Source organism: Tetragenococcus solitarius NBRC 100494 (assembly GCF_001544195.1).
GTDB classification, from domain to species: Bacteria; Bacillota; Bacilli; order Lactobacillales; family Enterococcaceae; genus Tetragenococcus; species Tetragenococcus solitarius.
The window spans coordinates 1-49521 of the sequence record NZ_BCPY01000013.1 but is presented as its reverse complement, the minus strand read 5'-3'; the positions used below and the strand labels follow the sequence as shown (position 1 = coordinate 49521).

Below are 49521 nucleotides of genomic sequence, written 5' to 3'. Positions count from 1 at the left end.
TAAATAATCTAACATCATACAGCCACCTAAAATAATAGCAGTGGGATTAGCTAAATTTTTGCCGGCAATGTCTGGAGCAGACCCGTGAACAGCTTCAAAGATAGCCATATTGTCTCCTACATTCGCTCCTGGAACAAGACCTAATCCACCAATAAGACCAGCCATTTCATCCGATAAAATATCCCCATATAGATTTTCGGTTACCACAACGTCAAATTGATACGGATTGATCACTAATTGCATCGCCATATTATCTACTAATACTTCTTTAAATTCAATGGTTGGAAATTCAGCTGCAATTTCGCGGGCAATATCTAAAAATAGTCCATCAGAAAGCTTCATAATATTCGCTTTTGTTACAACAGTTACACTAGCACGGTTATGCTCTTTGGCATACTCAAATGCACGACGAATAATTCGCTCTGAGGATTTTCTAGTAATAATTTTTATACTATGCATTTCGTCGTCAGAAATTTTTTCTTCGATACCAGCATACAAGTCTTCGGTATTTTCTCTAAACAAAACTAAATCTAATTTTTTAAATAGTGTTTCCATGGCACCAATCGATTGTATCGGACGGATATTAGCATATAAATCGTATTTCTTCCGCAATGTCACATTTACGCTACGAAACCCTTTGCCAATGGGGGTAGTCATAGGCGCCTTTAAAGCCACTTTATTTTGTTCTAAACTTTTATATACCTTATCTGGAATAAGTGTTCCGGTTTCTTCATAAACTGTTTGTCCAGCACGGACAACATCCCATACAATATCTGCACCTGAGGCATTTATAATATCCATTGCACCTTGTGAGATCTCTTCCCCGATTCCGTCTCCAGTTATCATCGTTACTTTCATTTTTTATCCCTTTCTTGAATACTATTATTTTTTTCATTAAATATTTGTAGTTGCTACATAAAGCCAATCAAACGAAGGCAACCTGAACCAACAACCAACCAAATAAATAAGTAGAACAGTCCCATAATAAAGCTTATTTTCCACCATTCATTCTGCGTAACATAGCCTTCTCCAAAAAGGACAGCTGCAGGACCACTCGCATAATGCGTAGTTGATCCACAAATATTGGTAATGTAGGCAAGCATTAAAGCCGCATACAGCGGTGGCGCACCAGAAGCTAAAGCGACGCCTAAAAATGCTGGGTACATGGCTGTAACATGAGCGGTTAAGCTAGCAAAAAAGTAATGGGTATAAAAGAAAGCTAGGCAAAGTGTAACGAATATAGCCACCCAACCCCAGCCAGACACTGCTGAGGCAATCGCATCACTGAACCAAGGAATAAATCCTAGCTCGTTTAACTGCCCTGCCATCATAACTAAAATCGCAAACCAGATTAAAGTGTTCCAAGCTCCTTTTTCTTGAGTAATATCGTTCCATTCCAAGATTTTCAATAATAGTAGTAAAGAAACAGCTATCAATGCTACCGTCACAGCACTTAAGTCAATAAACTGTCCTGATACCCACAAAACAATAGCCAAGACAAAAATCCACGTCATATTTTTCTCATCAAAAGTCATTGGACCCATATCTCTTCGTTTTCCCTTAGCCCATTCAGGAGCTCCTGGTGTTTCCTTTATTTCTGGCGGGTAAATTTTAAATAAAATCAACGGGATAGAGATTAACGAAAGTAGGCCCGGAACTAAAGCGCCTAAAAACCAATTCATCCAAGTAATCTCAATTCCAAAACCAGCCGCCAGTTCCTGTGCTAAGGGTTTAGTTGCGCCCGCTGTTAGAAACATGGTCGCCACAATTGTGTCCACATGATAAAGACAAGTGATTAAAAATGCCCCAATTTTCTTGCGAGTGCCATCTTGCGGTCTTGAATCATATGTATCTGCCAAACCTTGAACTATCGGCAACATAACGCCTCCGGTTCTTGCAGTACTACTAGGGATAGCCGGCCCAACCACAATATTTACGCCTGATATAGCATACACAAGCCCTAGTGTTTTCTTGCCAAATATTTCTATTCTATTAATGTATAGGCAATTCGAGTCCCTAAGCCTGTCTTTATGATTCCCTTGGACAGGAAAAAAGCTAAAACAATTAACCAAACGCTAGTCCCCGCAAAAGCATCTAAGGCCGTTTCTGTACTCAGCGGCCCTATAACTATCGTAATTGTTAAGCTGATTATCGCTATAGCGCCCATTGGCAACGGCTTTAAAATAATAGCTAAAATAGTGGTAATGAATATTGCTAACATATGCCACCCTTCAACTGGCACCTCTGCAGGTCTTCCCGGAAAGAACCAGATAATAACTCCAACCAATATAGGAATGAATAGGTTGATAAAAAACTGTCTGTTAAATTTTGATTCTGTCATTTCTCAAACCTTCTTTCGCCTAATTTTACTAAGTATCTCATGCTTTTTACTACGACGCTAAAAAAGTCTCAAAACTGTTCGTCCATTTGTCAACATAACTTTTATGTCACTTTTCGTAACTATCTCTATCTCTTTAAATCATGTTCCAGCGAATAAATAGCTATCTGCGTGCGATCTCGTAAATTTAGCTTATCTAAAATAATAGAAATCTGATTTTTTACCGTTCCTACAGATAAAAATAATTTTGCTGCAATTTCTTGATTATTCATTCCTTGTCCAATGCAAGCAATAATATCCAACTCACGTTTGGTCAGTGATTCATTTATCTCTAATTTTTCCGTTTGATCTTTCATTAAGGCAGGCATCACCTTTGCTGCGACATGATCTTCAATAACCAGTCCACCTGCTAGCGCACTTTTAATGGATCGATTCAAAACTTCTGCATCCCCATCTTTTAATAGATACCCATTTGCTTTATATTTTAATGCTTCTAATGCATATTCTTCATCATTAAATGTTGTTAACATCAGAATAATCACCTCAGGCCAACGTTCGCGAATTTTTCGTCCTGCTTCTAACCCATTCATTTCGGGCATGCGAATATCTAAAATAACAACATCAAAAGACTGCTTTTCACATAACGCGATCGCTTCTTTTCCGTTACTGGCTTCACCCGTTACCTGAAATTTTTCGTCTATTTCTATCATCAGTTTTAACCCTTGACGAACCAGTGTTTGATCTTCAGCAAGTAAAATATCAGTCATCGTTTTTCACCTCCAATGGAAATTGACCCATTACATGAAGTTCCCCTCCTAGCTGTCTTACCGTCAATCGTCCATCAATCTCAGATAAACGTTCTCGCATATTCGTCAAGCCGAATCCTTCTGTAATTGTAATTTTTTCTTTCAAAGGATGTGTGACTTGAAAACGTAGATCTCTTTGAGCAATAATTTGAAATTCTATAGCTGCTTGACGGCTCAAACTATGCCGCATCATATTGGTCAATGCTTCTTGAATCGAACGGTACAACGTAACGGATTGTTGGTTGGACAAAACGATTCCCAAAACACCTGTTTTCATTGTGATAGCGACTCGAAGCTGGCTTTCAGATTCTAATTTTCGTATCAGCTGTATGACCGCTTGAAGGCCAGCAGTATCTTCTGTCTTAAATGTTTTAACTGCACTTCGCGTGTCTGCTAAACTATCTTGTGCAAGTGTTTTTAACTGCATAAATGTTTTTTGACTTTCACTATCTTTTGCCTGCAATCTCGCCGCTTCAAGTTGCATCGTCAAAGCAGTCAAACGATGGCCTACTGAATCATGGATTTCTCTGGCAATTTGGTTTCTTTCTTCTTGTCTGGTAACCTTCTCCAAATCTCCTACTTGTCTCTTTGAAGCACGATATAGGCTATAAACAGATTCATACTTATCTTTATACCTTTCTTTTTCAACATCGGCTTGTTTCCAACTTATAACAAAAAAAGAAAAGAGAACAGAAGCCAATAATCCAATCAAAGCTAGCAACCATTCTTGATCAAGCAAAGGGGCCAAGACAATGATGAACGTCAGATACCCCAAATAGATAGATAATGACTTAGTAGATAAATAGATGCTGGCATATACGAGTAGAGTTCCAATGATTAGCCAAAGTAATAAAATATTTTCAAACATAGCTAAGACCAAAAGAGGTAATAAACACAAATCAATTATTTTATAGAGATTTTTTAAAATCGGGATGATGAAATAAAGAACAAAGAACAATGCGCTAAAAAGAAAAAAATTACTTGCGACACTCGTTGTGTATATTCCTAAAGCCCAAGTGATCAGCATCACGACCGAACTTATCCAAAAAAAGATCATCCTAGTCTCCTTTCTTTCCAAAAGCAATAAGAATGCGCTTTCCCAATAAGCTTGAATTTAATAAACTATTTCTAATCATTTTAGCAAACTATTGTACTATACCACCAGCTTTTTCTATTATTTATTCTAGTTAGTGTGTTGTTTATTCGTTTATTGAAGCTTTTTAACGAGATTTTTTCAATGATTGTTGTTGTACAGCGTCTTTGTGTTAAGTTCAACATCTTGTTCATTGAGATAAAGCACATTTAGCATTAACCGTCGAAGAAATGAAAAAGAAAAGAAAAAACAAAAAATAAATCTTTTATCGACCAAAGTTAATAAAATCCTTGGCTTTCTTAATAGCCAAAATGTGAAAACGTGAGCAAAATTACATCCTGCCCTGAAGGATGTAATTTTCCACCAGCGGTAAAAAGTCCGAAAACCTTACAAGATTGATTCAGTGAACTTCTGAAACTGACAGTAGAGTCTGGGTGGAAAAAGATTGGATCCATAATAGGAGTTGAAGCAGTATACTCTTTTGTCCTCCAATTTTTCTTAACTAGTTGATTTTCTTATGCTCTGCTTGAATATGCAAAGCTTTTTAATTTGTTAAAAAAGGAGAACCGATTATGAAAAAATTCTGCTCAAAAAACTGTTTTTGCCGCTATTTTGGCAATAGTCGCCTATTTATTAACGCTGCTTACATTTTCCCTTTACCCTTATGCCTCCATTTATTTGACTTATCCGGAATCCCTGAGATGATTGGTACATTTTTTTAGGTCCCAGCTCAGGTATCTTCGCTGTGTTGCTTAAAAATTTATTGAAAGTAACAACTGCGGTCTCTAGCTCTATGCTTACTGGTGAGGCAATGAACTTCAGTTATCTGTGGCCAGCTTGGTTGATTTATCAAAAGAAGCTGCTTTACTTGGAACAATTATCGGAACTTTTGTTGCAACAGTTATAGCTTGTTTAGCCAATGTCTATGTCATCCTACCATTTTATGGGAATTTATATCGTTGGCCCATGGAAGAAATTATTACGATGACAAAATCTGCCAATCCTTATGTAAATAGTGTTGCTCGATTAGTTATTATCGGTATTGCTCGTTTAATTTCATTAAAAATGGCATCACTAGCTTGTTGGTTGCGCTGTCTTTAGAACGTTTGAAAATCTTATTTAAAAAACAAAAACTTTATTTTTCAAAAAAGGATAGCTTTTAAACTTTCTTTGGTAGAAAAAAAGACCCACATGACGTGAGTCCTTTTAATTTCATTGAATTTGTGCATTATTTTAATAAAATATGATTCAACTTATGCAGTTACCCATTGGGAAGGACCAGCTGTATCATATAATTTTTGAGCTGCTGCGTCTTGAACCTCTTCAGGAGCATTTGCGGCAGGGCTACCTTGATATTCTGCTGGTGCTACAGAGTCCCATGTACTTTGTAGGAATTGGTATTTACCGGATGCACCAGAAGTTGGATTAGTTGCATGGATATCTCCACCTGATTCACGTTGCGCGATTTGTTTCAAGTGATCGTTTACTTCAACAGAAGATGAATCGTTAGAAGTGTCTGCTTCTTGAGCAGGTTGTTGTTCTGCTTGTGCTGGTTCTTGTTCAGTTTGCGCAGGTTCTTGTTCAGCCGGTTGTTGTTCTTGCACTGGAGCTTCTTGTACCGGAGCTTGTTGCTCTTGTACAGGTGCTTCTTGTTGTGCAGGAGCTTGTTTACTATCTCCGTCGGTTGGAATCGTTAATTCTTCGCCCACATAGATCATATTTTTATCTTTAATGTCATTTGCTTCGACGATTGAATCAATCAAACTTTTATCTCCTGTGTATTTAGTAGAAATTTTTGCTAATGTATCATTTGATTGAATTGTATAAATTTCATCCGCATTTGCACTTGTTGTGCCCACTGCAAAAACAGTACCTGCTGCTAATGCTGTTCCTAGTAATAGTTTTTTAAGTTTCATGAATGAATACCTCCAAGATTTTTTTAACTCTGTGGCTTTCAACCACGGTCCTTAATTTAACATACGCAGTGCTCTTGTGTGTTAATAGAAAATAACATTTCATTACTTTTATGACAATGCGAAAACAAATTGAAAAATTCAGAGGGAAAACTCTAGGGAAGATCCTTAAAAACTGCATTAAATCAGCATTTTACTATATCGAACTTTCAAGCAAAAAAAATAAACGTTATCTTTTTTTCGTTAAAATTTTTATTTGACATCCCTAAAAATAAGATTAAAAAAACAAAAAGTGGCATTTTTCTCATAAAAAAATCCCTTCAATTAAGAAGGGAATTTTTTAAATATTGCCTTGTTTTCTTCCGTCTTCATACCATCGCGCTTGGTTTATTTCCGGTAAAGTCACTTCATTGGTATGTGCCCAATCATCTGGTTGCTGCGTATACGTTTCAAAATCAATGGAATAAATTAACCATTTCTTTGTTTCTTGATCAAATTCCATAGTAACGATGGCATTGTGTGAAGCATTTGTTATTTCTTCAGCTCTTTTCCCTTTATTGTTGGCTTTAAGAGACAAAGCCACATCCGTATAAATATCAAAAACAGCTTGTGGTTGGCTACTTCCTTCAATCTTGAGTGATTCACTATTCATAACAAATTTTTGAAAGGTCTGCTCCACCGACTCAATATAAGGACGAAGCTCATCAAAAGTTTGCTGCAAGCTAGCTTTTGTTTCCTCTTGTGCTTGAGTTACACCACTAAAATCTAAATCATTTTGTAGCCCTTGATTCATTGCAATATAATAAGAGACCACTTGATTCAGCAATTTCTCTTGAAAATTTTTACTTGCAATAAACGCTTCTTTTTCGTCCAAAGTTACTGTCTGATTTTCTTTTCTCAAATCCGTTTGTTGTGTTTGCTGCATTTTTCCATATATGGGGCTACTAACCGTATAGTCTATTGGATAATCCCCACCAATTAAAGGCCCCACACGTTTGCCTTTACCGCTTAATAAATGTTTACCAATAGAAAAGGTTACCTGCGAAGTTTCCTCATTTTCAAAGCCGAAATAACGTGGATAAGGCATAAATTTAGTAGGGGCAAACCAACTTTTTCCTTTCTTTTTTTCAAAAAGGGAATCGTTATTTACCCGTTTTTTTATTTCTGCTTCCTTATCCTTTTTAGGAATGCTTTCAGCAAAAACTAAAAATGTTTCTTTATTTAATTTTGTTCCATCATTAAAGCTAGGTGTAACTTTATGAAAGGCAGCATAATCTTTTTGCACGATAGCTTCGGTTAAAAGCTTAGCTTGATGTTTGGTAGAATTTTGCCAATAGATAACACTCAAAATAACGAGAATCATAAATAAAAATAGTCCCACTGCCAGAATTTTTTTATTTATCTTGTTATTCACTTAATCCTCCCATAAAGCTTATTTCTAAATCTTTATAGTCGTAGTTATCATTTGAATCAGAAGAATCAACGGTCCATTGTTTGTCTTCTTTAGTCAAGTTCAGTTTGTATCCATCACCATCAATATATTGGGGTTGGCTCACATCTTCATTACTAAACGTTTCTGGTAATTTTTGCAAAATGTATTTTTCTGCATCTTTTTGTGCTTTTTCATAGTCTGAGTACTTTCCTTTATTTTCATCAACAAACTGATCCCCAATGGAATCAAAATCAATTTTCGTAAAATCAATCACTTCTGGTTTTACATAAACTGTCGCACGATTAGGAGATAAAGAAGCGACCTTATATTCCACTTTGGCTTTTTCCTGGTTTGCTTTTTCAAAAGACTCTACTGTTTTTTGTAATTCTTCGGCTGAAGGAGAGTAAGCGTAAAACTCATTTTTTAAGGCTTCAGCAAATGTTTCATTAAAGTTTTGGTGCTCTTCTTTTGTATCATTTCCTAGCTCACTTGCTTCCTTTTTATCTGAATTTTCTGTATTTTCTTTAGCTAAAAACACTTCTGATACATATTGTTCTGATAAATTCTCCACTTCTTCTGAAGCATCTGCATATTTTGAAGCGTCGACATTAATTTCCACTTCTTCGCTATCTTCTGAGCTTTCTGTTAATACTGGCGTATAATGTAATTCATATTTTTTGTCTTTATCTACTTTAAACACCACATAGCCAGAAACATTTTTCCCACCTGATAGATTTGTATTGCTGAGCATTTCAAAGTCATCATCGTCAGTATAAACATCTGCATTAGAAATTTTATTATCCTCTTCATCATACAATGTTAAATCGCCCTTAGATACTTGCATGGTATCTTTTGTATTATTTTTAATGGCTATATCTAAGGCTAAATATCCTTCGTTTTCACCTACATCTTCGCCATCTTGTAACACATAATCACCTTGTTTTACTTTAATTGTGGCATCTTCTGTTTTTGCTTCTGCCTTATCTTTACTCGCATTATCGCTGCTACCACAGCCAACTAAAAATAAAGCACTTCCTAATACAAGTGCTTTTGATATCCATTTTTCTTCCATAAAAACAACCCCTTATAAATAAAATTAGAATTAAAATTTATATAAAATTAATTATACGTCCTTTACAAAACAAAAACAACTTTTTTATGCGCAATCAACGAATACATAAAAACCGGCGAAAAAGCAGCTGAATGTTTTCGCCGGTTATCAAATATTTCTTATTTCATTGCGGTAAATAAATAATCTCCATGTTCTACGTGACTTTCATCGCTAAACACTATTTCAGTAGCGTCATTTGCATTAGTAACAACAACTGGAATATCTAACGAGTAGCCCATTTGCTTTATTTTAGCTAGATCAAAATGAATCAAAGGTTGTCCAGCTAGCACTTTATCTCCTTTACGAACTAATTTTTCAAACCCTTTTCCTTTTAATTCAACAGTATTTAAACCGATATGGATTAAAATTTCTGTACCAAGACCAGTCGTCAAACTGATGGCGTGTCCTGTTTTAGCGATCATACTGACTGTAGCATTAGCAGGTGCACAAATCATATCCTCATCAGGAACTATTACGATTCCTTTACCCATAGCACCGCTAGCAAAAGTTTTATCTTCAATCTCGGACAGATTTTTTAGCTTCCCATCTAAAGGACTAGCAATAATTTCTTGTTTGCGCGTCTTTTCAAGTTCAGAGTTGCCAGCTAACTGTTTTTTATTTTTCTCTTCAGATTTTTCTATACTAGTATCTAACTGCGGAGTCTTCATAAACATCTGAATTACAAAAGCAATTAGTGTAACTAAAATAAACGAAATCACACGATGCCAAAAATTCATCGTTAACTGACCGTCATCTGTAATATAGTTGGTAAGCGTAAAGATACCAAATCCACCTATACGGTAAACCACCACATCAAAAAAGCCAGTATAAGCCCCGCCTATTGCACTAGAAATGAGAGCGACCACAAAAGGTTTTTTCATCGGTAATAATAGCCCATAAATTCCCGGCTCTGTTACGCCGAATATAGAAGCAATTGTAGCAGGAATCCCAATATCTCTTACTTTTTTGGTTTTATTTTTAATGATAAGCGCTAATAAGACCCCAAGTACACCAAAACTTGCGCTCCCTGAGTTAGACAATATCGGTGTAAAGCCTTGTTCAGAAATTTGTAAGATACCAATCGGAGCTAAGCCCCAGTGTAGTCCAAACATCACCAGTAGCTGCCATAATCCGCCGACTAGCGCACCAAAAATCACCGGACTCAATTTGTAAATTCCCATAAATACCAGACCAATCAAATCTGCACTCCAAGTCGCAATAGGACCAATAAACAAAATGGCCATGGTAGCTGTCACTAATACGGTAAAAAAGGGCGTTAAAAATGAATGAATCACTGTCGGTATTATTTTTTTAAACCCTCTTTCAACTTTCGCACCAAACCATATCGCTAAAATCACAGGAATCACTGTTGAATAATAGCCTCCTGGCGGTAATAACACCGGTATCCCTAAAAAGGTGGTAAACACATCTGCACTAAAATGAGTGCCAGCAAACAAGGTATAAAGCGGCTGACCGGCTGTTATATCACTTAATGAAGGATAGACCAAAGCAAAAGCAATTGCCAGAGCAGAATAAATGTTCATCCGAAATTTTTTTGCCGCTGTCAGAGCAATAACGACCGGTAAAAACTGAAAGAAGCCATCTCCTACCGCGTTTAGTACTGCATAAAATCCGCTATTTGTTTCGTCTAACCCAAAAACACCTAATAAAGCAACAATTCCTTTAATCATTCCGGTTGCGCTTAATAATACAATAAATGGTTGAAATATACTTGAGATTAAATCGATAAATTTATCGAGCAATTTACGTTTACCTTGTTTATGCTCACCAGAAACCGTATGTTCTCCATCGATATTAGAAATATTTAAAATTGCTTCATACACTTCACCAACTTCATTACCGATGACCACCTGATATTGACCACTTGCTTCAATAACAGTAACGATCCCTGCAAGGTTTTTCAGGTATTCTGTGTCTGCTTTACTTTCATCTTTCAAATAAAATCGTAGTCGCGTAACACAATGTTGAAGCTGTTCAACATTGTGTTCTCCGCCTACATGCTCAATAATTTCTTTTGCTAATTTATTATAATTCTTTGCCACTTTTTTCCTTCCCTTGCCTTATATTCCATTTATCTTGTTTATAAAATGAGTGCTAAGTACATATTTATTATAATTAAACCAAAAATAAATTTTTTTACCTTTGTCGTTTAGCATAAATTCCATAATGACATTTTTCACCTCCTCTTTTATTGCCAGTTTATTAACGACAAAAACAAAAAAACTTAATATTTAAGCAATTGGCCTGCTTTTTACAAAAAGGCCTAAACAAGACTAAAAAATCATAGCATAACGTTGTCGTTTTTGTCTTGTTTAGGATTTGTCTAGCAAAAAACTATTATTGCAGAAAAAATGGTCCCTTCTCGTATAACAAACAAATTTTTTGTAAATAAAAAAGAAAAAGAGTAGGCACAAAAAATTGATGCCTACTCTTTTTCTTTTAAGTGATTAATGAATTCCTTTCGCATTTTCCCAATCATTCCTTAGTATAGAATAAATAGATATATCAACGATGCCGCTAGTATTTACTCCGCGCTTTTTAAATGTCCCTTCATAAGTAAACCCAGCCTTTTGAAGCACTTTACCTGAATTTTCATTATTTATATCATGTGCTGCTTCTATTCTATTCACCTTTGTCTCTTGAAAAAGATAGAAAACAACTGCCCGCAGTGCTTCTGCTACATATCCATTTCCCCACCAATTTTTACCAATCGCATAACCAATCTCAAACGTTTGAATTTTTTCATGTTGTTTTACTACAGTAATTGTTCCAATTAATTCCTGCATTTGTTTAACTTCAATACCCCAATCAAAATAATTGGGATCCATGTACAATTCTTGTTTTTCAACTAGCAATGCCTTTACAGTTTCAATCGTGTCATGAGGCGGCCATGACAAATACCGTGTAACCTTAGAATCTGAAGCCCAGTTTGCATACATCTGACTACTATCTTCCACACGCAGTTTTCGTAATTTTAATCGTTGAGTCTGTATCGTTTCCGTTCCCATCAGCATTCTCCTTTATTATTTTGATTGATACAAATTTTAAAAATCACTCTGTTTTTACATGGAAAAATTTAATTGTGGTCATTTTTCTTTTCATTTTTTCTATAAAACTCTTTTATTAAATAAGAACATCATTCACGAAATTGACATAACAAAGCCAGTAAAACCAACAGCTTGGTTGCTTTCAAGCGCTACAATATCAGAATTTCTAAAACTTCTAGTCTTTCCTGTAAACGCCTTTTTAGCTTATCATAATTCCTTCTAGTGTATCATAAAAAAATAGGAGTTGTTTAAAAAAGAAATGAAATTTTCTGTTTTTGATTTGCTAATAAAAAATGTCTCCTCACGTTTTTATGAGAAGACATTTCTCTTACCTACTTAAAAAGTTTTCAGTATAAAACGGTTGGTTATCTTCATTAAAATCAACGCCTACACCTAGCTCGGTAAAATCCTCATTAACGATATTTTTCCGGTGACCTTCTGAGTTCATTAATCCTTGATGAGCAAAAATACTGCTTGTTTGTCCTTGAGCTAGATTTTCGCCTGCACTTATAAAAGTAATACCATCTGCTTGCATACGATCAAAAGGGGATTGCCCTTGTTGATTGGTATGGTCAAAGTAATGGTTGACTGCCATATCCGTACTATGTTTTCTAGCTGTCTTTTTTACTTCTTCGTTCCAATCTAATACATTCAAACCACGTCTAGAACGTTCGGCATTTGTTATATCAAAGAGCTGATACTCAAACCCTTCTTTTAAGGCATCACTAGCATCAGCATAAAGCGAACTTTTGGAGGTCTCCAATGGCTCTGCGACAATTTGCATAGCTGTCACTTCATCATTGTCATGTTCATCGTAAAAAATTGTGACATAGTTTCCATCTATCCGATAAACATCATATTCACCATCGCTATTTATTTGCATGTTAAAGCCGTTATGAGCAATTGTAGATTCTGTTTCACCTAGTTTTTTATGAACTTCAGACTTTGTGCTTCCTAAGGAGATATCATTTTGAGAAGCAATCATATCCTGATTCGTGTACAAGCCTTGGACAATGTCTTCTTGGTCATAAGCGACCATCAAAAAGTTTTGATAGTTCTCATGATAACTAGCCCATTTTAAACCATATTCGTTGGTCGTTTCACGTTTTGGTTCTCCATAGGTTTGTTCAATTTCTTCTTTACTATCGCCAATCTCAATGTTTCCGACGGAGAAGGTTTGATCTTCAGGCTGAGATAATTCTAACGCTTTTGTTCGGCTTTGTTCATCATCGGCACTATTATCTACAATAGAATCAAATAATGAAGTTGCTTGGTCTTGCATACGGCTAAAGCTCAAATTTTCGCCAAAAAGTTGCGTAGTGAAATTTTCTACAGGGCTTTCCCACAGGGGCTTGGTCCAAACGACTACTAACACAACTACAATGAATTTAGCTAATTTTTTAAAGATAGTCATTCCACCTTCTAATGTCTATATAAAGCTATACGTCTTTTTAACAGTCTGCAACAATTTTTCTTACTTTATCTTCATTCTAACCTTTAGTGTCTACTTTAAGGCAATACTTTGTTCTATGAACTTAAAAATTTCTATACTAAATTAAGAAAATATAAATAAATGCACGACGTTATCACTAATATACAAAAACAAGAATCAGATGACCTCCTTGTTCTTTATTTATCTCGCTTATCATCATAGACATCTTTTACATTTATAAAATCTTCTAAAATATCATTCTGCCCGTCTAATTCAGATTTGAAACGAATCCCATCAAGGTTAATGCGCGCATTACGGTAATAATCTGAATTGAATTGCCCCCAAGAAGGCACCGAAGCATCTACATTACAAAAAATACGAAATCCTTGTTGTTTTAGATAATCATATTTCGGATTTTTATCATAAGGCTGAAAGTCGCTAATATCTGCTCCATGCGGGTAAATTAGGACATCAGTATCCCCTATAATCGGGGCAACTTCATCCTTCCAACGTTGTGTATCTTTAGCGATCTGTTTTTGCCCAACTTCTGCCATGTTAATATGCCCCCAAGTATGAGAAGCAAACGTCCAACCTGTATCTTTTAGCCGGTCAGCAACTTCTTTGGCTTTTGCGATTTCCTGTTCTGTTTTTTCGTTGTCTCCGTATTCAGATTTAGAAGTTCGATAACCAAGTGCACCATTATAACCAGTTAAGGCTAAAATGCCTTTGGAACCACGATAAGAAAAATCAGGATGTTCTTCTACGAATTTATCCAATATAGGCACCATATCATAATCGCCGGTTTTTTCTTGTCCGTTTTCTTTATAAGTATTTTTAACTTCACCTTCTTTGTTTACAAGCAATTTTTCAGCAAAGCCAGCGTCTTTCATATACTCATAATAATTTACGTCGTCTTGAGAAAAAATTAGCGGCTTCTTTCCTTCTGGTAAATCTACCCCTTTAAATTGCAGTTTGCCTTTTGAATCTTCTTTCACTAAATCATCAAACGTAACCAGCACATAGCCATTGTCATAAAGTTGCTGAATGGTTTTTTTAAACTCAGAAATCGTAATCATATAGTCTTTATAACCTTGTGCTTGTTCTTTATCATGAAACGCTTTATCCGCATCAGCAACCAAGCTGTGTACAAATACATGCGAGATTTTTTCTGGATCCTGCCAAGCTACAAGCTGCTCTTTTTCTTGTTCATAGTTTGTCTTTAATTTATCTGCTAATTTCGTATCTGCGCCTTCTAATTCTTTAATCGCCCCATCGTAATCATATTGTTGGGCAAGTAGTTTCGCTTGTTCCGCTTCCTCGTTTGTTCTTTTTTTAGTTGTAGAAGTGGAAGTTGTTGTCGTTGTTTCTTGTTTTTTTGTATTTGCTTTATTAACCAAGTGGAAACTAAACCCCAAAACTAAAATAGCAACCATCGCCAACAATGAGACAACCCATTTTTGAACTTTTGTCATACTCCGCCTTCTTTTCCTGGTAAAACCTGACTTTCCTTACACTTGTCCAAAGTTTCATCCGCTTATTCCTTAATAAATAGTTTATCGTTTTTTTCGTTCAGTCACAAGGTATAGGAAAAAAGCGCTTTGTTATTTTTTGATTTTAGTAAGTTGTTTTGCTACTTCAACAATCAGGTCTTGTTGCCGTTCATCTGTTTTTTCTATTCCTCCATAAAGACGTTTCTCATAGTTAGCAGTGAGCTTGATGAAACTTTTATCAAATTGAGGGTACTTTGTTTCAAAAACTTGTGCGTAATCATTTAACGGTTGCTCGGGTGTACGCAAAACAAATTTCTCAGCCTTGTGCAATAATTTTGGATAAATTTTTAGAATAGAAGCTTTATTTACTTTAATTAAAACTAGCATGTACCAATAAAAATAGTTGCTCCACAACATATAAACAAATCCCAGTAGAATTACGGCTAATAATCCATAAAGAATATTTCTGACAAGTGGAGGAAGTGACAAGAAACGACTCGTCGTTGGCGCTGTCTCTTTTGTTTCTGTCGTAGTTGTACTTTCGGTTGTGGTTGTACTACTGCTGGTTTGTGTAGAACTTGTTTCAGTCGTCTCTTCTGTAATAGAGCTACTAGTAGACGAAGTTTGTGTATCATCATTTATCGCAGTATCAATTTGTTCTAAAGGTTGTGAAAATGATGGCGTTGGTTCAAATGGCAGCCAACCATACCCTTCAAAATATACTTCTGGCCAAGAATGGGCATCGCTATTGCGTACAACATAACGACCCTCACTTACTTCTTCACCACTGGAAAAGCCTTTGGCCCAACGTGCTGGAATGCCGACAGAGCGCAGCATCACTACCATCGCAGAAGAAAAATTATCACAGTAACCTACCTGAGAATCAAATAAAAAGTGATCGACATAATCTTGGTTTTCTGTAGGAAAACCCGCATCAATTTTTGAATAACGGAAATTCCCCGCATTTTTCAAGTAATCTTGAATCGCTGTTACTTGTCCAAGTAAAGTATCTTCTTCAGCTGTTAGATCTTCTGCCAACTCGGTAACCCGTTCTGGCAGTTGCTCCGGTAGTTGTAAATAATCAAGTGTGGAATCTGGCATTGTTAAAGACACATCGGCAAGTTCTTCCATTGTATAATCAAAATCTTGCCAATCGATCTGAAACGAATCCGATTGAGACGCATTTTGAAAGTTTACGCGTTGTGTTTCTTGGTTCACATAGAGTTCGGTTGCCGCATCTCCAACCTTTATCTGTTTATCGCCATAAGGTAAAGGCAGATAAGTATCTGGTGTTTCACGGCTAAGCGTGATTTCTTCATTTTCGGCAAAAGAACCTTGATAATCGTTATTAGCTAGCTCGATTTGTGGTCCGTTATATGTGGCTAATGCTGCATCTTCAGTCCCCGAATTTTCCCAACCAGAGCCAGTGTAAAGACTCTTACTATCTACGCGCCAATAGTGAGGCGAGGATTGCTGTGCTTCAAGTACTATTTGGTTATCATCTAAAAGCGGTCCGCCTAATACTCTATCATTTTCACTAAACCCACTACGAGACAAATTCCCTGCGCCAGTTTCTTCAATAAATTGATAAAAGCCCTTGGTATTCAAATAATTCCTGAGCGTGGCGCTGGGCTCCAGCATTCTCATTTCGATAAATTCACTAGGAATCATCAGCGTAACTAGTAAGAAAACACTAAGCACCGCTGTGATAGCCAAGTAGTTTTGTTTATTTTTTTTATGAACAATCAAGAATCGCTGTAATAGTCCTAAACTGGCAAAAAGCACAATTTCTACTTGTAATTCGATATCATTATAAATCGTTAAAAATAACATATAGCTGATAATAATTAGATAACTTATGATTACTCGTTCGTACTCAATAATTAATTCTATTAGTAAAATCATAACAAAAAATACCAAACTAACCGCAATTTCTTCAGGTAAATAGCCGATTCTTCCTGCTATAAATAAACCATTTAAATGAACCAAACGTTCCCAAAAAACCGCCCCCCACTTTAAAGAAAAGGACAAGTTTTGCGGAAAATTGAAAAATAATCCGCTGTATAAGACCAAAAAATAAAAAGGAATTTTCAGAAACCATCGAGGAATAATCCCCGCAATCAAACAAAGTAGGGCAATAACTACAATATTAACATTTAGCTGGTTTTCCATATGGTAAATCTTTAAAAGCTGGTAAAATGCAATCGAAAAAGTGAAAAATGTGAGTATTATCGGAATTGCTTTATTATAAATTCTTTTTGGCATCGCCTCACTCCTTTAGTCGCTGCAGTAGCTGCGGATAATCATATACTTGAACAGGCCGCAGTGTTGTAGGCTGTAGGTTGGCTTCTGGAATAAGAATAATGACCTGCTTTTGCCCAAAATCAGGAATTTCAACTTCCTGTTCTAAGGGTTCAACCATAGCAAAATCTTCTTCTGTTATACGCATTTGATTTTTAACTTGTTGGCCTAAGAGGATGAATTGAACTTCTTGTGCTGATAATTCTTGCCACAAAGAATAAAACAAACTCAAAAGTTCCTCAAAGTAAGGACTATTCGCCCCATAAAAAAGCAAAATTGTCTTACTTGGTTCTTTTTGTTCATATTCACGTAAAATTAATTCTTGCTGCTTACTTGATATTTTCCAATCAACCTGACCTAGCCGATCACCAGGCTGGTAGGGACGGAATTTTTTAATTTTAAAAGAATGCTCACCAAAATTTTGGGACGTACTCGACAATGATTTTTGAAAAAAATAAGCAGCTTGCTTGCTTAACAAATGAATAGGCGACAATACCAGCCAATTCACCGTAAATTGGTTAGCGGCTTCTTTTTTAAACCAGCCAAAAAGGTCTGAACCAACAAGATGAATTGTCTGCTTTTTAACTGAGCCTCGTGTGCGTACTTTCCAAGTAACTAGCAGTTGTTTTTGTTGTCCATGATAAAACAAGTAGTTAAACGTTTCCAGATATTGAGGAGAAAAAAGCTTAAGGTTAGCCAGCCAGAGGAGCTTACCTCGCCGCTTTTTCATCTTGATTTGAACGGGGACTGTCTCGCCAACGTGTACAATTAAATACGACTGCGCCCTAAATTGAATATTTTGTAGCGCACCAATCAGGCTAAAAATTTCTGTCAAGACAACTAGCGTAGCAAATATGAACAAAGCCCATCCAATATCGGATGGAAACGCTAGCGCATAAACGACTATAAATAAATAAACGAACAATAGGGCCAACCAATGCCAAATCTGCTGAAAATATTTCATCTTTTCACCTGCCGAACCGGAATCGGTACTTCCTCAATCAGTTGGTCTATTACCGTCCTAAGCTGCTTAGTATCATGGTAACCACCCTTTAATTGCAAGCGGTGTCCAAATGTCGCAGGCAGGATTGTTTGTAAATCTTCAGGTGTGACGTAAGTTCTTCCTTGAGTTAATGCATAGGCTCGCGCGCCGTGAATAAAGGCTGCACTCCCTCGAGGGCTGACTCCTAAGGCGATTGCCGAATGATTTCGGCTAGCCGTAACCAATTGTAAGGCATATTTTGCCACTTGCTTATCAACATACACCTCAGCTACTAATGTCTTTAACTCTTCAACTTCCTCTGCACTAACAATTTGTTCAATTGCTACTTCAGCTTGTTGATTATTGAACATTAATTTCAACTCGTCATCAAAAGAAGGATACCCAATAGACAAACGAAATAAAAATCGATCGAGTTGTGCTTCTGGCAAAGGATATGTTCCTTCGTAATCCACAGGATTCTGAGTAGCTAAAACAAAAAAATGAGAAGACAGCGAGTAGGTATGGTTATCGATCGTTACAGCTCTTTCTGACATAGCTTCTAGTAAAGCCGCTTGAGTCCTAGGTGTCGTTCGATTAATTTCATCTGCCAACAAAACCGTAGTAAAAATAGGCCCCGGACGAAACTCAAATTGATTGGTTTGTGAATTTAAAATGGTGACACCGGTAACATCGCTGGGTAATAAATCTGGCGTAAACTGGACACGTGAAAATGTACCTTTTATGGCTTTAGCTAACGTTTTAACCATCAGAGTTTTACCTACACCAGGTACATCTTCAAAAAGTACATGACCGCCCGCCAGTAATGCTGCAATCGTTAATTGAATAACTTTTCGTTTACCAAAAATCACTTTTTCAACTTCATCGATCAAACGAGGAATCTTATTTATTTTTTCATCTTGCACAATATCCTCTCCTTACCGCGTTTAAAACAAGTTTTGGGAGTAGCTGAGTAGATTCCTTTTATTATACTTCATGAAGTAGGGTTTATGTCAAATCTCTTTCTAATAAGAGAACAATTTTAGTTTTAAAACAACGATTTATCACGGTATAATTACGATCAATTCCCTCGATCAACCCAAGCTATTTGTATAGTTCACTTGGAAGCCTACAACAATCAGTCCTATTACATAGCCTCCAAAATAAGGATGTTCTTTCAGATAGGAAGCCAATTGTTTCATTTTTTACCTAGTCCGTTCCTTTGCTAGACCGAATGGACAGCAGCTACAATTTGATACACAACCCCTTGTCTCCGCAAAAATACTGTAATTTTTTTGTCAGCCTATACTCTTCATCAAAATAAATCCAATTTTGCAATTCTTGCTACTGCTTCTTTTAAACGTTCTTTATCAATCGTCAATCCGATCCGCACATAGCCTTCTCCTTGTTGCCCAAAGCCAATACCTGAAGCAACAGCTACATGGGCTTTTTCCAGCAATAAATCAGTAAAAGTTTCACTGGTATAGCCTGCTGGAACCGGCATCCATGCATAAAATGCGCCTTTTGTGGGATAAGCGTGTCAATTAATTTTTTCAGCTGCTTTCACAAAAGTTTCCCGGCGTTCTTGATATAGTTGATTCAGCTCGGGAATTTGATTATCCTTAGCTGACAACGCCGCCACTCCTGCTTCTTGCAACGCTGGAAACAAGCCTACAAAGAGGTGATCTTGAATCAAATTGATGGCTTCGATAATTTCAGCATTTCCACATGCAAAAGCCAAGCGCCAGCCCGCCATATTAAAACTTTTTGATAACGTATAAAACTCCACGCCCACCTCTTTTGCACCGGGAGTTTGTAAAAAACTACGCGGTTTGGGACTGCCTAGTGCTGCATAAGCGAAATCGTGAGCAATCATGGTTTGATGCTTTTTTGCCATTGCAACTGTTTTTGCGAAAAAATTACTTGTTGCTTGCGCGCCTGTCGGATTGTTTGGATAATTTAGATAGAGTAATTTTGCTTCAGCCAAATCTTCTTCAAAAGCTTCATAGTCTGGTAAATACTGATTTTCTGGTTTTAGTGCAAACAGTTTCTTTTTCACTTGAGCAAGAGCCACACTAGATAAATAATCCGGGTATCCCGGGTCTGGCAAAAGGAGCGTTTCTCCTGGGTTCATTACCGCTAGCGGTAATTCTACCAGACCAATTTTGGAACCACCTAATACCGCAATCTCCTTTTCTGGATCAAGTGCTACACCATATTCTCGACGATAAAAATCAGCAGCAGCTTGTTTATAGGGTGGATTCCCACGGAACAAAGAATATTTATGATTTTCTGGGGTTTCTAATGCTTTTTGGGTTGCTTTAATGATAAATTCAGGAGTGGGTTGATCAGGGTTTCCTTGTCCTAAATTAATGACATCATAACCTTCCGCCTTTTTTTGGTTCACTTTTTTTACTAAACTAGCAAAGAATTGGTCTGGCAATTGTTGCAATCGTTCAGATAGTGCCATCTATTTTCCTTCTTTCATACATAATTAATATAGTTCAGGCCGACGATCTGAAAAAGCCGGAATTTCTTTGCGACTTGCTATTATTTCATCGCTGGAAATTGTTATTTTCCCAATTTCTTCTGATTCACCTAATTCTTTAATTACTTTTCCTAATGGGTCAACAACCAACGAATGTCCCGCAAATTGATTATCCGGGTCACTGCCAACACGGTTAACGCCAATGACATAGGATTGGTTTTCAATCGCCCGCGCCTGTAATAATTTTTTCCATGCATCTAAACGCTGAATCGGCCACTGCGCCGGGACAACAAAAAGGTTCGCCTGCATACTTGCTTGTTTTCTGAACCATTCCGGAAAACGCAAATCATAACAGATATCACAAGCAATATGAAAATCATGAATATCAAAAAGAAGTGTTTTATTTCCTGCAGATAAAAATTGGTCTTCTCTCATTAAACGAAATAAATGGACTTTATCATAGCTGCCTATTTTCATTCCATCTGGATCGTAAACGTAAGTTGTGTTAAAAAAAGTTGCTGTATTCTGTCGAGCCACTGAACCTCCTATAAGATAGACTTGGTATTTTTTTGCTAAATAAGCTAAAAATTTTTGAGCGCGAACCCCATTTTCATCTGCAATTTGTGGCAGACGTGCCAAATCATACCCAGTATCCCAAAGTTCGGGTAAAATGACTAATTGCTCAGGTTTTAAATCAGCCTTTTTAAATACTTGTTCAATATGACGATAATTTTGGTCTGGATCGCCAAAAATGACATCGATTTGTAGTAAAGTAACTTCCACCTTATTATGCTCCTTCCTTTGACTAACAAGTTATCTAAACATTCCTATTCAACCGTTAAATTGCTTTGTATCAAATAAAAAAGCTCTCGTTCTTTTCACTAACTGAAAAGGACGAGAGCTAAAGCTTCGCGTTACCACCTTTGTTTATTAGAACTTCACAGTTCTAATCTCTTCTGGTACACCGTTGATACCATTATACGATATCGGGTACTCCCGTTGACCACTAACTTTTGCTTGCAGTCAAATGCTCAAAGACCATTTTCCAAAACGCGCCCAATGCTTCTTCTCACCTGTTGAAGCTCTCTTTAAAATTCTTCGTTTTGTACTTTTCTTTTCAAAGCCTACTGATATTTGCGTTTTACTATACAATAATATTTTTTGTATGTCAAAAGAAAATTAGAATTTTCAGAAATATTTTTATACGGAAAGACATTACAAAATAAATATCTCAACAAGAAAAATAAACCTCTGGCAATATGAAAAGCCAGAGATTTATTTTAATCAGCCAAACGCCAATCCAATTCTGGACCTACTGGCACAATGCCATTCGGATTAATCGTCGGATGACTTCTATAGTAATGATTTTTAATATGATAAAAATCAACTGTATCTTTGATACCAGGATAATTGTATAGTTCTCTAGCATAGCGCCATAAGTTTTTATAATCAGTTAAAGCATGAATATTACATTTAAAATGACCAAAATAAACACTGTCAAAACGAACAAGCGTCGTAAATAAACGCCAATCTGCTTCAGTTAATTGATCTCCTACCAGATAAGGTTGCTGAGCTAATCTTTCTTCTAATTCATCCAAAACATTAAACAGATTTTTAACCTCTTGTTCATAAACCTCTTGTTTAGTCGCAAAACCAGCTTTATAGACACCATTGTTCACGTTATTATAAACTTTTTCATTGATTGCATCAATTTCTGGTCGCAATTCTTTAGGATAATAATCCCGTGCTTTAGCTCCAACTTCATCAAAGGCAGAATTAAACATCCGCATAATTTCTGAAGATTCATTGCTGACAATCTTATTTTGTTTTTTGTCATATAAAACAGGAACAGTGACACGTCCGCTATAGTCAGAATCGACATGCGTATAAATTTGGTATAAGTAATCCGCATTGATTATCGGATCTTTAATGACGCCTTTATCTTCTGAAAAAGTCCAACCGTTTTCTCCCATATACGGGTTCACGACAGATAGTGAAATCATCTCTTCCAAACCTTTTAACTTACGCATAATTAACGTACGGCTTGCCCAAGGACAAGCTAAAGAAACATATAAATGATACCTATCTGGCTCTGCTTTAAAGCCACTTTCGCCTGTTGGTCCTGCACTGCCATCTTTGGTTACCCAATTGCGAAATTGCGAATCACTACGAATAAAACGTCCGCCTGAACTTTCTGTATCATACCATTGATCGTACCACTTGCCGTCAACGAGTAATCCCATAATAATCTCCTTTCCCTATCCTCTTAATTTAACCTCATATTTATTATAGCTGGTTTTTTCGTTAAAACTCAAAAAAATTGTTTTTTTACTTAAATTCATTTATTCTTAACACAAAGAAGGTGGCTACATTGACCTATATGACCAAAGTAGAGAGTCCTCTAGGAAGAATCGTTTTAACCAGTGATGGGAAAAACCTAACCGGTCTATGGCGGTGGCTTGGACCGGAAAGTGAAATTATTACAATTAGAAAAAAGTTTATAAAAAGAAAGCTTCTTGGCAGGTCTTACCTCTAACAAGGCAAGCTCTGCCATTTATTTTTCAGCTATTATTACTTTAAGTAGCTGACTTCAGCCATTTTCTTCATGCCAGTGTTTAATATACTCAAGTCGTTTTTTAAAACGTTCCTCTTTTCCTTCTTCTGTTGGAAAATAATATTCATGCCCTTCTAGTGCAGGTGGCATGGTTTTCATCGTTGTGAGCTTTTGTTCTTGTTGATGCGCATATTCATAATCTTTACCATAGCCCAAGTCTTTCATTAAATTAGTGGGGGCGTTTCTAATCTGAAGTGGGACAGGCTCATTAATTGATTCCTTGATATCTTTTTTTACATTTAGTCGTGCTTTATAGACTGCATTTGATTTAGGAGCAAGAGCCAAATAAATTACTGCTTCTGTCAAATGAACATCGCATTCCGGCATCCCTAAAAATTGACAGGATTGAAAAACGTTGACCGCAACATTTAACGCATTCGTATCTGCTAAACCAATATCCTCACTAGCAAAACGCACAAGTCTCCTTGCAATATAAAGCGGATCTTCACCACCTTCAAGCATCCGCGCTAGCCAATAAATCGCTGCATTCACATCGCTATTGCGCATTGACTTATGTAAAGCAGAGATAATATTGTAATGTTCTTCTCCAGACTTATCATACAGCAGTGATTTTTTATTAATCATTTGTTCCAAAGTATCCGTTGTAATGGCAATCTTCATGCCGTCTTTTTCACCATTTAGCACAGCCATTTCTAATGTATTTAAAGCACTGCGAGCGTCTCCGTTTGCAAAACGAGCAATCGCTTCAATTGCTCTGTCATCAATAACGATCTGATAGTCACCAAAGCCATCAGGATTTTTAATCGCTCTTTTCAACAACTCGACAATGTCAGAGACCGTTAGTTCATTTAACACAAATACTTTACAACGTGACAATAAGGCAGAGTTAACTTCAAAAGAAGGATTTTCCGTGGTTGTTCCAATTAAAATAATGCTTCCTTTTTCAACATAGGGTAAAAAGGCGTCTTGTTGCGCTTTATTAAAACGATGAATCTCATCAACAAAAATGATTGTTTTTTCCCCATAGTCGCGGTTGGTTTCCGCTTCTTCCATCAAATCCTTAATCTTTTTAATGCCACTATTTACTGCACTTACCGTAATAAAATTTGCTTTTGTTTTACGGGCAATGATTTCTGCCAATGTCGTTTTGCCTACCCCCGGAGGACCCCAGAAAATCATTGACGAGACTTGGTCTTGTTCAATAATTTCACGCAATATTTTCCCTTGGCCGAGTAATTGTTTTTGCCCTACAAAATCATCGATTGTCTTAGGACGTACCCTGCTAGCCAAAGGAGTTGTACTTTTTCGATTTGAAAACAGCGATTCTTGTTTCATCCTTATTCACTCCTCGTAGAAAAAACCAATATCGTCTACTGTAATCTCTCCAAAGTAACCTTTGAGTTCTTCTTTTTCCATACCATGCTTATAAAAGCCAAATGTAATTGTCTCATCTGCTATAACACAACTTCCCAATACTTTTCCTTCTATTGAAGAAATACCAGAAGGTGCATCAATGGAGTAAATACGAGCTTTTTCAGCTGCATTGATTTTGTCTATCGTTTTTAAAGGCTCTCCTTTTACGGGCCGATTTAAACCAATACCAAATAGAGCATCAACAATAACTGTAGCATTTGTAAAATCAACTTCTGACAAATCTGTCTTAATCACCGCTTGATATGCTTTCGCTATTTTTTGCTGCAAACGATTTTGTTCAGAATGATGGTCTGGATTCCCCGCAACAAATATTTCCACTTGAAATCCTTCATTATGTAAAATTCGCCCCACTGCAATACCATCGCCCCCATTATTTCCGCCTCCAGCAGCAATAACAATCGTATCTGTTTTGGTAATTATTTTTTTCATCTGCTGTACAACCGCGCGGGATGCACATTCCATCAGCACAATAGAAGGAACGTTCTTTTCATTCATAATTGTTTCTTCATAATGATACATTTGCTCAGCTGTTAATGTCTTCATAACATCAATCTCCTGTTCTCTTTGTTCTCATCGTATCACGACTACTTATCAAATACCAAAAATAGCTATGCGATTCATAAAGTTGAATAAACACTTAGAAACATATACCATAGAAGTATCGGATACGTTTTCAAATAATAGGAAAGGGAGGAATTCATATGGCTGCAACCTATAATCTGCGGGGACATACAATTCATAAAGATATGAAAGCAATCGCGTTATCTCATCCAGAAGCGCTCGATTATGAACCATTGCCGAATTCTGTATTGATTTCTTATGCTGGTTACGATCGAGGCAAAATGGCCACGCCGATGCCAGATAACGTAAAAAAACGTTATAAAGCGGTACTAGAACTTCCTATTGATGATATTGATCAAAAAAGTGGAAAAATACGGGCAATGTTTGATCGACTATATCCTGATAAAAATTACCACATTTTTGACGAAAATGATTATAAAAAAACATGGAATTTTATCGAGAAATACAAAGATAGTCACTTTGTGGTTCACTGTGATGCAGGAGTAAGCCGTAGTTCTGCTACTGCTTTAGCGATTGACAAGAAATTTGCACCTGAAGATTATCAAAAGTTACTGGACTTAGGAATTTATTTTCCTAATGTATTAATTTATAGTTATCTAGTAGAAGGCAAATTCAATGACAAGCTTTATAAGAAGTACAGTAAACAGTTGCATCCTTGGTGGGGTATGTAAACTTCAAAAATTATTTTTAGAAATGGGTCTCCATTCAAAGTTATGTCCCATTTTTAATTATCAGACATAAGTCAGCTGAACTTTTGTCCAGTGGTAGTAACACGGACATAAGTATTAGGAACTTTTGTCTAATAAACGAAGAAATCAAAGAAAATACTGTAATTTTTGCTGAAACCGGACATAACTTCGTAAATATTATGTCCGGTTTCTATTTATTGGACATAACTCAGTCGAACTTTTGTCTAATAGGCAAAATAAGGACATAAGTAATGAGTTCTTTTGTCTTGTAAACAGTTATCGGACAAAAGTAGTAAAATTTTATGTCCAATGATAACCTAATTAATGACGATTCTCCTTTTTTGTAAATATTCAATAAAACCGGAAGTTTCCTTTTTTTAAAGGATTTGTTTGAAATAGACAGCTAAAAACGTCGCTTTCTTTTTTAGAAAGCGACGTTTCTTGTTAGTCAGCAGATTGTAGTGCTTCTAGCATGTCAATGTTTTTAAGTTTTCGATGAATAACAAACATTAATAAGATTGTAATTAATAAAGTAATTCCTGCCGATAAACCAAAGTTAGAAAGCTGTAAACCTGGGCTAAACATCGCCTCATCTGGTGGTAAGGTCTGCATAATAAAACCGTGTAGGAAATAACCAACAACGTAACCGGCTAAGATACCTAATATAGAAAGTAGAATCGTTTCGCGGTAAATGTACATCGTTACTTCTCGGTTGTAAAAGCCTAATACTTTGATCGTAGACAGCTCACGAATTCGTTCAGAAACATTGATATTGGTTAGATTATAAATGACAACCAATGCAAGTAAAGTAGCACAAGTAATTAAAACCAATATCACATTATTCAAGCCATCAATCACATTGTCCACCTGTTCGCTAATGGCGCTCGATTGAACAACACCTTGTACACCATCTAAGTCCATAAATGCTGAAGACTGTTTATCGATATTTTCTTGCGAGGTGTCATTTAATGTTACTAGATAGCTGTTAGGATCACTATTAGAATCAAAGGCATCTTGATAAGCTTTCTGACTCATATAAATATAATGACCCATATACATTTCGGTTATACCTGAAATTTTCACTTGATGGCTTTGTCCGTCTTCATCCTCTAAGGTAACTGTATCTCCTGTTTTTGCGTCTAATAAATCTGCCAATTTTTCGGATAAAATAGCTCCATCATCGGACAACGATAATTGTTTTTGCTCTTCTCTTGTAACCATTTCTACATCCTGATTAAAGGCTTGTTCATCATCAGGAACTAATAATGTAATATCCTGTGTATCATTATTTTCTCCTGCTCGAACATTTAACTGTTCATAATATACATCCGTAGCATTAGCAACATCGTTTTGGTCTAGTTTTTTATCCATTTGTTCTTGCTCGTCATCTGATAGATTATCTTTTTTATTAACAATCAGGTCGTATTTCACCAAATCATCAAATTGGTGATCCACGATCCCAGTTAACGAGTCTCTAATTCCAAAACCAGTCACTAGTAGCGCAGTACACCCGGCCACGCCAAAAACAGTCATAAACATCCGCTTTTTATAACGGAATAAATTACGAGCGGTTACCTTGTAGGTAAAGCTTAGATGGTTCCAAATTGGAGTAATACGTTCTAGTAGAATTCTTGAACCTTTTTTCGGTGGTTTTGCTTCTAAAAGGCGAGCGGTTTTTTCATTTAATTCTCTACTTGCCACTAGATATGCCGGTAATGTGGTACATATGATCGCAATCGCAAAACCAATAAAGGAATAAAAGGTTGAAAAGTTCAATGTCACTTGGTCAAAAGTTGAAGAAGCGGCATAAGCTTCAAAAATAACCGTTGGTAGTAAGGTATGTCCTAAAGCCGTGCCTAATATAGCGCCGAGTGAGCTTGAAACGATGCCGTAAACAACAAATTTTTTCTTAACATCCCAGTTGCTATATCCTAAAGCTTTCAATGTACCTGTGTTGATACGTTCTTCATCAACAAAACGCGTCATTGTAGTCAAGCTAACTAATACCGCAATAGCGAATAAGAAGACAGGAAAAATATTGGATAAAATATCCACGCGTTGGGAATTTTCTAAATACTGTTTATATCCAGGATTCCCATCTTTGCGGTCATCAAAAGTATATTCAGGTGCTTGTAAGTCATCAAGTTCTTCTTGAGCATCTTTTAACTCTTGTTCTCTATCTGGTATTTCCTTATCTGCTTTTTCTTTTTGTTTTTCGTAATCGGCTTTGTTTTCTTCATATTCTGCCTTTTTATCAGACAATTTATCTTGCGCTTGATCAAGTTGGTTTTGTCCTTGTACTTGTTTATCTGCTAAAGTGTTTTTCGCTTGTATTAGTTCTGCTTCTTTATTTCCTAGTTCTTGTTTTGCAGTCGCTAAGTTTTGCGCATTTTTTTGATATTCTGCAGAGTTTTTATTCAAAGCTTCCATCCCAGAAACCCATTTAGAAAGGCCTTGTTCGTAAGCTGCTTTATTTTGATTGAAAGTTTGTACGCCAGCGTTATATTGCTCTAAACCACTTTGATATTCTTGTTCTTTTTGTACAAGCTGCGTTTGTTTTTGCTCTAATTGCTGCTTAGCTGAATCTAGCGTTTGTTGTCCTTGTTCAGCCTCACTTTTGACGTTTGAAAGCTGTTCTTGTTTTTCACCTAATGTTGCATCGAGCGTAGACTGGGCGTTATCAGCTTTTTGTTGTAAAGCATCCGATGTACCGAGCGCTTGATTATACGATTGCTCAGCTGCGTCTATCTCTTCTTGTTTGGCTTGAATTTGCTCGTCTAATCGTTGACTATCTTCTTCACTTTCTACTTGCTCTTTTTGTTCTTCTAATTGTGTAATTACTGGTTTATTTTCAGCGGCAATTTGTTCATAGTTTGCTTTTAAAGGAGCGGCCTGCTTTTTAGCTTCTTCACTTTTATTTTGAAGTTGTTCAATTTGACCTTGCTTTTCATCTTGTTGTTGTTGCAAGTTTTTTTGTTGCTGTTCAACTTGTGATTGCCCTGCTTGTAAGTTTTGTTCATTTTCGCTAATTTTCTGTTGGCTACTAGCAAACTGTTCTTTTCCCTGTTTTATTGCAGCAGCGCCCTTATCAAGCTGTTCCTTGTTTGAAGCTAGCGATGATTGAGCGTTATCCAATTGGCTTTTTGCAGACTGTAACTGCGTCCATTTTTGACTTAAGCTAGCTTTTCCATTATCTAATTGAGTTTTAGCTTGTACCAATTGATTTTCAGCTGTGGCTATCGTTGATTTTCCTTGGTCAAGCTGTTGTTGTCCATCATTGATTTGAACTTGTGCTTGGGCAACTTCATTTTCTAATTGCGCCTGATTTTCATCAATTTGCTCTTGCCCTTCTTGAATTTGTTCTTGTGCCTTGTCAAGTTGGGTTTTAGCATCTTTTAATTTTTGTTTGGTGTCCTTTATTTTTTTCCAACCATCATCAATTTCTTGTTGACGATCCTCTTTCACATCAGCCAAACGTTTTTCACTTTGGTCATCAAATAATTTTTCGACCGATTTTTGGTGTTTACGAATTAGCCTATCATATTTATCGCTATAAGCGTTTAGTCCGCGTGTATCTGAAAAGTTCATCCGTGCAATCATATAAACATCGGAGTCAAAATTTTCTTCAGACACTACACCATAACTATCTAGTTGACCTGTGCCAACGGTAGTTTGTCCGATGTTAGAAGTCTCCGTGATCTCACTTGACTTGACAAAACCGACAACTTTATAAGTCGTTCGTTTTAAAATTTCTGGGGAAGATTCATCTGTTTCATTCTCAGAGTCGTCTGATTTTTCTTGTTCAAGCTTAATCGTATCACCTAAGTCAAAGTGATCTTGTTGTTGGTAATCTAAAGCAATTTCGTTATTTTTTTGCGGCATATTGCCTTCAACCACTTCGTATTGGGAAATTTCTTCAGGAGCTGAAAAAATCCGCATACTCGTATCAGTATCTTTTAATGTAACATCTTCTAAATAACCATACTCGACATCGTCTAGTTGTTTATTTTTTTCTAAAAGATCTTGGTCAGATTCATCAAGTCCCCAAGTTGAAGTTAAAGTCATATCAGCTAGATTGGTTTGATCGTAAAAGTTTTCGGCCGTAGCACGCATATCAGGCCCAGTTACTTTTAAGCCAACAAAAGCAAAGGTTCCTAAAGCCATTAAACTCAGGATGGAAAAAAATCTGCCCCAAGAGCCAGTAAATGAACGACCAATGTCTTTCCAAAGTTTCTTCTTACGCATTTTTGTCCTCACCTACCATTCAATATCTTTAATATCCATTGGTTGTTCGTTGACTTCGACTTCATTAATCTTAGAATCACTCATCCGAATAACACGGTCAGCAATCGGTGCAATGGCTGAATTATGGGTAACGATAATTACCGTTGATCCTTGTTTTCTGCTTCGATCTTGTAAAATCTGTAAAATTTGCTTACCTGTTTGTGAATCAAGTGCTCCTGTAGGTTCATCACAAAGTAAGATTTTAGGATTTTTGGCAATCGCTCTTGCAATCGAAACGCGTTGCTGTTCACCACCCGAAAGCTGGGCTGGAAAATTATCAATACGTTTACTTAGCCCGACTTCTTTCAGAGTTTCTACCGGATCTAGAGGGTTCTTCACGATTTCTGAAGCAAGTTCCACATTTTCTTTTGTCGTTAGGTTTTGTACAAGATTATAAAATTGGAAAACAAAACCTACATCATAGCGGCGATAGGTAATCAATTTTTTATCAGAATAACTGGAAATATCTTGTCCATCAATGATAACTTGCCCACTATCATTGGTATCCATTCCGCCTAATATATTCAAAAGCGTGGATTTCCCTGCACCAGAAGCACCCAAAATCACCACTAATTCCCCTTTTTCAACGGAAAATGATAAAGCATCATTGGCAATAATTTCTGTATCGCCTGTTTTAAATTTCTTCGTACTGTCTTTTATTTCAATATAAGACATCCAAAAGCTCCTCCTTATATGAACAACTTGTTGAGTTCTATGTAGCATTATAGTATGCTTACAAGAAAATTCCCATAAACAACTTGCAATTTTTTGTTTATTTAAAAAATTAATTGTACATCATGTTGATTTTATTGACACTTCCATTGTACACTATACTTAAAAAAAGGTGGTATATATGCAGCGGAATACCCAAACAAAAAAGAAAATTAAACAAGCCTTAACCCAGTTACTTCGTAAGAAAAATTTGGAGGAAATTACTGTCAGTGATATTACCCGTTATTCTCAAATTAATCGGGGAACTTTCTACCTTCATTACCTAGATAAATATGACTTGGTCGAAAAATTAGAGGAAGAAATTCTATCAAATATCCAGCAAATACTTGAACAGCCTGTTGCCAAAGAAGAAGAAAACCCGCTGATACCTGACCAACTAATTCTTGATGCCCTCTATTATGTCAAAGATGATTTAGCTTTTATCAAAGCACTCGTCGAGGAAAATGGCGATCCTAAATTTGTCTCTACCTTTAAAAAATTGTTAATGGATACTGTGAAAAGACATATCGCCTTACATGAAGCCAACCGTCTACCGATCGAAAAATTACCGAATGACTACGCTGAGGAGATTTTATTATCAAGTACGATTTCGATTTTGTTACTTTGGATTAAAAAAGACGGCAAGGAATCGCCTGAACTGCTTTTAAAATATATTAACTACGCTCGTGATACCTCTCCTACTGAACTAATACAACCCTAAAAATACATAAAAAGACCCTATATGTTCTTTTTTTACAAAAAAGAGTCCTTGCATTTTGCAAGGACTCTTTTTATGAGGTTTAATTATTCCACTCTAGGTTCACGATTTTCTTCAAAGTTTTCTACGCTTTCATTAACACTTTGAGTGGCTTTGTTGGTTTGTTGTGAAATGTAATGACCTGTTGTTTTTCCAGCACTCGTTACTTTATCTTGTACTGTTTCACTTTCTTCTTCATATTGTTCTTGTGTTTTAATGTCTACTACATTTACATTTACTTCAACGACTTCTAGATGTGTCATTTCGCTAACATCTTTTGAAATAATCCGCTTAATTTCGTCATAAATATGACGACTGTCTTTTCCATATTCAACAACTACGTCCATATCTACAGCGACTTGTTTCTTTCCAACTTCAGCGTTGATTCCTGTTGTTACATCGTTAGTATTCACTAATTTTTCAGCAATATTGGAGAAAAAGCCACCATTAATCGTCAATAAACCATCAATGTTATCCATTGCGTAACCAATAATCTTTTTAATTACTTTTTCGGCAAACGTTAATTCACCAGAAATATTATTTGTATTTATTTTGTTATCTTGTTTTTCCATCTTAACAGCCTCCCAATTTTTCTATCTTCTAGGATTTTTGAAACGCTCAAAAAAACCGGTCCGATTCAAATAGATCCCAATGAATGCTCCTACAAAAGTACAGACAATAACTAGCAGTGTTTTTAAAAAACCGATCATCAGCAGAAGAATTGCCAAAATTAAACCGATTCCGCCGCCGATAATTCCATCACGATATCGTTGTAAAAATTCTTGCATTTGGCAACCTCCTTTATTTTACTCGCTCTTGATTTTTTTCTTCTGGTTTTCGATAATTTTCAAGAGACACATCTGTTTTGATATTTTCAGTCGTTCCTAGTAATGAAGCCACTTGTGATTGGATTTCTTCCACCAATTCATTTTGTTTTTCCAAAATAGCTGGTGCTTTTCTCATGTAACCAGCAATTTTGATCCGTACTTTTTTGTTGTACATTTTTACCTTGATTGAAGGATTTTCAATAAAAGGTTCTTTATCAACAATTTGCAGTACAAAGTTTTCCACTGCTTTTTTTTGAATTTTTAACGTTCCTTGTTGTTGCGCTAAAACTAAAATATTTTTCTTTTTAGGATAAAAAATCGTGATCACAAAAAATAAAACCGTTAGTACAAGAAATAAAATACTTAAGCCAAATAATAGCTCCTGCACATACATACCAATCCATGGGTAATTATACATTGAAATAAAACGTATTGGTAATTGCACTGCATCTTGGTTTTCAACGAATACAAAGAAAAGTGTAAAAATCAAAAGCAACAGTAGGATGCTGATTAAGCTTTTGCGTAGCTTACCCATAGCTTCACCCTCTCTACCAACGTTACAAGCTCAACAGTACAAAATGTAACCGACCCATGATGATGTGACTTGTTCGTTGGATTCAGCGATAAAATCATGCTCAAATTTTAGTTATTCGATTCACTATTTGTTTGGTCCGATTGTTGTTCATCAGTTTTTTTATCTTCTTCAATTTCTTCCTTCGTCTTTATATCTTCTACATGAACATTTACTTCAACTACGTCTAAGTGCGTCATTTTTTTCACTTGTTCTGCGGAAACTTTTTTGATTTGTTCATAAATATTTTCTGCGTCTTTACGGTATTCAATGACAACGTCTAAATCCACAGCAACTTGTTCTTTACCTACTTCAGTATCGATGCCGTTTGTTACGTTATCTGAATTGGAAATACGTTCAGCCATACTTGAGAAAAAGCCACCATCAACTTGCAGTAATCCATCAACTTTTTCCAAAGCAATTCCAATAATTTTTTGAATCACTTTGTCTTCAAATGTTAATTCGCCAGAAACTTGTTCTTGGCCTTTTTGTGCATTAACTCCAGTTGTACTTTTTTGATCTGCCATATTTTTTTCCTCCTAAATTTTTCTTTGTTGTTAAAAAACAACTTTACATATTCATCATAAAGCAAACCTCAAAAAATTTAAAACAAAAAGCCTTTATGGAGTAAATGGCAACCATTAATACATTCTAATTTCTTTAAAAATGTTTTATTTTCGATTGACATTTATTTAGTACGTATTATATATTTAATTTGCGTCAAATAATACATACTAAAAAGAAAGGATGTGTTTAATTTGAAACAAATTTACCATTTTAATGAAGGAAACACTACTATGAAAGATTTATTAGGTGGAAAAGGAGCAAATTTAGCAGAAATGACCCAATTAGGATTACCAGTTCCTGCTGGTTTTACTATTACAACGACTGCTTGTATGCAATTTTTGCAACAAGATGACTATTTTGAACAGTCTTTAAAAGAAGAGGTTTTGAAAGCGATATATCGATTGGAAACTGAAACAGGAAAATCATTTCTCGCTGACAGCTCCATATTGTTGGTCTCTGTGCGTAGTGGAGCAAAGTTTTCCATGCCAGGGATGATGGATACTATTTTAAATCTTGGGTTAAATGATAAAAAAGTACGGGATTTCGCTAGATTAACCACCCCTTCTTTTGCTTATGATTGCTATCGCCGTCTTATGCAAATGTTTGGTGATGTCGTCTACGGGATTTCTAAGGAGCAGTTTGATCAAATCTTACAAAAGTTTGAAACAACCTTTGACAAAGCGCCTAGTTATTTTTCGTTAGCCGAGCAACAAGAGGTAATTAAAGCATATAAGCAGCTCTTTGATAAACAGCACAAAAATTTCCCTCAAGATCCCTTAGAACAGCTATTTACAGCAATTAAAGCCGTTTTTCAATCATGGAATAATGAGCGAGCACAAGTGTATCGTAACTTACATGACATTCCATTTGACCTAGGAACTGCGGTTAATGTACAGTCAATGGTTTTTGGTAATAGCGGAGAAAAAAGTGCAACTGGGGTTGCATTTACTAGAAACCCTGCAACTGGCGAAAAGAAGCTTTTTGGTGAATTTTTACCTAATGCACAAGGAGAAGATGTGGTCGCTGGCATCCGAACGCCACAAACAATTGACAAATTGAAACAGTTGTTACCTGTGGCCTATTCTGATTTTATAGATTACGCAAAAATTTTGGAAGACCATTATAAGGATATGCAAGACATCGAATTTACCATCGAAAATGGAAAACTTTATATTTTGCAAACACGAAGCGGCAAACGTACCGCGCAAGCTGCACTTAACATCGCCTTAGACCTTGTCGACGATGGAACGATTACCAAAAAAGAAGCGTTATTACGAATCACACCAACGATGGTGGAGCAATTAATTCATCCAATATTTGACCCAGCAGAACTTAAGAGTGCTAAAGTACTAGCTAAAGGTCTGCCGGCAAGTCCTGGAGCTGCTAGTGGTCAAATTGTATTCACAGCAGAAAGGGCTAAAGAACTTCATGAAGAAGGGAAAAAAGTTATTCTTGTGCGACAAGAAACTTCACCGGAAGATATTGAAGGAATGGTAGTAAGTGAGGCAATTGTTACCTCTAGAGGAGGGATGACTTCCCATGCTGCTGTAGTTGCCCGTGGAATGGGAACATGTTGTGTAGCTGGCTGTGAAGAGCTCATTGTTAATGAAACAACGCAAACGGTTACTTGCAAAGGACAAACCTTAATCGAAGGAAGTACGATTTCTGTTGATGGTACTACAGGAACCATTTATCAAGCTGAATTAAAAACTGTAAGACCTACTGATAATCAAAATTTACAACGTTTGTTGAATTGGGCAGATAAAGAAGCAAAGTTGATGGTACGCGCAAATGCAGAAAATATCCAAGATTTATCAGCAGCGATCAATTTTGGCGCTTCAGGAATTGGTCTAGCACGTACAGAGCATATGTTTTTTGGCGAAAAAAGAATTTTGGAAATGCGTCGGCTTATTTTGGCAGAAGACGAAACTTCTTTTGAGGTAGCTCTTCAAAGGCTTCTTGATTTCCAACAAGATGATTTTTATCATATGCTACAAACAGTTGGAGAGAAACCAATGGTTATCCGTCTTTTAGACCCACCAATGCACGAATTTTTACCGACCGACCCGCAAACAATTCAACAATTAGCAAAACAATTGGAAAAAGCTCCTGAACAAATCACCAAACAAATAGCACAATTACATGAAACCAATCCTATGTTGGGCCATCGAGGTTGTCGTTTAGGAATCACTGAAGCACGAATTTATCAAATGCAAGTTAAAGCCATTTTCACTAGTGCGATTAAATTAACGCAAGCTGGTTATAGCGTAAAGCCAGAAATCATGATTCCATTAGTTGCCGAAGAAAAGGAATTAATCGAAGTTAAAAATTCTTTACTTCGCACTATTAAAAACTTATTCGAAGCTTCCAATGTAGAGCCTTTTCCTTTTGAAATCGGCACAATGATTGAATTACCTAGAGCTTGTATGACTGCTGATAGACTAGCTAAACATGCGGACTTTTTCAGTTTTGGTACAAATGATCTTACCCAAATGACTTATGGATTTTCCCGTGATGACATTGGTAAGTTCTTACCAATCTATAAAGAAAAGGGAATTTTAACGCAAGACCCTTTCCAGACCTTAGACCAAGCAGGTGTGGGCAAACTTATTCAAACGGCGGTCAAAAAGGCTCGTCAAACCAATCCGAATATGATGATTGGTGTATGCGGCGAAGTCGGCGGTGATCCTAATTCCATTTCTTTCTTTCAACAAGCCGGCGTAGATTATGTCTCTTGTTCAGCCTATCGTATCCCAGCAGCACGTTTAGCTTGCGGGCAAGCAGCACTCAACGATTGTCGTATAGCTGAAATTGCGCTATGATAAAGATAAATAAGAATGAAGAAGGAGTCACTATGGAATTTTCTGACCGTCAAAAGTTAATTATGGAGATTGTTAAAGCAAATGAACCCATTACCGGAGATAATATTGCCGCAAAGCTGAACCTTACAAAACCAACATTGCGCAATGATTTGTCACTGTTAACCATGACAGGGGTATTAGATGCACGTCCTAAAGTTGGTTATATTTACTCCGGTCAGACAATCGAACCGTTACTATTTGAAAAATTATACACGAAAAAAGTGGACGATATTATGATTCCGGCTGTGTTTATCAAACAGGATACCTCTTTAAAAGACGCTATTACAGACTTATTTATGTACGATGTAGGTTCTTTGTATGTAGTTAATGAAGATAAAAGATTAGTTGGTGTTCTTTCAAGAAAGGATCTTTTACGCAGTGTTTTAGCCAGTAACGAAGAAAACATTCCAGTAGCTGTTGTCATGAGCCGAATGCCAAACATCATTACAATCACCTCGGATGAGACAATTTTGACAGCGGGTCATTTATTAATGCAGCATCAAGTCGACTCACTCCCCGTTGTTGAAAATAAGACGCCAGATAAAATTGTTGGTAAAATAACTAAAACACGGATCATGAATCATTTTATCGAAGAAGGGATTAAGGTGAATGCATAACATGAATAAAGATGTCTCACTAAAGTTATTTATTATTTCTGATTCCATTGGGGATACTGCACAAAAGATCACAACCGCCGTACTTGCCCAATTTCCAGAATTATCGAATGTTGAAACGAAACGATTTGCCTTTATCGACTCTAAAGAAGAACTAATTAAGGTTTTAGGGGATGCTTTACAAGAAAGTGCTGTGGTTGCTAGTACGTTAGTAAAAGATTCTTTCAACGAAGCTGCCCAAGAATTTGCTTCTCGTACTTCTTTAAGTTATGTAGATTTCATGACACCAATGATGAAACTTATCCAAGGAAAAACCGGTCTAGAACCTAAAGGTGAAGCTCGCGCGCAACATAAACTAACATCGGATTATTTTACAAAAATAGAAGCGATAGATTTTGCTGTAAAATACGATGACGGTCAAGATCCTAAAGGATTTTCAAAAGCAGACTATGTTATTTTAGGACCGTCTCGTACTTCAAAGACTCCCTTAAGTATGTATCTAGCAAATAAATCTTATAAAGTAGCCAACTTGCCATTGATACCTGAAATTCCCCTGCCCAAAGAAATTTTTGATGTATCGAAGGAAAAACTCATCGGTTTAGTTGCTACTCCTGAAGTGATTCAACGAAGGCGCGAAAAACGATTAAATTCTCTGGGTCTAGGTGGTAGTTCGTCTTATACAAACGTTGAGCATATCAGAGAAGAAATGGACTACGCCCAAGAAGTTTATCGTAGATTAGAAGCAAAGACTATACAAGTAGACGATATGTCAATTGAAGAAACAGCTGAGTATATTACGCGTTTTCAAATTAATCGATAGCTCAAAAAACAGTTGCCTGATGATTGAAGTGACCTCCAAAAGTTAGAACAAAAATCTAACTTTTGGGCGTCGGTTCAGATGGTAGCTGTTTTTTATAAATTCATAGTTTGTCGGCTTTACTCTGTCAGTGCAATCGAATGACGTATGCTAGTCACAGCTTCTGCTAATTTTTCTTTTTCCCACTCATTTAGTGTTACTAGCAGCTTTTTCTCCACCCCGTCTTTTCCTAATATACATGGAACACTATAGGCGCAACGTCCACTAAACCCATATTCATATTCAGACATAGGAACACTCACCGGATAGATACTTTTTTCATCTAATAGTACACAACGTGCAATATCGATGGCAGATTGTGCAACGGCAACATTAGTCACACCATTTTTAGTCTCAAAAACATCATAAGCTGCTTGGACAACTTTTTCTTTTATCTCTTCAGCTGTAAGTAGCGGTATCTCAGGAAAATAGTCACTCAACTGTTCATAAGCAATTCCGCCGATTGTCAAATGACTAAGCACAGGAAAAGCAGCATAGCCGTGTTCTCCCATCATATAGGCAGAAATAGCTTTAGGATCAACTTGATAGCGCTGACCCAGCAGTTGTCGCAACCTTGAAGAGTCTAGCATGGTTCCTGTACTTAAAAGTAAATTTCGAGGATAATCATAAGACGCCGCAATATGAATGATCGTATCCGCTGGGTTGGTAATGAAAATCAACATGGCTGTTTGCGTATGTCGTACAATATTTTTCATAATTTCATGAATAATGGGTAAATTTTCAGTTAGTAAATCTTGACGATCTGCAGGGATTTCGCCATTCGGATAAACATGGGTAGCCGCAATTATGATGATATTTGCATCTGCGACATCCCCATAAGATCCTGCATAAATGGTGATATTCTTACGAGACAATAAACCGCCAGCATGCGTCTGATCTAACCCTTCACCAAAAGCTACATGATCTCTAGGATCAATCAAGACAATTTCACCAAAAAGTTCTGTTTGCACCGCCGTTGCCAATACGCTGGAACCTACATGTCCTAATCCGATAATCGCTAATTTTTGTGTCCTCATTTATTTCTCCTTAATATAGCTCAATAATTTATTTTCTCAGCAAAGCCTTAAACTCAGATAATGTACAACCATACCAAATAGTATCTCGGTGTAAAGTGAGTACAGGTGTTTGTCGCATGTTTTCTCCTGGCACTGTGGTGAACGCATATTGAATATTTAATTGTGCTAATCTTTTAACATCCGCCTGGCGATAAACACCAAAGGGATAGGCAAAAATATCCGCATAATCAACATACTGACCACAATCCTTGAGATCTTTTTTTAATTTACCCTCTGAAACTTTTTGCATCTCAGTCGACCCATCAGGATAACGTTGATGTAAATTGGTGGTATGATTCGCTAGTTCAAAGACATCTTTCATCTTTTCTAATTCCTTTTTTGCCATCACAACAGATTGACTGGGCTTAAATTCTTGGATTTGTTCAAAGAGCCAGCTCTTAACAACAAAACACACTGCATGAAAATTTTTTTGCTGTAAAATCGGATAAGCATACTTATAAACAGATTGGTAAGCGTCATCAAAAGTTAATAGGACAGACTTTTCAGGCAGCTTTTTTCCTTTTTGATAGTAATTTTTTACTTCTTGTAGACTAAGTGTGTAATAATTTTCCTGTTCTAAAAAGTCCATCTGTGCTTTAAAGTCAGTTAAATCACTGAATAGTTTTACAGGCAGGGCATCTTTATACGGTTGATTGACCAAAATAGGTGACGGCTTTGTTGCATCAAATGAGTCTTTTTCTCTGATTTCGTGATACATCAGTGCGTGAAATCCCATGTTCTTTCCTCCATAATTTTGCTTTTTAAATAAGTATAACAAAAAAGCAGCCCTTATGTATCTTTATCCTCAATGACTGAAGACTAAAAAGAGATACACTAGGCTGCTTTTTTAATCATTTTGCTCAATAATTTGCACTGTTGTTTTGGTTTGTTCTAACTGTCTTAAAATTTTATCATAATGTTTAGTTGCATAAGCAGAAAGTAGTACATCTACAGTATACAATTGTACCAGCAACGAATTGGTTGCCGAGCTTCTCAAGGGCGCTTCACCACCGTCTGCGGTGTGTAACAATACATCTGCAATAGTCGCTAGGGAAGAATGAGCTTTGCTTGTCATACCTACAACCGGAATTCCTTGTTCTTTTGCCAATAAAGCTAAATTCACTACCTCTTGCTTTTCGCCCGAATTTGAAACCAAAAAGATCCAGGAGGGAATTTCGTTTGTTACAATGGCTGTTGTCAGTAAATGATAATCTTTACTATAAATTACTTTTTTTCCCACACGTAAAAATTTCTGGGCAAAATCATCTGCAACAATCCCTGAGGCGCCAATTCCATAGGTAAACATTGTTTCTGTCGTTTCAAGTAAACGAACAATTCGTTCGATAGGTTCAGTCTCAAGCTTCTCACAATTTTTTTCTAAACCATCCGTCATTTTTAACAATAATTTTTGTTTAATTGTACTAATACCCTCGCCAGGTACAATATCTGTATAAAGATCTTCTTTGATTGCCGGTTGATTTGCAGATAGTTTTAATTTTAAATCCGTAAATCCTTCCAAACCTAATGAATAACACAGCCTCACAACTGTAGCAGGGCTGGTATTAGAAGCTTGGGACAAAGTTTTTGCGCTCATGCGAATCACTTCTTCAGGCTGTTGCAAGATCCATTCTGCTAATTTCTTTTCCGCCTTTGGTAATTTATTTAATTGATGCTGGATAGTAAATAAAATATTCATTTCTTTATTCCTCAACTTATCCTACTAAATTCTTACTGCGATGTCACACGCCTTAACACCAAATTATCACTTATAAAAAGAAAACAAACAACAAATAGAAACGCTATTTCTTATATCTTTTTATAACTATTTAACCATTAGAAACAAATTCATTCATTTGTTTAAACTGTTTAGTCTTCATAAAATCAATAATTTCCTTACTATTCTTACGTTCATTCACTACGTCAAGTAAAGATTGCAGCTGCGCATAATCAGCTGAAGTTTGGTCTTTTTTATTTGCCTTCATGTAACGATATTTAGCAATCACCATATCCACTAACTTGGCATTATTAGCTGCAGAGTTATCTTTTTTATGACTATCAAAAGCCAGGGTTGCTATTAAACCATACTGCCCCGTTAAAAAGTGATCTCCAACAAAGTCATTGGGATCTTCTTTATTATCAATAACTGGAGAGTTTTTAGTATTTGTTAGTAATATGACAGACATATGATTGATTGGATCAATCACTGTTAGTGTCCCCGTCCAGCCAGTATGTCCGATAGTACTAGTATCTGCTAAAGGAGAAAATGCCCAAGAATATAGATGTTGTCCTTTACGGCGCCAACCTAAACCAAAGCTTGGATCAGTATCTTTAGCTTTAATAAACTGATCCATCGTATCTTCATCAAAAAACTGTTGGTCCCCATAACCGCCTCGATTCAAAGTAATTTGAGTTAACACCGCTAGATCTTTTGCGTTTGCAAATAACCCTGCATGCCCGCTAATGCCTCCCATAGAATAGAATGCTTTTTCATCATGTACTTCACCTTGCACAGTATTTTCCCGGATATTATCAAAATCGATCGCACCATCTCTAGTATTACCATGTATTTCAGTTGCAGCAATTTGTTCTTTTGTAAAATTATGTTCCAAAGGGTTAAAAGTCGTATGTTGTAATTTCAGTGGTTGATAGTAATTTTTGCTCATGTATTTGTCCAAACGTTGTCCTGTTACTTGTTCAATAATAAAACCAAGTAGCATGTAATCAACATCTGAATACATTGTCTTTGTTCCAGGTTCATATTCTAAAGGTGTGGCAATAATTTTTTCCATAACTTCGTTTCGATCTTGAGTATATAACTTTTTATTAGCATCAGGACTAGATAAATCATCTGCATCAGGATCATAGTTTTTATTATGATACTGTGGATCTGCCGGGAACCCTGCTTGGTGTTCTAGTATTTCTTTTACAGTTAATTCATTTTTCCCTTTTATTTTATCTGACTTTTTATCCTTAAAATCAGGAAAAAAATCACTAACTTTCTGATCGATAGCTAAATCTCCGTCTGAAACTAACTTTTGGATCGCATAATTGGTCGCATACATTTTTGTGTTACTAGCTAAATCATACAAAGTATTTTCAGTTACTTTTTTACCATCTTTTTGGGGATTACCTTGTAGGTCATAGGCGCTTATATTCCCATAAGCACTAGATTTAACGATCTTACCATTTTTCGTTACCACTAATTGTGCTGATGTAAAACCATTTTTGATTTCTGCATTAATAAGTTGATCAATTAGTTTGAAATTATCGTTTTCAGTATAATCTTCAGTCTTATCCTTTAAAACCGGGTAAGGAACTTTTACATTCATTTTTGCTTTGTTGTTATTTTCAACTTGGCTGACTTGTAAATTGTTGTCTCCATTTTTTGTAAATTCCGAAATATCAACCTGCTGCCACTTTTGATTCGACAAATCAGCAAATACCTCCTCACCATTTACATAGATCTTGAATGCTTTTTTGTCGTTCGTTTTTAATAATAACTCCCCTTGTCCTTCATACCCATAAAATGACGCCATCTGATTTGTCAAAAGTGAACTGTCAAACGCTTCATCCGTTGCTTTGATTGGATAAGTCTGACTAAGCTGATAAGAACCTTTAGGGCTACTAATTTTTTTCACATCCGTTTTATCTTGTAGTACACATGCGCTGGTAAAAAATAAAATACCGAATACTACACAAGGCATAATGAGTTTTTTTCCACACTTTTTCATATTGAGATACCTTCTCTCTTTTTTATATCCGATTTCAAAAGTGCTAAAGGTATTGTTTTATTAAACCAAAACGTCTGCTTACATTTAAACTAAAGTCAACAACTGCTTGGTCGAGTCAATGTGATATGTGGCTTGCGACTGATCAATCACAAATTGGTGACTTTTTAAAGCTGCTACAGATAAATTTGCGCGGCGAGCAGCTTCGATACCAAGTGCTGAATCTTCAATAACTAAGCATTCACTAGGCTGTAACTCAAGATGAGACACTGTATACTGATAAATTTCTGGATTCGGTTTACTGCGGGCAAACATTTCGCCACTTGTAACTAATTCAAAATAATCTTTGATCTGATTTACTTCTAGTATACGATAGATATTTTTTAATGGACCAGAAGAGGCTACTGCCAAACGTAAGCCTCTATTTACTAAACCATTTAATGTTGGTAAGATGTCAGGATTAAACATCTCTTTATAATCAATCGGATAATGTTGACGAAACTCTTTATAGGCCTGAAGTAACTCTTCGCGCTTTCTTCTATCGTCGGGTATCAGTTGCTCAAACATATCTTGCGCATTTGACCCGACAAAACGTTCTTGTACCTTTTGAGGTACGGATAAGCCATTTTTTTCAAAGAAGAGAGCTCGTCGTTGTTGATATACCTTTTCAGAAAAAACGATAACTCCATCCACGTCAAAAATAACAGCTTTTCTCATATAATGTTCCCTTCTCGAATATCTTCATTGGTGCCAAAGAAATAAGTTAATACAAATCCGCCAATATAGCCTGCAATTAAACTAATCACATAATTAAGCATCGGTGTAGTTCCTCCGGCAATTAATGGAATTAACGCGAGTCCGCTAGGCCCAATGGAAATCGAACCAACACCACCTAACAAACCAACAACAGCGCCACCGATACCGCCTCCTAAGCAAGCCGTGATAAATGGTCTTCCTAAAGGCAAGGTTACTCCATAAATCAAAGGTTCACCAATCCCCAAAATACCAACCGGTAATGCCCCTTTAATCATCTCTGTTAATTTTTTGTTATTGCGACAACGTATCCATAAAGCGATAGCTGCCCCTACTTGTCCTGCACCAGCCATAGCTAAAATCGGCAATAGAGTTGTACTCCCATAGGTCTCAATCAATTGAAGATGGATTGGGGTCAAAATTTGATGTAAACCAAACATGACCATTGGCAAGAATAAAGCTCCTAAGACAAAACCAGCAAAGGCACCGCCTACGCTTAGAACCCAACTAATACCTCCTACAAGACCATCAGAAATCCAACCAGCCAAGGGCATGATAAAGAAGATCGTAACGACACCCATAGCAGCTAGCGTAAGTACTGGTGTCACGATAATATCAACGGCATCTGGCACTATTTTGTGTAGCCATTTTTCCACTTGTGCCATCAAGAAAACCGCAATAATGACACCGATCACACCACCTTGACCTCCAGCTAACGGTTCACCCGTAAAAATATTAGGAAGCGGCAGATCTTCACTCATACCGGTTAGCATGGTGACACCACCAATAACTCCACCTAAACTAGGAGACGCACCGAATTCACGTGCAGCATTAATCCCCACGTAAATAACTAAGTAAGTAAATACACCACTTTGAATAATCGAACCAACACTTACAATATTGACCCAAGCGTCTCCAGCAATCGTTCCAGCTTCTAGCATATTCGTTAAAACAGAGGCAATTCCGCCAATAATGCCGGCACCAACAAAAGCGGGAATGAGTGGTACAAAGATATTAGCGATTGATTTTAATACCTTTGACCAAGGTTTTTGGTTTTTCTTTTTCACTTGTGCATGAACTTCTTTTGCTTTAGCATTCACATCATCTTTTCCGCTTGTCGTTTCTTTTGCAGGAGATTCTTCCACAGAGGTTCCATCCGGGCGTTCTTCTCCTAATTCTACTCCAGCCATGTCTGCCATTTTTTGAGCAACTTTGCTCACAGTTCCTGGTCCCAGTACAATTTGCAGGGTTTCATCTTCAACAACACCCATAACTCCATCAATCGCTTTTAGTCCATCAATATCTAGCTTACTATCATCAATAACGCCCATGCGGATACGGGTCATACAATTAACGATTTTATTAACATTGTTCACGCCACCGACGTGTTCATAAATTTCTTCTGCTAATCTGGTAATTTTATCTGCCATTTTTTCTCCTCCTTTTTAAAGTGTATTTCTGACAAAACCGTTGCCTGCAATCAATTTTTCTTTTGCTTCATTTTTATCTGCTCCGGTCAAAATCATAACGATGGCCAGTTTTACATTTTCTTCTGCGCGGTAAAAAGTTTGATCTGCTTGCTCATAGCTACAATCCGTTGCCTGCATAATAATTCGTTTAGATCTTTCCACCAATTTTTCGTTGGTAGGTCGGACATCCACCATCAAATTTTTATATACTTTTCCAATGCCAATCATCGAAACTGTCGAAAGCATATTTAACACTAGCTTTTGGGCGGTCCCAGATTTTAACCGAGTAGAACCTGTCAAAATTTCAGGACCGACTTCAACTTCAATAGGAAACTGCGCATGCTGGCTAATTTGAGCCTTTTTGTTACATGCTAATGAAGCTGTCGTAGCTCCCACTTCTTTGGCATAATCCAACCCGCCAATCACATAAGGCGTACGACCACTGGCAGCAATTCCTACAACAATATCATCTTGGCTTAATAAAGCTTTAGATAAATCTTCTTTTGCCAGCTCTTGGGAATCTTCTGCTCCTTCAACAGCAACTGTCATTGCTTTCATCCCACCCGCAATCAAGCCTTGTACCATTTCTGGCTCAGTTCCAAAGGTTGGCACACATTCTGCCGCATCAAGCACTCCTAAACGTCCGCTGGTACCAGCACCAATGTAAAAAAGCCTTCCTTTTTTTCTAAATGTTTGTATAATTTGTTCAATAACGTTTTTTATTTGTGGTAGTGCTTTTTCGATAGCCAAAGGCACATTTTTATCCTCGTCGTTCATGGTCTGTAATACTTCCATGATGTCCATATCATCCAAAGCCATCGTTCTTTGATTTCTCGTTTCTGTTGCTAATTTTTCTAATTCACTCAATATCTTTTCCTGCCTTCCCTTAATTCAAAACGACAACCTGACCCAATATAATGCACTAGCTCTCGATCTTTTTTTGTAATTTTTGCCACTACATTCACTTTTTTATCTGCCGGCAACTTACGTTTTGTTATCTGCATCTCTCCCATATATCGCTGATAATTTTTATTGTCTATAGTAACAGAACCTTGATCTCGCAACTGATTATTTTCCGCTTCAATCGTTTGACGGTTGTTTCTTCTTGATTCTTGGCTTCGGATAACATCTTGTGCTTCATCAATTCGATTGGTATGCTCACCAAGGACAAGCGCACGATAAGAATCTAACAATAAATCAACTTCAAGTAACATCTTTTTTTGCTTAAAATATACATTAAACTGTTCTTTAACTTTTTTAGAAAGCCCTCCATCACCAATATGAACAATATCGCATCCGTAATTATAGAACAAATCAAGTGCTGCTGCTAAAGGATGTTGATTACGATGTTTTTCTAAGGTTGGTAAACCTTTATATAATGGCCCTCGTAAATTTTCGTCTCCAGCTACAAAAGCTACAATTTTAGAACCCAGTGTCTGCCATTTATGATTCACCGTTTGTAAATATTCACTTGATAAACCTGTTTCAGGTCGTGGATAATAATTATGCCATAACTCCATTTTGGTAAAATCGGCTTGAAAAGAAGCTAATTGTTCCACATCTTCTTCAGATAAAGTTGACGCGTTTAGTCCTACTTTCATTTGTTGAGAGACCGCTGCAATCGTCTGGTTATCAATTCCGTAATCCATTCGTATACCGGTAATCCCTAATTGTTTTAAATTCTCGCATGCTCCTGCTTGGTTAAGATCAATAGATAAACGTTGCAGACCGTCGCTTGATATATCTGCCATTAGATCTATATGCAACTTTTGAGTGAACAAACCTAGCTGTTGCAATGTGTTGATGACTTTTTGTGGGTCCTCTTCTGGAATATGTAAAGAAGTAAAGATACGCGTAAAACCTGCTTGTTTCATTGCTAAAATGTAACGTTTCTTATCTTCTGTTAAAGTCTCTCCCAAAAAAATCGAAAAACCTAACATTTCTGCCACCGCCTTTGTTAATTCGCTTTCATTATAAGCGAAAAGAAACATTATTTCAATAGATAAAACATAATTCGTCTTATTCTGAAACATCATTTCTTATGTTGATTAATCTTTAAAATAAATTCTGTAAAAATTTAATTGATTGATCAAATCATTCTAGTCATTACAAAATAAACGTAAAAAAACCAGTTAAGTAGAAAATCTACATAACTGGCTAAATATTTTTATAATAACAAACAAAAACCCTCTGTTTGATTAAAGCGGCAACCAATCTAAAATACGCTGAATCCAATGATCCCAATATATCCAGTCATGTTCTCCAGGACCATCTTCAAAGCTTACGTCATATCCTTGTTCCTGCATTTTTTCTACTGTATAAGTGCTGGACTGGTGCAATGGATCTTCAGTTCCACAAGTAATAAAAAACTTAGGTGCTTGTGCTGCCTCTAGATTTTTAATTAGATGAATCAGGTCATTTTCCGACCCTTTAATTTCTGCCAATGGACCAAAAATTCCTTCCCAGTATGATCTACCCTTTATTTCTAATAACTGATCCATACCTTCAGCAATTGTTAGTCCTCCTGAAAGAGAAGCAATTGCAGCAAAGTTTTCTGGTTTTCGTAATCCAAGTTTTACAGCTCCATAGCCACCCATTGATAAACCTGCTGCAAATGTCTTGGCTCTTTTAGTCGTTAATTGCGGAAATAATTCATGACAAATTTCAGGCAATTCTTCGGCGATAAATGTCCAGTAATTCATATCATATCTAGTATCTGTATACCAAGCAAGGTCTGTAGAAGGCATAATAACAGCTAATCCCATATTTGCTACATACCGCTCAATGGCCGTCCTCCTTTGCCAGACACTATGATTACCATTCATTCCATGCAATAAATATAGTACTGGCACGTCCTCAGAAGTTCCTTTTGTATTAGTACCAAATGTTTTCTTCGTTTCCTGTGGCAAGATAATATCTAGCATCACTTCCATTTCCAACACATTGGAAAAAACATTTGCTTGTAAAAACGCCATGACTTACACTCACATCCTTTAATATTTACTATCATTGTAGCAAACTTTTTTACAATAATAAAAAGCTCCATTGAATGATGTACTGAACTGTAAACGTTAGGCTTTATCCTAACTATTTAAGATCATTACTTCATATCAATAAGGAGCTTCTAATATTACTTGACGTATTCTTGTAAAGCTTTTACTTTATCTGTCTTTTCCCAAGGCAAATCAACATCGGTTCTACCAAAATGACCGTAAGCTGCAGTATCCTTATAAATAGGACGTCTTAAATCCAACATTTCAATAATACCTGCAGGACGCAAATCAAAATTATCACGCACTGCTTCAATTAATTTTTCTTGAGATACTTTCCCTGTTTTAAAAGTATCAATCGCAATAGATACAGGCTCAGCTACGCCAATTGCATAAGCAAGCTGTACTTCTACCTTATCCGCCAATTTTGCTGCCACAATGTTTTTAGCAATGTAACGAGCAGCATAACTTGCAGAACGGTCTACTTTTGTAGCATCTTTACCCGAAAATGCACCGCCACCATGACGAGCATAACCACCATAAGTATCTACGATAATTTTCCGCCCAGTTAAGCCTGCATCTCCTTGAGGTCCTCCAATAACAAAACGACCGGTAGGATTAATAAAATATTTTGTTTGTTCATCTAATAATTCATTAGGAATTACTTGTCTGATCACTTTTTCGATCATATCTCGACGAATTGTTTCATTAGCCACTTCATCATCGTGTTGTGTGCTAATAACAACAGTATCTACTCTTTTAGGTTGATCATTTTCATCATACTCAACCGTTACTTGCGATTTTGCATCTGGACGTAAATAACTGATCTCCGAGGTCTTCCTTAATTTTGCTAAATGAGCAACAATCTTATGACTCAAAGAAATAGGCAGTGGCATTAACTCTGAAGTTTCATTTGTTGCATAGCCAAACATTAAGCCTTGATCGCCAGCTCCGATTGCATTGATCCGTTTTTCTCTATCTTCCCTTGCTTCTAACGATGTATCCACACCTTGTGCAATATCTTGTGATTGCTCGTCAATTGCAACTAAGACCGCTACATTATCACCATCAAAACCATATTCAGGTCGATCATAACCAATGTCTTTGATCGTTTTCCTTACAACTTTTTGCATATCAACATATGCTGATGTAGAAACTTCACCAAAAACTAATACTAATCCGGTCGTGACTGAAGTTTCACAAGCAACACGTGCCATTGGATCTTGTTCTAATAGCGCATCCAAAATCGCATCACTAATTTGATCAGCAATTTTATCAGGATGACCTTCTGAAACGGATTCAGAAGTAAATAAACGTCTTTCTTTCATGATGATTCCCCCTAAAATATTTTTTCGGTTACAAGGCATCTTCATTTGAGATAAACAAATGAATCCTCTCGGGAACTTGCAACGGTCTGATTCTAATAGATAAGCTAAACAATCTATTTTCATTTAAAAAATGAGTCGAAACCGAAACTGTCAGCAAAAGTTCTCAAATAACTTAAAAAAAAGCATTCATTACTGAATGCTTCCGATGATCCGTACGGGATTCGAACCCGTGTTACCGCCGTGAAAGGGCGGTGTCTTAACCACTTGACCAACGGATCGCTGATACGGAGAAGGAGGGATTCGAACCCTCGCGCCGCGTAAACGGCCTACACCCTTAGCAGGGGCGCCTCTTCAGCCACTTGAGTACTTCCCCAAAACCAAAAAGTATTTGATTTTCA

The 49521-nt window shown here is 36.6% G+C and carries 39 protein-coding genes, 2 tRNA genes, 2 pseudogenes, 1 riboswitch and 1 other annotated feature; of the genes and pseudogenes, 6 read left to right on the top strand and 37 right to left on the bottom strand.

Features of this window, described 5'->3' with window-relative positions:
• The 4 genes and pseudogenes from TS1_RS05720 to TS1_RS05705 all read right to left on the bottom strand — a co-directional run.
• Positions 1-858: isocitrate/isopropylmalate dehydrogenase family protein (locus tag TS1_RS05720; protein WP_068708708.1), on the bottom strand; the 858-nt coding region annotated here is incomplete at its 3' end.
• 53 nt (positions 859-911) lie between these two features.
• Positions 912-2341, bottom strand: a pseudogene (locus TS1_RS05715) (DASS family sodium-coupled anion symporter).
• A gap of 125 nt (positions 2342-2466) precedes the next feature.
• On the bottom strand, positions 2467-3105 hold the full coding sequence (locus TS1_RS05710; RefSeq protein ID WP_068708706.1) for a response regulator: 639 nt from the start codon (positions 3103-3105) through the stop codon (positions 2467-2469).
• Positions 3098-4201, bottom strand: a complete 1104-nt coding sequence (locus tag TS1_RS05705) for a sensor histidine kinase (RefSeq protein ID WP_068708705.1) — start codon at positions 4199-4201, stop codon at positions 3098-3100. Before TS1_RS05705 ends, TS1_RS05710 begins: the two co-directional genes overlap by 8 nt.
• A gap of 873 nt (positions 4202-5074) precedes the next feature.
• Here TS1_RS05705 and TS1_RS12710 point away from each other — a divergent pair.
• Positions 5075-5338, top strand: a complete 264-nt coding sequence (locus TS1_RS12710) for a hypothetical protein (protein WP_245610110.1) — start codon at positions 5075-5077, stop codon at positions 5336-5338.
• Positions 5339-5490: 152 nt separating this feature from the next.
• Here the strand turns inward: TS1_RS12710 and TS1_RS05695 are convergent, their stop codons facing one another.
• The 15 genes and pseudogenes from TS1_RS05695 to TS1_RS05625 all read right to left on the bottom strand — a co-directional run bounded on the left by TS1_RS05695 (position 5491) and on the right by TS1_RS05625 (position 25003).
• A complete protein-coding gene (locus tag TS1_RS05695) occupies positions 5491-6153 on the bottom strand; it encodes a LysM peptidoglycan-binding domain-containing protein (RefSeq protein ID WP_068708702.1) in 663 nt (220 codons plus the stop codon).
• A 337-nt stretch (positions 6154-6490) separates the two neighbouring features.
• The gene (locus TS1_RS05690; protein WP_068708700.1) at positions 6491-7564 is read right to left on the bottom strand and encodes a zinc ribbon domain-containing protein; all 1074 of its coding nucleotides are present in this window, start codon (positions 7562-7564) and stop codon (positions 6491-6493) included.
• Entirely contained in the window at positions 7557-8654 is a 1098-nt protein-coding gene (locus tag TS1_RS05685; protein WP_068708698.1) for a DUF4352 domain-containing protein, read from the bottom strand. The genes TS1_RS05690 and TS1_RS05685 overlap by 8 nt, the downstream gene beginning before the upstream one ends.
• A gap of 158 nt (positions 8655-8812) precedes the next feature.
• Positions 8813-10756, bottom strand: coding sequence for a beta-glucoside-specific PTS transporter subunit IIABC (locus tag TS1_RS05680; protein WP_068708696.1), 1944 nt, complete (start codon positions 10754-10756; stop codon positions 8813-8815).
• A gap of 405 nt (positions 10757-11161) precedes the next feature.
• Complete coding sequence (locus tag TS1_RS05675) at positions 11162-11722, bottom strand: GNAT family N-acetyltransferase (RefSeq protein WP_083498245.1); 561 nt, start codon at positions 11720-11722, stop codon at positions 11162-11164.
• Between the two features lie 367 nt (positions 11723-12089).
• Entirely contained in the window at positions 12090-13175 is a 1086-nt protein-coding gene (locus TS1_RS05670) for a CAP domain-containing protein (protein WP_068708692.1), read from the bottom strand.
• Between the two features lie 215 nt (positions 13176-13390).
• Positions 13391-14665, bottom strand: a complete 1275-nt coding sequence (locus TS1_RS05665; protein WP_068708689.1) for a polysaccharide deacetylase family protein — start codon at positions 14663-14665, stop codon at positions 13391-13393.
• A gap of 129 nt (positions 14666-14794) precedes the next feature.
• On the bottom strand, positions 14795-16948 hold the full coding sequence (locus tag TS1_RS05660) for a transglutaminase-like domain-containing protein (RefSeq protein WP_068708687.1): 2154 nt from the start codon (positions 16946-16948) through the stop codon (positions 14795-14797).
• A gap of 4 nt (positions 16949-16952) precedes the next feature.
• A complete protein-coding gene (locus TS1_RS05655) occupies positions 16953-17948 on the bottom strand; it encodes a DUF58 domain-containing protein (protein ID WP_068708685.1) in 996 nt (331 codons plus the stop codon).
• Positions 17945-18889, bottom strand: coding sequence for an AAA family ATPase (locus tag TS1_RS05650; protein ID WP_068708683.1), 945 nt, complete (start codon positions 18887-18889; stop codon positions 17945-17947). The genes TS1_RS05655 and TS1_RS05650 overlap by 4 nt, the downstream gene beginning before the upstream one ends.
• A 389-nt stretch (positions 18890-19278) precedes the next feature.
• Positions 19279-20433: pseudogene (locus TS1_RS05645) on the bottom strand (aminotransferase class I/II-fold pyridoxal phosphate-dependent enzyme).
• A gap of 24 nt (positions 20434-20457) precedes the next feature.
• Positions 20458-21234 (bottom strand): carbon-nitrogen family hydrolase, encoded by a 777-nt coding sequence (locus tag TS1_RS05640; RefSeq protein WP_068708681.1) that lies wholly within the window; start codon positions 21232-21234, stop codon positions 20458-20460.
• A gap of 104 nt (positions 21235-21338) precedes the next feature.
• Positions 21339-21581: a binding site (T-box leader), on the bottom strand.
• A gap of 150 nt (positions 21582-21731) precedes the next feature.
• A complete protein-coding gene (locus tag TS1_RS05635; RefSeq protein ID WP_068708679.1) occupies positions 21732-22694 on the bottom strand; it encodes a glutathione S-transferase family protein in 963 nt (320 codons plus the stop codon).
• 347 nt (positions 22695-23041) lie between these two features.
• Complete coding sequence (locus TS1_RS05630; protein WP_068708677.1) at positions 23042-24361, bottom strand: replication-associated recombination protein A; 1320 nt, start codon at positions 24359-24361, stop codon at positions 23042-23044.
• Between the two features lie 6 nt (positions 24362-24367).
• Positions 24368-25003, bottom strand: a complete 636-nt coding sequence (locus TS1_RS05625) for an NAD(P)H-hydrate epimerase (protein WP_061841310.1) — start codon at positions 25001-25003, stop codon at positions 24368-24370.
• 158 nt (positions 25004-25161) lie between these two features.
• Here TS1_RS05625 and TS1_RS05620 point away from each other — a divergent pair, with 158 nt between their 5' ends.
• Positions 25162-25713, top strand: a complete 552-nt coding sequence (locus TS1_RS05620; protein ID WP_061841311.1) for a protein-tyrosine phosphatase family protein — start codon at positions 25162-25164, stop codon at positions 25711-25713.
• A gap of 462 nt (positions 25714-26175) precedes the next feature.
• Here the strand turns inward: TS1_RS05620 and TS1_RS12515 are convergent, their stop codons facing one another.
• Positions 26176-29976 (bottom strand): FtsX-like permease family protein, encoded by a 3801-nt coding sequence (locus TS1_RS12515; RefSeq protein ID WP_068708675.1) that lies wholly within the window; start codon positions 29974-29976, stop codon positions 26176-26178.
• Positions 29977-29988: 12 nt separating this feature from the next.
• Positions 29989-30690 (bottom strand): ABC transporter ATP-binding protein, encoded by a 702-nt coding sequence (locus TS1_RS05610; protein WP_061841314.1) that lies wholly within the window; start codon positions 30688-30690, stop codon positions 29989-29991.
• Positions 30691-30868: 178 nt separating this feature from the next.
• Between TS1_RS05610 and TS1_RS05605 the strand changes: the two genes are divergently transcribed.
• Positions 30869-31447 carry a TetR/AcrR family transcriptional regulator gene (locus tag TS1_RS05605; RefSeq protein ID WP_068708673.1) on the top strand — a complete coding sequence of 193 codons (579 nt, stop codon included), beginning with the start codon at positions 30869-30871 and terminating at the stop codon, positions 31445-31447.
• Positions 31448-31530: 83 nt separating this feature from the next.
• On the opposite strand, the gene TS1_RS05600 is transcribed toward TS1_RS05605, so the two are convergent.
• The 4 genes from TS1_RS05600 to TS1_RS05585 all read right to left on the bottom strand — a co-directional run bounded on the left by TS1_RS05600 (position 31531) and on the right by TS1_RS05585 (position 33408).
• The gene (locus TS1_RS05600) at positions 31531-32055 is read right to left on the bottom strand and encodes an Asp23/Gls24 family envelope stress response protein (protein ID WP_061841301.1); all 525 of its coding nucleotides are present in this window, start codon (positions 32053-32055) and stop codon (positions 31531-31533) included.
• A 21-nt stretch (positions 32056-32076) separates the two neighbouring features.
• On the bottom strand, positions 32077-32271 hold the full coding sequence (locus tag TS1_RS05595; RefSeq protein WP_061841300.1) for a DUF2273 domain-containing protein: 195 nt from the start codon (positions 32269-32271) through the stop codon (positions 32077-32079).
• Between the two features lie 13 nt (positions 32272-32284).
• Positions 32285-32845, bottom strand: a complete 561-nt coding sequence (amaP, locus tag TS1_RS05590; RefSeq protein ID WP_068708671.1) for an alkaline shock response membrane anchor protein AmaP — start codon at positions 32843-32845, stop codon at positions 32285-32287.
• 107 nt (positions 32846-32952) lie between these two features.
• Entirely contained in the window at positions 32953-33408 is a 456-nt protein-coding gene (locus TS1_RS05585; RefSeq protein ID WP_068708669.1) for an Asp23/Gls24 family envelope stress response protein, read from the bottom strand.
• Positions 33409-33639: 231 nt separating this feature from the next.
• Here TS1_RS05585 and ppdK point away from each other — a divergent pair, with 231 nt between their 5' ends.
• Genes ppdK through TS1_RS05570 form a run of 3 tightly spaced genes read left to right on the top strand, consistent with a single transcriptional unit; the run spans position 33640 to position 37743 of the window.
• Positions 33640-36270, top strand: a complete 2631-nt coding sequence (gene ppdK, locus TS1_RS05580) for a pyruvate, phosphate dikinase (protein WP_083498244.1) — start codon at positions 33640-33642, stop codon at positions 36268-36270.
• 32 nt (positions 36271-36302) lie between these two features.
• Positions 36303-36926, top strand: coding sequence for a helix-turn-helix transcriptional regulator (locus TS1_RS05575; RefSeq protein ID WP_061841298.1), 624 nt, complete (start codon positions 36303-36305; stop codon positions 36924-36926).
• Between the two features lies 1 nt (position 36927).
• On the top strand, positions 36928-37743 hold the full coding sequence (locus TS1_RS05570; protein WP_061841297.1) for a pyruvate, water dikinase regulatory protein: 816 nt from the start codon (positions 36928-36930) through the stop codon (positions 37741-37743).
• Positions 37744-37859: 116 nt separating this feature from the next.
• On the opposite strand, the gene TS1_RS05565 is transcribed toward TS1_RS05570, so the two are convergent.
• The 12 genes from TS1_RS05565 to TS1_RS05510 all read right to left on the bottom strand — a co-directional run bounded on the left by TS1_RS05565 (position 37860) and on the right by TS1_RS05510 (position 49496).
• Positions 37860-38816 (bottom strand): lactate/malate family dehydrogenase, encoded by a 957-nt coding sequence (locus TS1_RS05565; protein WP_061841296.1) that lies wholly within the window; start codon positions 38814-38816, stop codon positions 37860-37862.
• A 28-nt stretch (positions 38817-38844) separates the two neighbouring features.
• Complete coding sequence (locus TS1_RS05560; protein WP_061841295.1) at positions 38845-39591, bottom strand: polysaccharide deacetylase family protein; 747 nt, start codon at positions 39589-39591, stop codon at positions 38845-38847.
• Between the two features lie 111 nt (positions 39592-39702).
• Entirely contained in the window at positions 39703-40551 is an 849-nt protein-coding gene (locus TS1_RS05555; RefSeq protein WP_061841294.1) for a MurR/RpiR family transcriptional regulator, read from the bottom strand.
• A gap of 130 nt (positions 40552-40681) precedes the next feature.
• Entirely contained in the window at positions 40682-42586 is a 1905-nt protein-coding gene (pbp4b, locus tag TS1_RS05550; RefSeq protein ID WP_234748323.1) for a penicillin binding protein PBP4B, read from the bottom strand.
• An 84-nt stretch (positions 42587-42670) separates the two neighbouring features.
• Complete coding sequence (locus tag TS1_RS05545; RefSeq protein ID WP_061841293.1) at positions 42671-43300, bottom strand: HAD family hydrolase; 630 nt, start codon at positions 43298-43300, stop codon at positions 42671-42673.
• Positions 43297-44766, bottom strand: coding sequence for a PTS transporter subunit EIIC (locus TS1_RS05540; RefSeq protein WP_068708667.1), 1470 nt, complete (start codon positions 44764-44766; stop codon positions 43297-43299). The genes TS1_RS05545 and TS1_RS05540 overlap by 4 nt, the downstream gene beginning before the upstream one ends.
• A 15-nt stretch (positions 44767-44781) precedes the next feature.
• Positions 44782-45672, bottom strand: coding sequence for an N-acetylmuramic acid 6-phosphate etherase (murQ, locus tag TS1_RS05535; protein WP_083498243.1), 891 nt, complete (start codon positions 45670-45672; stop codon positions 44782-44784).
• Complete coding sequence (locus tag TS1_RS05530) at positions 45669-46745, bottom strand: DUF871 domain-containing protein (RefSeq protein WP_068708665.1); 1077 nt, start codon at positions 46743-46745, stop codon at positions 45669-45671. Before TS1_RS05530 ends, murQ begins: the two co-directional genes overlap by 4 nt.
• A 258-nt stretch (positions 46746-47003) precedes the next feature.
• Positions 47004-47780: an alpha/beta hydrolase gene (locus TS1_RS05525; protein ID WP_061841290.1), complete on the bottom strand. Its 777-nt coding sequence runs from the start codon at positions 47778-47780 to the stop codon at positions 47004-47006.
• A gap of 155 nt (positions 47781-47935) precedes the next feature.
• Positions 47936-49123, bottom strand: a complete 1188-nt coding sequence (metK, locus tag TS1_RS05520) for a methionine adenosyltransferase (protein WP_061841289.1) — start codon at positions 49121-49123, stop codon at positions 47936-47938.
• Positions 49121-49210: riboswitch (SMK box riboswitch) on the bottom strand. It overlaps the preceding gene by 3 nt.
• Before the next feature lie 119 nt (positions 49211-49329).
• A tRNA-Glu gene (locus TS1_RS05515) sits at positions 49330-49401 on the bottom strand.
• 7 nt (positions 49402-49408) lie between these two features.
• A tRNA-Ser gene (locus TS1_RS05510) sits at positions 49409-49496 on the bottom strand.
• Positions 49497-49521 lie beyond the last annotated feature (25 nt).

Coding starts and splice junctions, on each gene's coding strand:
- TS1_RS05575 (WP_061841298.1), top strand. CDS start 36,303: ATGGAATTTTCTGACCGTCAAAAGTTAATTATGGAGATTGTTAAAGCA.
- TS1_RS05630 (WP_068708677.1), bottom strand. CDS start 24,361: ATGAAACAAGAATCGCTGTTTTCAAATCGAAAAAGTACAACTCCTTTG.
- TS1_RS05655 (WP_068708685.1), bottom strand. CDS start 17,948: ATGAAATATTTTCAGCAGATTTGGCATTGGTTGGCCCTATTGTTCGTT.
- TS1_RS05670 (WP_068708692.1), bottom strand. CDS start 13,175: ATGACTATCTTTAAAAAATTAGCTAAATTCATTGTAGTTGTGTTAGTA.
- TS1_RS05685 (WP_068708698.1), bottom strand. CDS start 8,654: ATGGAAGAAAAATGGATATCAAAAGCACTTGTATTAGGAAGTGCTTTA.
- TS1_RS12515 (WP_068708675.1), bottom strand. CDS start 29,976: ATGCGTAAGAAGAAACTTTGGAAAGACATTGGTCGTTCATTTACTGGC.
- metK (WP_061841289.1), bottom strand. CDS start 49,123: ATGAAAGAAAGACGTTTATTTACTTCTGAATCCGTTTCAGAAGGTCAT.
- TS1_RS05635 (WP_068708679.1), bottom strand. CDS start 22,694: ATGGGATTACTCGTTGACGGCAAGTGGTACGATCAATGGTATGATACA.
- TS1_RS05610 (WP_061841314.1), bottom strand. CDS start 30,690: ATGTCTTATATTGAAATAAAAGACAGTACGAAGAAATTTAAAACAGGC.
- TS1_RS05625 (WP_061841310.1), bottom strand. CDS start 25,003: ATGAAGACATTAACAGCTGAGCAAATGTATCATTATGAAGAAACAATT.
- pbp4b (WP_234748323.1), bottom strand. CDS start 42,586: ATGAAAAAGTGTGGAAAAAAACTCATTATGCCTTGTGTAGTATTCGGT.
- TS1_RS05530 (WP_068708665.1), bottom strand. CDS start 46,745: ATGTTAGGTTTTTCGATTTTTTTGGGAGAGACTTTAACAGAAGATAAG.
- TS1_RS05560 (WP_061841295.1), bottom strand. CDS start 39,591: ATGGGATTTCACGCACTGATGTATCACGAAATCAGAGAAAAAGACTCA.
- TS1_RS05620 (WP_061841311.1), top strand. CDS start 25,162: ATGGCTGCAACCTATAATCTGCGGGGACATACAATTCATAAAGATATG.
- TS1_RS05660 (WP_068708687.1), bottom strand. CDS start 16,948: ATGCCAAAAAGAATTTATAATAAAGCAATTCCGATAATACTCACATTT.
- TS1_RS05675 (WP_083498245.1), bottom strand. CDS start 11,722: ATGGGAACGGAAACGATACAGACTCAACGATTAAAATTACGAAAACTG.
- amaP (WP_068708671.1), bottom strand. CDS start 32,845: ATGGGTAAGCTACGCAAAAGCTTAATCAGCATCCTACTGTTGCTTTTG.
- TS1_RS05545 (WP_061841293.1), bottom strand. CDS start 43,300: ATGAGAAAAGCTGTTATTTTTGACGTGGATGGAGTTATCGTTTTTTCT.
- TS1_RS05705 (WP_068708705.1), bottom strand. CDS start 4,201: ATGATCTTTTTTTGGATAAGTTCGGTCGTGATGCTGATCACTTGGGCT.
- TS1_RS05600 (WP_061841301.1), bottom strand. CDS start 32,055: ATGGAAAAACAAGATAACAAAATAAATACAAATAATATTTCTGGTGAA.
- TS1_RS05710 (WP_068708706.1), bottom strand. CDS start 3,105: ATGACTGATATTTTACTTGCTGAAGATCAAACACTGGTTCGTCAAGGG.
- TS1_RS05555 (WP_061841294.1), bottom strand. CDS start 40,551: ATGAATATTTTATTTACTATCCAGCATCAATTAAATAAATTACCAAAG.
- TS1_RS05665 (WP_068708689.1), bottom strand. CDS start 14,665: ATGACAAAAGTTCAAAAATGGGTTGTCTCATTGTTGGCGATGGTTGCT.
- TS1_RS05585 (WP_068708669.1), bottom strand. CDS start 33,408: ATGGCAGATCAAAAAAGTACAACTGGAGTTAATGCACAAAAAGGCCAA.
- TS1_RS05565 (WP_061841296.1), bottom strand. CDS start 38,816: ATGAGGACACAAAAATTAGCGATTATCGGATTAGGACATGTAGGTTCC.
- TS1_RS05570 (WP_061841297.1), top strand. CDS start 36,928: ATGAATAAAGATGTCTCACTAAAGTTATTTATTATTTCTGATTCCATT.
- TS1_RS05695 (WP_068708702.1), bottom strand. CDS start 6,153: ATGAAACTTAAAAAACTATTACTAGGAACAGCATTAGCAGCAGGTACT.
- TS1_RS05540 (WP_068708667.1), bottom strand. CDS start 44,766: ATGGCAGATAAAATTACCAGATTAGCAGAAGAAATTTATGAACACGTC.
- TS1_RS05595 (WP_061841300.1), bottom strand. CDS start 32,271: ATGCAAGAATTTTTACAACGATATCGTGATGGAATTATCGGCGGCGGA.
- TS1_RS05525 (WP_061841290.1), bottom strand. CDS start 47,780: ATGGCGTTTTTACAAGCAAATGTTTTTTCCAATGTGTTGGAAATGGAA.
- TS1_RS05605 (WP_068708673.1), top strand. CDS start 30,869: ATGCAGCGGAATACCCAAACAAAAAAGAAAATTAAACAAGCCTTAACC.